Raw genomic sequence first — 57,671 nt, 5'->3', positions numbered from 1 at the left:
CGTCGCCCCGGACCCCGAAGCCGTCCCCGACACGGCCGCCGCCCTCCTCAACTTCGACGGCATCTCCTACGCCAAGGGCGCCTCCGCCCTGCGCCAACTGGTCTTCTGGATGGGCGAGAAGGACTTCCTGGTCGGCATCAACACGCACTTCGCACGCCACAAGTTCGCCAACGCCACCCTCGCCGACCTCCTCGACAACCTCGCCACCGCCACTGACCGCGACGTCCACGCCTGGGCCGCGGCCTGGCTGCGCACCACGGGCGTCGACACCCTCACCCCGGCCGTCACCGACACCGACACCGGCTGGACCCTCGACGTCACCCGCACCGGCTCCCGCCCGCACCGCATCACCGTCGGCGCGTACGACCAGGACCTCCTCGAAGCGGACACCCTCGTCCTGCGCGAACGCTTCGACCTGGACGTCCCCGCCTCCGGTACGGACGCGGACCCGGTCACGGCGTCGGCCACCGGCACGGACGTGGACCCGGTCACGGCGTCGGCCACCGGCGCGGACGCCGAACGGCCCTCCGGTACGGCCTCGGACGCCGACGCGGACCTCCCGTCCGACGGCGGCCCCGCCGCCCCCGCCCCCGCCGCGGACCCCGTCCTCACCCGCCCCGGCCGCCGCCCCGCCCTGCTCCTCCTCAACGACGGCGACCAAACCTACGCCAAGGTCCGCCTCGACCCCGCCTCCTGGAAGACCGCCCTGCGCTCCCTCGCGGGCATCCCCGACGCGCTGACCCGCGCCGTCATCTGGAACGCCGCCCGCGACATGGTCCGCGACGGCCAACTCCCGCCCGTCGCCTACCTGGACGCGGCCCGCGCCCACCTCCCGCACGAGCGCGACCTCTCCGTCGTACAGGGAGTCCTCGCCTTCGCCTCCCAGCAGATCGCCGACCACTACCTCGGCCCCGACGACCGCCCGGCCGCGCTGGCCACCCTCACCGCGCTCTGCCGCGACCTCATGCGCCGCACCGAGGACGGCCAGGACCCGGGGCTGCGCCTGGTGGCCGTACGCCACTTCATCGCCGCCGCGACCCAGCCCGACGGCATCCAGGACTGGTACGACAACGACAGCGTCCCGGGCGGTCCCCTCCTCGACCCCGAACTCCGCTGGAGCATCCTGCACCGGCTGGCGGTGCTCGGCGCGACCGACGAAGCGGCCGTCGACCGCGAACTCGCCCGCGACCCCAGCGCCACCGGCGAACAGGGCGCCGCCCGCTGCCGCGCCGCGCTGCCCACACCCGAGGCCAAGGCGGCGGCCTGGGACCGCCTCTTCACCCGCGACGACCTCTCCAACTACCTGTTCACCGCCACCGCACAGGGATTCTGGCAACCCGAACAGAACGAACTCCTCGCGGACTACGTACCCCGCTACTACCCGGCGGCCGCAGCCCTCGCCGCACGCCGAGGCCCGGCGATGGCCGAGGCGGCGGGCCGGCACGCCTTCCCGGCGTACGCCGCAACGCCGGAAGCGCTCGCACTCGGCGAGCAACACCTGCGCGAAACGGACCTCACCCCGGCGCTGCGCCGCAAACTCATCGACCAACTCGACGCGCTCTCCCGCGCCTTGCACATCCGCTCCACCCCCTGACCTCCAGGGCCCGCCCTCCACCCGGCGGGCCCTCACCCGTGCGGCTTGCGGTGGGTCGCCCGCACAGTTCCCCACGCCCCTGCCGGACCGCCCCTGCAAGGGGCGCGGGGAACTGCACGCCCAGCCCCCCGCACGGAACCCCCGACATTCCCGCAGGGCCACGGGAAGGGGCGGGCAGGGGAAATCCCCGCCCCTCGGCTCACGCCTCTCCGCCCAGCGGCCCTGCGCCGCCGAAAGGGGCGCGGGGAACTGCGCACCCAGCCACCTGCCCCCCCCCGCACGGAGCCCTCCACAGCCCCGCAGGGTTACGGGAAGGGGCGGGCAGGGGAAATCCCCGACCCCCGGCTCACACCTCCCCGCCCAGCGACCCCGCACCGCAAGCCCTCACTCGAACGCCCCAGCACAGTCCGGGAGACGTTCCACCCCGAAGGCTTCCCGCCGCGGAGATACTCCGTCCCGGAGCCCCCGCCCAACGGCACTGCACCCCATCGGCACTCCGCCCCAAAGGCTCCCCGCCTCGGAGACACCCCACCCCGGGGACCCCCCGCCCCGACGCTCCCCGCCGGGACGCACCCACACCCGCCCCCCCCGGGCCCGGGGCCCCTATACCAGCCCCGGGCCCCCAACCCCCCCTCCCCACACCCCCGTACCACTTTCGAGTTGCGCTCGTTGTCCACTCCGGACACCCGCCCCCATCCCCGTACACCCTGGTGTGCCCGCACCACACCACCCCGAAGGACCCGCATGAGCGTGCCGCCACCAGCAGCCCCCGCCCCGCTCGCCGGCGGCCCCGCCGGTCCCGCCGCCCTGCGGCCGCTCCTCGACACCGTCCTCACCGCCCTCACCACCGGCGCCCGGGACCGCCCCGGCCCCCTCCCCGCCGGCGGCCCCGCGCACACCGCCGCGCAACTCCACCGGGCCGCCCACCCCCTCCTCCCCGCCACCGGCAGCGGACCCCACGAAGCCCTCCGCGCCCTCGTGCACGCCCTCGCCGCCGGCGCCGCCGACCCCGCCCACCCCCACTGCACCGCCCACCTGCACTGCCCACCCCTCGCCGTGGCCGCCGCGGCCGACCTCGCCGCCTCCGCCCTCAACCCCTCCATGGACTCCTGGGACCAGGCCCCCGCCGCCTCCGCCCTGGAAGACGCCCTCACCCGCACCCTCGCGGCCGAGATCTTCCCCGACGCCGCCCACCCCGACGCCCTCATCACCACCGGCGGCACCGAGTCCAACCAACTCGCCCTCCTCCTCGCCCGCGAGAAGCACGCCCACCAAGGCCCCCTCCAGCTCGTCGTCGGCGCCAACGCCCACCACTCGCTCACCCGCGCCGCCTGGCTCCTCGGCCTCCCCGAACCCGTCGTCGTACCCGCCCCCTCCGGCACCCTCGACCCCGCCGCCCTCGACCAGGCCCTCACCCATCTCCATCGCCCCACCCTCGTCGCCGCCACCGCCGGCACCACCGACACCGGGCAGATCGACCCCCTCCCCGACATCGCCGACCTCTGCCGGCACCACCGCGCCGGCCTCCACGTCGACGCCGCCTACGGCGGACCCCTCCTCTTCAGCCCCACCCACCGCCACCTCCTCACCGGCCTCGACCGCGCCGACACCCTCACCCTCGACCTGCACAAACTCGGCTGGCAGCCCGTCGCCGCCGGAATCCTCGCCGTCCCCGACACCACCGCCCTCGCCCCCCTCGCCCACCAGGCCGACTACCTCAACGCCGACGACGACACCGACGCAGGCCTCCCCGACCTCCTCGGCCGCTCCCTGCGCACCACCCGCCGCCCCGACGCCCTGAAGATCGCCGTCACCCTCAAGGCCCTCGGCCGCGACGGCCTCGCCGACCTCGTCGACCGGACCCTCGCCGCCGCCCGCCACCTCGCCGACCTCATCGAGAAACACCCCGGCCTGGAGCTCCACGACCGCCCCACCCTCACCACGGTCCTCTTCCGTCCCACCCGCGCCACCGACGACGACATCGCCCACCTCCGCCGCCGTCTCCTCCAGCAGGGCCGCGCCGTCCTCGGCCGCACCCGCGCCGCAGGCCGCCTCTGGCTCAAAGCCACCCTCCTCAACCCCCACACCACCCCGGACGACCTCGAAAACCTCCTGGACCACGTCCTCAGCCACCACACCCCCGCCCATCCCGAAAGGCACACCCACCGATGACCGCCGACCAGCCCCCGCAGGCACCCCAGCCCCCGCAGCCCGACCAGCCCCACGACCTCGTCGGCATCGGCATCGGCCCCTTCAACCTCTCCCTCGCCGCCCTCGCCGACGGCATCCACGGAGGCCTCAGAACCGCCTTCTACGAACAGCGCCCCGCCTTCCACTGGCACCCCGGCCTCCTCATCGAAGGCGCCACCCTCCAGGTCCCCTTCCTCGCCGACCTCGTCACCCTCGCCGACCCCGCCAGCCCCTGGACCTTCCTCAACCACCTCCGCGACCGCGAACGCCTCTTCCCCTTCTACTTCGCCGAGCGCTTCCACATCCAGCGCACCGAGTACGACGCCTACTGCCGCTGGGTCAGCGAACGCCTCACCGGCCTCCACTTCAGCCACCAGGTCGACGCCGTCCGCTGGAACCCCGAACGCACCGCCTTCGAAGTCGACTACACCCAGCTCGACACCGACGGCGAAGCCGAAGCCCTCGGCCGCACCTACACCCGCAACCTCGCCCTCGGCGTCGGCACCGCCCCCCACATCCCCGAACCCCTCAAACCCCTCGCCGAAGCACCCGGCGTCCCCGTCCACCACTCCGCCGACTACCTCCTGCACCGCGACCACCTCCGCACAGCCGGACACGTCACCGTCATCGGCAGCGGACAGTCCGGCGCCGAGGTCTTCCTCGACCTGCTGCGCGCCCGCCCCGCCGGCCGCGAGAAACTCACCTGGCTCGCCCGCACCGAAGCCATCGCCCCCATGGAATATTCCAAGCTCGGGCTCGAACACTTCACCCCCGACTACACCCGCTACTTCCACGCCCTCCCCGAAGGCGTCCGCGACGAACTCCTTCCCCGTCAATGGCAGTTGCACAAAGGCATCGACGCCGACACCATCGCCGCCATCCACGACGAGCTCTACCGCCGCACCCTCGACGGCAGTTGGCCCGACGTCACCATCACCCCCGGCGTCCACGTCCGCACGGCCGGCCGCGTCGCCACCACCAAGGTCGAACTCCACCTCGAACACGACCAGCAGGGCGCCCGCTCCCGCCTCACCACCGACGCCGTCGTCCTCGCCACCGGCTACCGCGAACGCCCCGTCGACCGCATCCTCGCCGCCCTCGACCCGTACATGAAACGCGACAAGAACCAACGCGCCCGCGTCGACGAACACCAGCGGCTCGTCCTCGATCCCGTCGTCTCCGGCAACGTCTACGTCCAGAACGCCGAACGCCACACCCACGGCGTCGGAGCCCCCGACCTCGGCCTCGCCGCCTGGCGCAGCGCCGTCATCCTCAACCACCTCACCGGCACCGACGCCTACCCCCTCCCCGCCCGCACCGCCTTCACCTCCTTCGGTCTCCACACCCCTGCCCGGCCGATGCTCCCGCACCAGCGCGAGGGCCTCGTCCAACTGAAGGTCTAGTACACAACGCGAGCACGACGAAGGGCCGCGCCCTGTCCACAGGCGCGGCCCTTCCTCATACAGTCCGAACTAGAACACCGGCACACCGTCCCGCGTCAGCCGCCAGTCCACCGACGCGAAGGACGCCGGATCCACCGTTCCCTTCGCCTTCACCCACGTGATGATCGTGTTCCGGATCTCCTCCGAGTTCACCCACAACTGCTTCGCCGACGCGATGTGCGGAAACGCGCCACCGCCACTCGCCCGGTAGTTGTTCACCGCGAACACGAACTGCGCCTTCGCGTCCAACGGCTTCCCCTCGAACGCCAGATTCACGATCCGCGAACCCTTCGGCTTCGCGATGTCGATCTCGTACGTCAGACCCGACACCACGTCGTAGTTGTAGTCCGGGGTCCCCTCGGCGTTCGTCAGCTTCGCCGTGTCCACCGGACCGCCCGCCGGCGTCTGCGCGTAGTACTTCGCCGAGTACTCCAGGTACTCCTTGATCTGCGCCCCGGTCAGCAACCGCGCCTCGAGCGTGTTCTCGAACGGATACAGACCCGCCGCGTCCCTGATCGTCATCCGACCAGCCGGAACCTTCGCCGTCCGCGAGAAGCACGACGCCTGCGACAGCACCGGCAGCGCCGCGTACTCCCCGCCCGCCAGCGCCGCCTTCACCGTCTCCACCTGCACCAGGTTGATCAGATCGATCAGCGGCTCGTCCTTCCAGGCCGCCTCCGCCGTCGTCATCGCCACCGTCGACGTGCCGATGACCTGGTTCACGTACGCGACGACCTTCTTGTGCTCGTCGCCCAGCATCCCGTTGATACGAGGGTCCTCGGCGACCGTGTTCGAGTTCAGCACGCTCGCCCGGACCTTCTCCACCGTCCAGCGGCCCCGGCCCCACACCAGCTCGAAATCGAACAGGGTCAGCCGCTGGCCCCACTTCAACGGCTCCGACAGGACCACCTTCTTCCCCGTCTTCTTGTTCTCGACGAAGTACTCCGGGATCTCCGTATGCGCGTGGCCCACCAGAATCGCGTCGATGCCGGGCACCTGCTCCGCCACCAGACCCGCCGCGTTCTCCACGTACGGCAACTGGTCACCGTACGACGAGGTCCCCGACGAACCCGAGTGCGCGGAGACGATCACCACGTCCGCACCCATCGACCGCAGCTTCGGCACCCACTTCGCCGCCTGCTCCTCAAGGCCCGGGAACACCATCTTCCCCTGCACGTTCTGCTTGTCCCAGATCGCGATACCGGGATTCGTCAGGCCGAGAACGGCCACCTTCACATCACGCCCGTGCGGCGTGCGCAGACGGTGCATGCTGTACGGACGGAACGCCGGCCGCAGCGTCTTCGCGTCCAGCGCGTTCGCCCCCAGCAGCGGGAAATCGCACTGCTCCTCGAACTTCCGCAGCACCGGAATCCCGTAATTGAACTCGTGGTTGCCGAGCGCGGCCGCGTCATAACCGATCTTGTTCATCGCCTGCGCCATCGGGTGCACCGGACCGCGCCTCGCCGTGATCGGATCGACCTTGGCGTAGTAGTACGAGAGCTGCGTGCCCTGAATCGTGTCGCCCGCGTCGATCAGCAGCGTGTTGCGACGCCCCTTCTCCGCGCGCACCGCGTTCACCAGCGTCGAGATCTTCGCCAGGCCCACGTCGTTGTGCGCCTTGTCGTCGAACTCCTGGTCCGTGAAGTAGTCCCAGTTGAAGACGTTCCCGTGCAGGTCCGTCGTCCCCATCACGGTGAAGGAGTACCGCTTCGCAGGGCGCCCGGAACCATGACCGCCCGGCCCGTGACCGTGCCCGGCGGCCTCCGCGGACCCCGCGACCCCGCCCGCCAGCGCGGCACCGGCGCCCGTCGCAGCGGCCCGCCCCAGAAACTTCCGCCGATTCAGCGGCATTTGAACTCCTTCGTCCACACCCGGATCCACGCGTTGCCCATGCACAACGCGCGTAGATTCTGACCCACCCCCGCTCCCCACGACACCCCTCACAGGTTTCGATCCGGTGACTGCCCGATGTCAGACCCGGATGCCACAGTGGACGTACGCCATCAACCAGAGCGCGTACGCCGACCCAGGGAGCCCGCATGACCACCGACACCCCCACCCCCGCCGCCCCCTACGGCACCCCCGACGCACCCCGCGTCGCCGTGCGCGGCGAAGCCCGCCTCGAAGTCGACCCCGACCTCGCCCGCATCTCCGTCACCGTCAGCGCCCGGGGCACCGACCGCCGCACCGCCCTCGACGACCTCACCCGCCGCAACGCAGCCGTCCTCGATCTGATCAAGACGTACGGCGAAGCCGTCGAGAAACTCGAAACCGGCTCCTTCTCCATCAACCCCGAACTCACCCGCAAGGGCCGCACCGAGAACATCCGCGCCTACCACGGCCGCGTCCACCTCACCGCCGAGCTCGCCGACTTCACCGCCCTCGGCGAACTCACCACCCGCCTCTCCGACCTCGAACTCACCCGCGTCGACGGCCCCTGGTGGAAACTCCGCCCCACCTCACCCGCCTACGCCCAGGCCCGCACCCAGGCCGTCCACGAGGCCGTCGCCCGCGCCCGCGCCTACGCCGAAGCCCTCGGCACCCGCCTCGTCGCCCTCCTCGAACTCGCCGACGACGGCAGCGAGAACTCCTCCATGGACATGACCATCGGCTACGGAGGCGGCCCCATGATGCGCGGAGCCGCCGCCCCCGAATCCGCCCCCGCCCTCGACCTCGAACCCCAGCGCCAGACCGTCCACGCACACGTCAACGCACGCTTCACCATGGCACCCCCGCAACTGTGAAAGCCGCACCGGAATTGCTCATCAGAGCACCCCCGCGCACAATTCAACACTTGTCAATAACCCTTCATGCAAAGGTTGTTGAGTAGTCATGCGACGCCAATTACCTACCCGCCGGTAAGCCCTAGGCTCGGACGTATGCGCCGAGCAAAGATCGTCTGTACCCTGGGCCCCGCCACCGACACATACGACCAGATCAAGGCCCTGGTCGAAGCCGGGATGGACATCGCCCGCTTCAACCTCAGCCACGGCACCTACGCCGAACACGAAGAGCGCTACCAGCACGTACGCAAGGCCTCCGACGAAACCGGCCGCAGCGTCGGCATCCTGGCCGACCTTCAAGGCCCGAAGATCCGTCTCGGACGCTTCCGTGAAGGCCCCGTACTCCTTGAACGCGGTGACGACTTCACCATCACCGTCGAACCCATGGAAGGCGACCGTCACACCTGCGGCACCACCTACGACGGCCTCAACACCGACGTCACCACCGGCGAACGCATCCTCGTCGACGACGGCAAAGTCACCCTCGAGGTCACCTCGGTCGACGGACCCCGCGTCCACACCAAGGTCATCGAAGGCGGCATGGTCTCCGACCACAAGGGCCTCAACCTCCCCGGAGTCGCCGTCTCCGTCCCCGCCCTCTCCGAGAAGGACATCGAAGACCTCCGCTGGGCACTCGACATCGGGGCGGACATCATCGCCCTCTCCTTCGTCCGCAGCGGACGCGACATCGAAGACGTCCACCGCGTCATGCGCGAAGAGGGCCGCAAGGTCCCCGTCATCGCCAAGGTCGAAAAGCCCCAGGCCGTCGAGAACATCGACGACATCGTCGCCGCCTTCGACGGCATCATGGTCGCCCGCGGCGACCTCGGCGTCGAGATGCCCCTCGAACAGGTCCCCATCGTCCAGAAGCGCGCCATCAAACTGGCCAAGCGCAACGCCAAGCCGGTGATCGTCGCCACCCAGATGCTCGACTCCATGATCGAGAACTCCCGCCCCACCCGCGCGGAGGCCTCCGACGTCGCCAACGCGGTCATCGACGGCACGGACGCGGTGATGCTCTCCGGCGAGACCAGCGTCGGCAAGTACCCCATCGAAACCGTCCGCACCATGTCCCGCATCGTGGAGGCGGCCGAGGAAGACATCCTCGCCAAGGGCCTCCCGCCGTTGACGGAGCGCAACAAACCCCGCACCCAGGGCGGCGCGGTCGCCCGCGCGGCGGCGGAGATGGGCGACTTCCTCGGCGCGAAGTTCCTGGTCGCCTTCACCCAGTCCGGCGACACGGTCAAACGCCTCTCCCGCTACCGCTCCCCGATCCCCCTCCTGGCCTTCACCCCGGAACCCTCCACCCGCTCCCAGCTCAACCTCACCTGGGGCGTGGAGACCTTCCTCGGCCCGAAGGTCGACTCGACGGACGAGATGGTCGCCCAGGTGGACGAACAGCTCCTGCGCATCGGCCGCTGCCAGAAGGGCGACGTGGTGGTCATCACCGCCGGCTCCCCGCCGGGCGTGGCGGGCTCCACGAACCTGGTCCGCATCCACCACATCGGCGAGGACGACAGCCCGAAGTAGGGCGCACCGGCTAGTACTTGGGCCCGACGTGGGCGTCCATCAACGCGACGGACGCCCGTCGGGCCACGGAGATGTTCCACGCGCTGGACGGCTTCCACGCCACGCCCACGGAATCCAGCGCATCGGTGAACATGTGCCTGATGTCTTCGGACTTGTTGGTGAAGAAGTACCGAGGGTACTCGTAGCGCTTGCGTACGCCGCCAATGAGCCGTGTGGTCCAGTTGGTGATCCGGCAGCCGTCTGAGTGGACGAGCCCCCGGATGAACTCCCAGGGGAATTCGTCCACGATGCGCTGCTGCCAGGGTCGCAGGCCGATCTGCCGAAGGTGCTTCTTGCCGGGCGCGTGCTGAGGAAAGAGGTCCGGCCAACTCCGGCTGTAGCTGGTCACGCTGACGCAACCCTGCCGCTGGAGGAGGCACACCTTGCTCTGGGGGAGTACCTCGGTGATTGCTGTACGGCACTCCTCGATGAGGCCGGGCCACGCGTCGGCGCAGGCGATCCGGAGCTGATGTCCGCCGTGCGGGTGCTCGCTGAGGCATCCGTCGCCCAGGTAGAGGCCCAGGAGGTAGGAGTACGCGGCCGGGTCCGCCGGTGTGTCGCGGATCGGTGCGCCGGCGCTGCGGGGCAGCGGTTCGATGCGGGTCTGCCAGGAGCGGATGGCGTACCGGGATATGCCGGTTTCCTTGCTCACGGAGTTGAGGCTGCGGCCCTGAGCGACGAGGGAAAGTGCTCGCTTGCGTGTTGCCATGCCGTACACGGGAGCGATCTTGCGAACGATTCGGTCATGGCGCACGAGAAAGGCGGCACCCTCACACGATCGTGTGGAGTGTCGCCAAAATCACGTGACCTTCGAATCCAAGGAAAAGTGCCCCGAGTCGGATTCGAACCGACACTGTATGGGTTTTGAATCCATTGCCTGCTGCCAGTTGGGCTACCGGGGCCTAACGAATCGAAGGTTTCCCGCGACCCGCTGCATGACCACCATACCGCAGCTGGGTACGCTCTTGGCAGCAGTATCTGCCCCGTAACGAGGAGCCCCGTGACCACCCCCGAGTCGCCCCAGCCGCCCGTCGCCGACGACGACAAGTCGCACGTTCCGCCGCTGACGACCCGCGTCGTCATCGCCGAGGACGAAGCCCTCATCCGGCTCGACCTCAAGGAGATGCTGGAGGAAGAGGGCTACTCGGTCGTCGGCGAGGCCGGAGACGGTGCGACCGCCGTGGAGCTGGCCCGGGAGCACAAGCCGGACCTCGTGATCCTGGACGTGAAGATGCCGGTCCTCGACGGCATCTCCGCCGCCGAGAAGATCGCCGCCGAGTCGATCGCCCCGGTGCTGATGCTCACCGCGTTCTCGCAGCGCGACCTGGTCGAGCGGGCGCGGGACGCCGGGGCCATGGCGTACCTGGTGAAGCCGTTCAGCAAGAGCGACGTGGTGCCGGCGATCGAGATGGCCGTGTCCCGGTTCGCGGAGCTGAAGACGCTGGAGAACGAGGTCGCCGACCTCACCCAGCGGCTGGAGACCCGCAAGCTGGTGGACAGGGCGAAGTCGATCCTGCAGACGCAGTACGGGCTGACGGAGCCGGCCGCTTTCCGGTGGATCCAGAAGACGTCGATGGACCGCCGGCTGTCCATGCAGCAGGTCGCGGAGGCGGTCATCGAGGACGCCGAGGAGAAGAAGCAGGCGGCCAAGGAGCAGTAGGCCGCAGCGGTACGTGAAGAGGCCCGCCCGCACTGTCACAGTGCGGGCGGGCCTCTTCGTGCACGAGGCACGAGGAACGGTCAGTCCTCGCCGAGGTACGCCTTGCGGACGCTCTCGTCGTGGAGGAGGTCCTGGCCGGTCCCGGAGAGGACGATTTTGCCGATCTCCATGACGTGGCCCTGGTCGGCGAGGGAGAGCGCGGCCTGCGCGTTCTGCTCGACGAGCAGGATCGTCGTGCCCGAGGCGCGGAGCTCGACGATGGTCGCCATGATCTTCTGCATCATGATCGGGGAGAGGCCCATGGAGGGCTCGTCGAGCATGAGCAGCTTGGGCTGGGACATGAGGGCGCGGCCCATGGCGAGCATCTGCTGTTCGCCGCCGGACAACGTTCCCGCGGCCTGCTTGCGGCGTTCCCCGAGGATGGGGAAGAGGTCGTAGGCGCGCTGGATGTCCTTCTGGATGCCGTCCTTGTCACTCCGCAGAAACGCTCCGAGCTGGAGGTTCTCGGTGATCGTCAGCCGGGGGAAGATGTGCCGGCCTTCGGGGGAGTGGGCGAGGCCCAGGGCGACGATCTTGTGGGCGGGGACGCCGTCGAGGGGCTTGCCGTCGAAGGTGATGCGGCCCCCGGTGGGCTTGAGGAGCCCGGAGAGGGTGCGCAGGGTGGTCGTCTTGCCGGCGCCGTTGGTGCCGATGAGGGTGACGACCTGGCCTTCTTCGACGCTGAAGGAGATGCCTTTGACGGCTTCGATCTTGCCGTAGGCGACGCGGAGGTCCTCCACCTCCAGGAGGGCGGTCACGGGGTGTCTCCTTCGGTGCGGTCCGTGCGGGTGGTGCTGTCGGCCTCGGCGTGTGCTTCGGCTGCCGCGACTTCGGCGGCTTCTTCGGCGCCGGGGGCGCCTTCGAAGGGGGTGCCGAGGTAGGCGGCGACGACGCGTTCGTCGCTCTGGACGACTTGGGGGGTGCCTTCGACGAGTTTCTCGCCCTGGACGAGGCAGGCGACGCGGTCGCAGAGGTTGAAGATGAACCGCATGTCGTGCTCGATGACGAGGACGGCGATGCCTTGGTCGCGGATGGCGAAGATGAGCTCTTCGGCGGCGCGGGTCTCCTGGGGGTTCATGCCGGCGGTGGGCTCGTCCAGGAGGAGGAGTCCGGGGTCGCTGGCGAGGGCCCGGGCGATTTCGAGCTTGCGCTGTTCGCCGTAGGGGAGGTTGCGGGAGAGGTGGTCGGCTTTGTGGGCGAGGCCGATGAACTCCAGGAGTTCCATGGCGCGGGCGTGGGAGGCGGCTTCGGCCTTCTTGAAGCCGGGGCCGCGCAGGAGGGCGGAGAAGAGGCCCTCCTTGGTGCGGGTGTGGCGGCCGACGAGGACGTTCTCCAGGACGGTCATGTTGGCGAAGAGCCGGATGTTCTGGAAGGTGCGGGCGATGCCTGCCTGGGTGACGAGGTGGGGCTTGGGCGGCAGAACGGTGCCTTTGTAGCTGACCTTGCCTTCGGTGGGGACGTACAGGCCGGTGAGGCAGTTGAAGAAGGTGGTCTTGCCGGCGCCGTTGGGACCGATGAGGCCGACGATTTCGCCGGTGTTGACGTGGAGGTCGACGTTGCGTACGGCGGTGAGGCCGCCGAAGCGCATGGTGACGCCGCTCGCGTCGAGGACGGTTGTGGTGGTGGCTGTGGGAGTTGCCATGGTGTTCACGCCCCCGCCTTCGCGACGCCGGTGCCTGCGCCCGTCAACGCGTCGTCGGATGCGGCCTGTTGGTCCGTTTCGTGGAATTCGAGTTTCTTGCGTCGGTCGGCGACGAGGCCTTCCGGCTTGAAGCGCATCAGCAGGATGAGGGCGAGTCCGAAGAGGACGAGCTGGTAGTCCTGCATGAAGGCGAGTTTGGCCGGGATGAGGTAGAGGAGTGCGGCGCCGATGAGCGGACCCGCGATGGTGCCCATGCCGCCGAGGATGACGGCGGCGAGCAGGAACGCGGAGTTCGGGGCGACGGACCCGGCGAACTGGTATTGCTCGGGTGTGACGCTGTAGCCGAGGTGTGCCTGTACGGAGCCGGCGAATCCGGCGAGGGCGGCGCCGAGTGCGAAGGCCATCAGTTTGAGGCGGAAGCCGTTGATGCCCATGGCGGTGGCGGCGGTCTCGTCTTCGCGGATGGCGACCCAGGCGCGTCCGATGCGGGATTCGGCGGAGCGCCGGAAGACGAGGACGACGATGACGGTGAACAGCAGCATCAGCAGGAAGTAGTTGGCCGACCTGGTGAGGGTGAAGCCGAGTACGTCGTGCTGGATGCCGAGGTCGAACCCGAAGATGTTGAGGTCGGGGACGTTGGTGACACCGTTGGAGCCGTTGGTGATGTCGGGTCCGGTCTTGCCGTTGAGGTTGAGGACGGTGATGCGGAAGATCTCGCCGAAGCCGAGGGTGACGATGGCGAGGTAGTCGCCGCGCAGCCGCAGGGTGGGTGCGCCGATGATCACGCCGAAGAGGAGTGAGGCGGCTGCGCCGGCCAGAGCGGCTGCCCAGAAGGGGAACTTGACGTCGAAGGCGGAGCTGGCGGTGCCGGAGACGAGGGCCGCGGTGTAGGCGCCGACGCCGAGGAAGGCGACGTATCCGAGGTCGAGGAGTCCGGCGAGGCCGACGACGACGTTGAGGCCGAGGGCGACGGTGGCGAAGATGAGGACCTGGGCGCCGATGAGGGCGTACTGGTCGTTGGTCTGGGTGAAGGGGAAGCAGATCGCGGCGGCCAGGGCGGCGAGCATGGCGACCTTGCGGTGCTTGCCGGCGAGCTGGCTGGTGCGGCGGGGGAGACCTGCTTTGCCGAATGCGGCGAAGGTGAAGCCGACGGTGATGAGGAACCCGATGAAGAGTTCGGGGTACTCGATGTCGATGCCGTAGGCGAAGACGAAGAGGCCTGCGGCGAAGACGCCGGTGATGACGAGGATTTCGGCCCAGCCGGGCAGTGGCTCGGGGGTGTTGGGGGCGGGGGCCTTGAGGCTTTGGCGGAAGCGTTCCCAGCCGTTGGCTGCGGGTGTTTCGCCGTGTGCGTCTTCGGGGAGCGCGAAGGCTCCGACGGTGGCGGCGAGTGCGCCGACGCCGGAGATCCAGGCTCCGGGGTCGAGGTTGATGAGGCCGCCGAGGACGACGGAGATGGCGGCCATGGCGAAGAGGGTGGTGCCGAGGGTGCCGAGGGCGAGCAGCCGTACGGGGCTGTGGGTGCCGCCGGGGGTGAGCCAGCGCAGGCCCTTGATTCCGTACCCGGAGAGGGTGAACAGGAGGGTGAGGAGGGCGCCGGTGAGGGTGAGGGTCTGGAGGCCGCCGGGGTAGCCGGTGACGGTGAGGTTGCCGGGGAAGTCCTGGCTCCAGGTCCAGGCGAGGAAGGTGCCGACGAGGGTGACGGCGGATCCGGCGAGGGTGAGGATGCGGGCGGTGCCGAGTGGCAGGGGGATGAGGGGGGCGCCGGGGGCGGCGTCGGGGGTTTTGGTGAGGTTGGTGGTGGTCATGGTGCTCACGCCCGATCCGCGACGCGCTCGCCGAGCAGGCCCTGGGGCCTGACGAGGAGGACGATGATGAGGAGGCTGAAGGCCCAGACGTCCTTCCAGCTGCCTCCGCCGAAGAGCTCCAGGCCGGGGATGTCGCCGACGTAGCCGGTGGCGAGGGCTTCGGCGACGCCGAGGACGAGGCCGCCGAGCATGGCGCCGTAGATGTTGCCGATGCCGCCGAGGACCGCTGCGGTGAAGGCCTTGAGGCCGAGCAGGAAGCCCATGCGGAAGCTGACCTGGCCGTTGTGGAGGCCGTATCCGACGGCTGCGACGGCGGCGAAGGCGGCGCCGATCGCGAAGGCGGTGACGATGATGCGGTCGGTGTTGACGCCCATGAGTTTGGCGGTGTCGGGGTCCTGCGCGGTGGCCTGCATGCCGCGGCCGGTGCGGGTCTTGTTGACGAAGAACCCGAGGATGACCATGGAGAGGGGGGCCGCGATGAGCAGGAAGAGGCCGCCGGGCTGGATGTTGGCGCCGAAGAGACTGATGGCTTCGCCCTTGAGCTGGGGGAAGACGTGGTCCTTCTTGGCGTCGGGGTACCACTGCCAGACGAGTTGTTGCAGGACGATGGAGAGCCCGATCGCGGTGATCAGGGGCGCCAGCCGTGGTGCGCCTCGCAGGGGGCGGTAGGCGAAGCGTTCTGCGGCGGTCGCCACGGCGACTGATACGACCATGCCGCCGAGGATCATGAGCGGGATGGCGGCGCCGAGGGAGAACCCGGCGGGCAGTATGAGGTAGACGGTCAGCGCGCCGAAGCCGCCGACCATGAATATCTCGCCGTGGGCGAAGTTGATGAGCTGGACAATGCCGTAGACCATCGTGTAGCCGATCGCGATGAGACCGTACATCGCGCCGAGGATGAGTCCATTGGCCAGCTGTTGCGGCAGTTCGTGCACCGCAGGGCCTCCGTCAGTGGTTCGGAATATGGCACCGCGCGGGAGCGCTGGTGGCGCGCCCGCGCGGTCTGGGGTGTGGGGTGGTGCGGGGTGTCGGGTTACGACGTGGGCTTGTAGGCCTCGCTGTGCTTGTCCGCCCACTTGCCGCCCACGACCTCGTAGGCGGTCATCATGGTGTTGGTGGTGTCACCGAACTCGTCGAAGGCGACGGGGCCGGTGACGCCGTCGAACTTGACCTTGGACATGGAGTCGAGGACCTTGGGCCGCAGGTCGTCGGGGACCTTGCCGTTGTTGGCGGCGACGGCGATCTTGACGGCCTCGATGATGGACCAGGTGGCGTCGTAGGTGCCGCCGCCGTAGGCCTCGTAGTCCTCCTTGTAGCCCGCGGCCTTGTAGTCCGCGATGAACTTCTTGGCGGAGTCGAGCTTCTCGACGGGCTTGCCGACGGAGGTGGCGAGGTCGCCTTCGGCCTTCTTGTTGAGCTTGAGGAAGTCGGCGCTGTAGATGCCGTCGCCGCCCATGAGCGGGATCTTGGTGCCGCTGTCCTTGAGCTGCTGGCTGAGGGGGCCGGCCGCGGGGTACTCGCCGCCGTAGTAGAGGGCCTGGGCGCCGGACCTCTTGACCTTGGTGACGATGGAGTTGAAGTCGCGCTCTTCGGGGACGACGGTGTCGGTGCCGACGATCTTGCCGCCGAGCTTGGTGAACTGCTCCTTGAAGGAGGCGGCGAGACCGGCGCCGTAGGTCTTCTGGTCGTCGATCAGGTAGACCGAGTCGATCTTCTTGTTCTCCTTCAGGAACTTCGCCGCGAAGGCGCCCTGCACCTGGTCGGTGGTGGCGGTGCGGAAGTAGGCCGCGAAGGGGCGCTTCTTGTCGCCGGTCTTCCAGCCGTCGCCCTGGGTCAGTTCGGTGCCGGTGTTGGCCGGGGAGACCTGGGTGAGCTTGGCGTCGGTGAAGGGCTTCTGCATCACCTGGGAGATGCTGGAGTTCAGCGGGCCGACGACGCCGACGAGGCTTTTCTCGCTGATGAACTTGGCGGCGTTCTGCTGGCCGACGTTGGGCTGGCCCTGGTCGTCGAGGGGCTGGGCCACGAACTCGACGCCGGGAACGGTGTTGTTCTTGTTCGCGATCTTGATCGCCAGGTCGGCGGAGTTGCGGATGCCGAGGCCCAGCGCGGAGAGGTCGCCGCTGAAGGGGGCGTCGACACCGATGATGACCTTGGTCTTGGCGCCGCCGCCGGTGCTGCCGGTGGTCCCCTTGTCGTCGCGGGATCCGCAGGCGGTGAGGGTGAGTGCTCCGGTGGTGAGCACGGTGGTGAGTATGAGCAAAGAACGGTGTCGCACGAAGGGGTCCTTTCCCTGGCGCGGCTTCCTCGACGTGAGGCGCCGTGTCGATCGCCGGGCCGTACGTGGGCGTTGCTGAGTGCGGTGCTGCGGCGACGCGCCCGGCGGCGCGGTGACTGGCCGTGACTCTAGGCGCAGGGAGAGGCACCGGGGAGCGACGTGCGCAGGATGTGACGCTCTTGTTATGCCATGGCCAGAAGTCGGGGTCACAGGCCGGGCTTTTCCCCTCTTTCCGGCGGGGGCTGAAATCTCGAATACCGAGAACTCCCAGCATGATTAAGGGGCTTGGGGTGTTCACGGTACTGACCGTCCGCTATGCGGACGACTTGTGGAGAAAGCGTTCTGCGGTGCGTGTCGAAGGGTGCTGGATGCACTCATTCCGCTTCCCGCCAGTGTTACGTTGCGTAACTTTTTTGCGGCATCCGGACGGGGAATCCCGGAATCCGGTGACTGTGCGGCGGGACGGGCCGCTCCCCTGAGGTCCGTGAGGCGTACGGGATCAGTGCCAGGGGGGCTCGGTGGGCCTGCCGTTGCGGTAGTGGGCGGCGCAGTCGCTCGTGGTGCGCGCGGTGATGAGTTTCTCGGCCGCCGCGTCGCCGGCGCGGGCGCGTTCCTTGCGTGCGGCGTCCATCACGGAGATGACGATGTTGTTCTGGGCGTTGGACATGCCCTCCTTCATGTAGTCGCCGGTGCCGCGCCCGGCGAGCCGTTCACGGACCCAGTAGGAGGTCAGGTCCGCGCAGATCTCGGCGAGCGGCTTGGTGGTCAGGGGAGGGAAGGAGGGGGTCCCGGCGGCGGGTGCCGGGTGCGTTCGCTCCGTGCCGCTGTCGCATCCGGTCAGCAGGACGGCGGCGATGGCGGCCGCGATGGCGGCGGTGCGCGTCTTGTCCATCTCTCCACCGTAGAAGGCGTGTTGGGGTTGGCAAGGTGGTCCGGCGCGGTTGTGGACCAGGGGGCTCGGGGGCATCATGTGCCCCACTTGTCAGTCGCGCGTTCGATTTCGAGGGCGTCGCCCTCGGGGACGTCGACGAAGGGAAGCCGTACACGCGCATGCGTGCCGCAGTGGTGGGCGTCGTGATGTCCGCCGCGGTCCTCGCCGGGGTGGGCGCCCCGGCCCTTGCGGCCGTGCCGCCGGCCGGCGCCCCCGGCGTCGAGGTGTCGCAGACCACGGGGGTGTGGTGGACGTACAAGGGCTACTGCTCCACCCGGTCGAAGTGCATCGACGCGGGTCAGGAGTTCGTGCGTGAGGGCTGCATCGACTACAGGTGCGAGAAGGCCGGCGCTTCGTGGTGGTGGCACGTTCGCCAGTCCGGGAGCCGCGCGCCGGGTGAAGGCGGCGGGGACAGTCGTACGCGGTCCCCGTGAACCGGGCACCGGTCAGCCCGGCACCGCCTGCCGGGGCGGTGCCGGCCGCGTCGCCGGTACCGCCCCCTGGTGCGAACGGGGCGGCAGGGGTGGAATGTGCGGTGCGCTTCACGTGTGACCCGCACATCCCGAACCCCCGGAGGCAGGCACGATGGCGAGACCGAATGCACCCCGTTCGAGAGCGGTACGGAAGGCGGGCATGGCGGCGCTCGCCGCGTCCCTCCTGGCGGCGCTGCCCACCCCGGCGGCCGCCGCGCCGGACCCCGCGTTGAAGATCGTGAACAACCGGACGCAGCCGGTGTTCTCCCGCGCCGACGCCGTTCACCAGCAGGTCGACGTCGAGACCGCGACCGACAGCGACCGCGACGGCAAGCGGGACACGATACGGATGCGGATTCTGCGGCCCAAGGAGACCGACGCCGGGCTGAAGGTCGCCACGATCATCGAGGCGAGCCCGTACTGGGGCGGCGGTCCCGACGTGCCGTTCCACGAGGTCGACCTGGACGGTGACGGGCTGCCGCTCGGCAAGCGGTCGGCGGAGTCCCGGCGGCCGTCCCTCGCGGCGGCGGGCCCGGTGACGTACGGCGGCTACTACGACAACTACTACCTGCCGCGCGGTTACGCGGTCGCCGAGGTCGACAACGTCGGCTCCGGAGGGGCCACCGGCTGTTCGACCTCCGGCGGACGCAACGAGACCCTCGGCGCGAAGGCCGCCGTGGACTGGCTGGCCGGGCGGGCCAAGGGCTGGGACCCGGAGGGGAAGCCGGTCGAGGCGACCTGGTCGACGGGCGATTCGGCGATGATGGGGATCTCGTACAACGGGACCCTGCCGACCGCCGTCGCCTCGACCGGGGTGAAGGGGCTCAAGGCGATCGTCCCGATCTCGGGCATCTCGTCCTGGTACGACTACTACCGGGCGAACGGCGGGGTCGTCGCGCCGGGCGGCTATCAGGGCGAGGACACCGACATCCTCGCCAAGGGCGTCAACAGCCGCAGCAATCCGGAGGTGTGCGCCCCGGTCCACGACGCGCTGACCGCCGAGCAGGACCGGGAGACGGGGGACTACGGCCCGTTCTGGAAGGAACGGGACTACCTGAAGGACGTCGGGAAGATCAGGGCCGGCGTCTTCGTCGTGCACGGCCTCAACGACTGGAACGTGAAGACCAAGAACTCCGTGCAGCTGTGGGACGCCCTGAAGAAGCACGGGGTGCCGCGCAAGATGTGGCTGCACCAGGCCGGGCACAGCAACCCGATGCCGCTCCGGATGGAGGAGTGGCTGCGGCAGACCCACCAGTGGTTCGACTACTGGCTGTACGGGCTGGAGAACGGCGCCCTGGACGAGCCGAAGGTGGACGTCGAGCAGGCCGACTTCACCTGGAAGCGGCAGTCGGAGTGGCCGGCCCGCGGCACCCGGGAGCAGACGCTGCGGCTGAACGCCGGCGGACGGCTGGGGACGTGGCCCGGATTCCCGGTCAAGGAGACGCTGACGGACGCGGGCCGCACGGTGAAGGCGGAGCAGCTGGTGGCCGCGCCGGACGCGCAGAACCCGAACCGGCTGGCGTACACGACGGACGTCCTGAAGAAGGACCTGCGGATCAACGGGGTGCCGAAGCTGTCGGTGGTGGCGTCGCTCAGGGGCACCTCGCCGTACGTGACGGCGCTGCTGGTGGACTACGGGAAGGACACCCGGGCGACGGCGGGCACGGCCGCGGACACCGCGCAGCCGCCGGTCTGCTACGGGCAGGGCGTTCCGGGCGACACGGGTTGCGCGTACCGCACCAGGCACCGCACGGAGAGCGCCGACTTCAAGATCGTTTCACGGGGCTGGCTGGACATCCGCAACCGGAACTCCCTCTCCCGCCAGGACGAGGTCGTGGAGGGCCGGGAGTACGCGCTGAAGTGGGGGATGGAGCCGCAGGAGTACGTCGTCAAGAAGGGGCACCGGCTGGGCGTGGTGCTCGTGTCGACGGACTTCGACCACACGCTGCGGTACCCGGCCGGGACCCGGATGTCGGTCCGGGCCGGGCTCAGCAGTGTGACGCTGCCGGTCAGCCCGTGACCGTGCTCGGGTCGGCGTCGCGGAGCATGCAGGTCAGGCGGGCCGAACAGACCCGCTTGCCCTGCTCGTCGGTGATGACGATCTCGTAGGTCGCGGTGGAGCGTCCGCGGTGGAGGGCCGTGGCCACACCGGTCACCAGTCCGCTGCGGGCGCCCCGGTGGTGGGTGCAGTTGAGGTCGACGCCGACGGCGATCTTCCTGCTGCCGCCGTGCAGCATCGCGCCGATGGAGCCGAGGGTCTCGGCGAGCACGGCGGAGGCGCCGCCGTGCAGCAGCCCGTACGGCTGGGTGTTGCCCTCGACGGGCATGGTGCCCACGACGCGGTCCGCGGAGGCCTCGACGATCTGCAGGCCCATGCGGGTGCCGAGGTGTCCGGCGGAGAACATCGAGACCAGGTCGACGCCGAGTGCCGCGTACTCGTCGACGACTTCCTGCGGGAACTTCGCGGTGGACTGCTCGCCCATGGGCCAGGCTCCGTTCGGGGTGCGTGGGTGTGCGTGACCGCGCGGCCCGGCGGGCGGGCCGTGCGGTCCGGTGACTGAGCGAACGCTCAGACGGCCGCTGATTGTTCCAGACGGATCACCACGGACTTGCTGGCGGGGGTGTTGCTGGTGTCCGCGGTGGCGTCCAGCGGCACCAGGACGTTCGTCTCGGGGTAGTAGGCGGCCGCGCAGCCGCGGGCGGTCGGGTAGTGCACGACGCGGAAACCGGGCGCGCGGCGCTCGACGCCGTCCTTCCACTCGCTGATCAGATCGGTGTACGAGCCGTCCGCGAGCCCGAGCGCGGCCGCGTCCTCGGGGTTGACCAGGACGACGCGGCGGCCGTCCTTGATGCCCCGGTAGCGGTCGTCGAGGCCGTAGATGGTGGTGTTGTACTGGTCGTGGGAGCGCAGGGTCTGCAACAGCAGCCGGCCCTCGGGGAGGTGGGGGTGCTCGACCGGGGCCGCGGTGAAGTTGGCCTTGCCGGTGGCCGTCGGGAAGCGGCGGTCGTCGCGGGGGCCGTGGGGGAGGGTGAAGCCGCCGGGCCGGGCGACGCGGGAGTTGAAGTCCTCGAAGCCGGGGACGACGCGGGAGATCCGGTCGCGGATCGTGGCGTAGTCCCGCTCGAACTCCTCCCAGGGCGTGGCGGACTCCTTGCCGAGGGTGGCGCGGGCCATGCGGGCGACGATGGCGGGCTCGGAGAGCAGGTGCCTGCTCGCGGGCGGCAGGTTGCCGCGGGAGGCGTGCACCATGCTCATGGAGTCCTCGACGGTGACGAACTGCTTGCCGCTCTTCTGCACGTCCTTGTCGGTGCGGCCCAGCGTCGGCAGGATCAGGGCGCGGGTGCCGGTGACGACGTGCGAGCGGTTGAGCTTGGTCGACACGTGCACGGTGAGCCGGGCGCGGCGCATGGCGGCCTCGGTGACGAGGGTGTCGGGGGTGGCGGCGACGAAGTTGCCGCCCATCGCGAAGAACACCTTGGCGTCGCCGTCGCGCAGCGCCTGGATGGCGCGCACCACGTCGTATCCGTGGTGCCGGGGCGAGGTGATGCCGAATTCCTCGTCGAGGGCGTCGAGGAAGGCGGCGGAGGGCCGTTCGAAGATGCCCATGGTGCGGTCGCCCTGGACGTTGGAGTGCCCGCGCACCGGGCAGACCCCGGCGCCGGTGCGGCCGATGTTGCCGCGCAGCAGCAGGAAGTTGACGACCTCGCGGATGGTGGGCACGGAGTGCTTGTGCTGGGTGAGGCCCATCGCCCAGCAGACGACGACGCTCTTCGCGGCGAGGACCATGCGCAGGGCGGCCTCGATGTCGGCGCGCTCCAGGCCGGTCGCGGCCAGCGTCTCTTCCCAGTCGGCGGCCCGCGCGGCGGCGGCGAACTCCTCGTAGCCGTGGGTGTGCTCGCGTACGAACAGCTCGTCGACCGCGCCCGGGGTCTCCAGGACGAGCTTGTTGAGGAGGCGGAAGAGGGCCTGGTCGCCGCCGAGGCGGATCTGGAGGAACAGGTCGGTGAGGGAGGTGCCCTTGAGCATGCCGTGGGGGGTCTGCGGGTTCTTGAAGCGCTCCAGGCCGGCCTCGGGCAGCGGGTTCACCGAGATGATCTGCGCGCCCGCGCGCTTGGCCTTCTCCAGGGCGGTCAGCATGCGCGGGTGGTTGGTGCCCGGGTTCTGCCCGGCGACGATGATCAGCTCGGCCCGGTGGAGGTCGTCGAGGGAGACGCTGCCCTTGCCGATGCCGATGGTCTCCGTGAGGGCGGAGCCGGAGGACTCGTGGCACATGTTGGAGCAGTCGGGCAGGTTGTTCGTACCGAATTCGCGGGCGAAGAGCTGGAGCAGGAACGCCGCCTCGTTGCTGGTGCGGCCCGAGGTGTAGAAGACGGCCTCGTCGGGGGAGGAGAGCGCCTTCAGCTCCGTGCCGATCAGGTCGAAGGCGCGTTCCCAGGTGACGGGCACGTACGTGTCCGAGCCCTCGTCGAGGAACATCGGCTCGGTGATGCGGCCCTGCTGCCCGAGCCAGTACCCGCTGCGCCCGGCGAGGTCGGAGACGGGGTGGGCGGCGAAGAAGGCGGGGGTGACCCGGCGGACGGTGGCCTCCTCGGCGACCGCCTTCGCGCCGTTCTCGCAGAACTCGGCCGTGTGCCGCTTGTCCTCCTCGGGCCAGGCGCAGCCGGGGCAGTCGAAACCGTCCTTCTGGTTGACCTTGAGGAGGGTGCGGGCGGTGCGGGCCGCGCCCATCTGCTGGTGGGCCATGGCGAGGGTGTGCGCGATGGCGGGCAGCCCGGCGGCGGCGTGCTGGGGGGCCGCGACCTGCGGCGCGTCCTGGACCGGGTCCCCTACGGGCGGCTTCGCTGCCATGGCGCTCCCCTTCGAGCGGTGGATCTGCGGCAATGGATCTTCGAGCGGTGGATCTTCGGGCGGTGGATCTTCGGGCGGTGGGACTGCGACGGCGGTTCTTCGCGTTCTCCGTGTACCTCTTCGATCCTGTCACGGACCACCGACAGCGCGACGTCAGGGGCGGGGCGTGACCGGCGGGCGGCCCGGATTGTCAGTGGCGCCGCCTAGGATCGGGGGCGTGGCGAAAACAGCAGCGAAGACCGCAGACAAGACCCCGTCCGCCCAGGGCGGCAAGGAGACCGGACCCGCCGGGGCGCGCCCCCGCCTGCTCCTCATGGACGGGCACTCCCTGGCCTACCGTGCGTTCTTCGCGCTGCCCGCGGAGAACTTCACGACCGCGTCCGGCCAGCCGACGAACGCCATCTACGGCTTCGCGTCGATGCTGGCGAACACCCTGCGCGACGAGGCGCCCACGCACCTCGCGGTGGCGTTCGACGTGTCCCGCAAGACCTGGCGCTCCACCGAGTTCCCGGAGTACAAGGCGAACCGCTCGAAGACCCCCGACGAGTTCAAGGGGCAGGTCGAGCTGATCGGCGAGCTCCTGGACGCGATGCACGTGGACCGTTTCGCGATCGACGGCTTCGAGGCCGACGACGTGATCGCCACCCTCGCCACCCGGGCGGAGGCGGCCGGGTTCGACGTTCTGATCGTCACGGGCGACCGCGACTCCTTCCAGCTGATCACCGAGCACGTCACCGTGCTGTACCCCACCAAAGGCGTCTCGGAGCTGACCCGGTTCACACCGGAGAAGGTGGCGGAGAAGTACGGGCTGACCCCGCAGCAGTACCCGGACTTCGCGGCGCTGCGCGGCGACCCGTCCGACAACCTCCCCGGCATCCCCGGCGTCGGCGAGAAGACCGCCGCGAAGTGGATCAACCAGTTCGGTTCGTTCGCGGAGCTGGTGGAGCGCGTCGAGGAGGTCAAGGGCAAGGCCGGGCAGAACCTCCGCGACCACCTGGACGCCGTGAAGCTCAACCGCAGGCTCACCGAGATGGTGCGCGACGTCGAGCTGCCCAAGGCCCCCGCCGACCTGGCGCGCGCCCCGTACGACCGGACCGCCGTCGCCGGCGTCCTGGACGTCCTGGAGATCCGCAACCCGTCGCTGCGCGAGCGCCTGTACGCGGTGGACCCGGGCGCCGCCGAGGAGGAGGCCGCCGCCCCGGCCGCCGGCCTGGAGCTCGACGGGTCGAAGCTGGGCACCGGCGAGGTCGCCCCGTGGCTGGACGCGCACGGCGCGCAGCCGCTCGGCGTCGCCACGGTCGACACCTGGGCGCTGGGCACGGGCAGTGTCACCGAGATCGCGCTCGCCGCCGCCGACGGGGCCGCCGCCTGGTTCGACCCGGCGCAGCTCGACGAGGCCGACGAGAAGGCCGTCGCCGCCTGGTTCGCCGACGCGAAGCGCCCGAAGGTCCTGCACAACGCCAAGGCCGCGCTGCGGGTGCTGCCGGAGCACGGCTGGTCGCTCGCCGGGGTCACCATGGACACCGCGCTCGCCGCGTACCTGGTCAAGCCGGGCCGCAGGTCTTTCGCGCTGGACGCGCTCTCCGTGGAGTACCTGGGCCGTGAGCTGGCCCCGGCCGCCGCCGCCGAGGGGCAGCTCGCGTTCGGCTCCGAGGAGGACGAGCGGGCCGAGGCGGACGCTCTGATGGGCCAGGCCCGCACGATCCTCGACCTGGGCGACGCCTTCACGGAGAAGCTGAAGGAGGTCGGCGCGGCCGAGCTGCTGCACGACGTGGAGCTGCCCACCTCGATCCTGCTCGCCCGTCTGGAGCGGCACGGCATCGCCGCCGACCGGGCGCACCTGACCGCCATGGAGCAGCAGTTCGCGGGCGCGGTCCAGCAGGCGGTGACGGAGGCGCACGAGGCGGCGGGCCGCGAGTTCAACCTCGGCTCGCCCAAGCAGCTCCAGGAGATCCTCTTCGGCGAGCTGGCGCTGCCCAAAACGAAGAAGACGAAGACCGGATACACCACGGACGCCGACGCCCTGGCCTGGCTGGCCACGCAGACCGAGCACGAGCTGCCGGTGATCATGCTGCGCCACCGCGAGCAGGCCAAGCTGCGCGTCACCGTCGAGGGCCTGATCAAGACGATCGCCGCCGACGGCCGCATCCACACCACGTTCAACCAGACGGTGGCCGCGACCGGACGCCTGTCCTCCACCGAGCCCAACCTGCAGAACATCCCGGTCCGCACCGACGAGGGCCGGGCGATCCGCCGCGGCTTCGTCGTCGGCGAGGGCTACGACTGCCTGATGACGGCCGACTACAGCCAGATCGAACTGCGCGTGATGGCCCACCTGTCGGAGGACGAGGGCCTCATCGAGGCGTTCAAGTCGGGCGAGGACCTGCACACCACGGTCGCCTCCCAGGTGTTCGGGGTGGAGCGCTCCGCGGTCGACCCCGAGATGCGCCGCAAGATCAAGGCCATGTCGTACGGCCTGGCCTACGGCCTGTCCGCGTTCGGCCTCTCGCAGCAGCTCAACATCGACGCGGGCGAGGCGCGCGGCCTGATGAACACCTTCTTCGAGCGGTTCGGCGGGGTGCAGGACTACCTCCAGCGCGCCGTCGAGGAGGCCAGGGCCACCGGGTACACGGAGACGATGCTCGGCCGCCGCCGCTACCTGCCCGACCTCAACAGCGACAACCGCCAGCGCCGCGAGATGGCCGAGCGGATGGCGCTCAACGCGCCCATCCAGGGCACCGCGGCCGACATCGTCAAGGTCGCCATGCTGAACGTCGACGCGGCGCTGCAGAAGGCCGGGTGCACCTCCCGGATGCTGCTCCAGGTGCACGACGAAATCGTGCTGGAGATCGCCAGGGGCGAGAAGGAGAAGGTCGAGGAGATCGTCCGCCGCGAGATGGCGGGCGCCGTCGAGCTGCGCGCCCCGCTGGACGTGTCGGTGGGCGTCGGCGAGAACTGGGAGTCCGCCGCCCACTGACGCCGTGCGCGGCCCGGGGCCCGGTCCCGTACGCGATCAGTGCGATCGGGTACGGGACCGGGCCCCGGCCGTCGGCGGCGCTCCGGCAGCGTCCGGCACTGTCTCCCGGTCCTCCCGGTCCTCGCGGTCCGGTGCGGCCGCCCGCCACCGGCCCGCCAGCGCGACGTACAGCACGAGCCCCACCAGCAGTCCCGCGCCCGCGCCGAAGCAGATGGTGGGGATGTAGTCGAACGGCCGCAGCGGCACGCTCTGGTGGGCCTGCCAGCGCAGGCACCGCAGCACTGCGGTGAGCACCGCGCACCCGCCCAACAGGGCCAGCGCGAGACCCCGTTGACGCCGCTCCAGCAGGGGCACGCCGTCAGGGGAGGCCCCCGCCTGCCGGCGCAGCGCCGTCACCAGGAACCAGCACAGGACGAGTGCCGCCAGCGCCGACGACCCGTACTGCGCGTAGGTGTAGAGCGGAAGGCCCGCGTAGGTGTGCCCGAGCACCGGGAACCACTCCGTGCCGAGCCTGCCGGGATGGGTGAAGAGGTCCCACACCACATGCGTCAGCGACCCGACCACCGCCGACAGCACGAACCGCAGCACCAGCGAAGGCGACACGGCGCTCCAGCGCGCCCCGCGCACGACGCCGTGCACCCGCCCCTGCCAGCGTCTGGGCAGCAGCGCCACCAGCGGTTCGCGCGAGCGCACCCACAACAGCACCAGCAGCGCCGTGCACAGCACGTCCGCCGTGACGACGCCGGGCGCCGAGTGCGTGAAGGCGCCGAAGGACATGCCGCCCGGCAGGACCGACGCCAGGAAGTACGTCAGGTCCGGGGCGAAGGAACCCGCCACGAGCGCCGACGGCAGGAAGGGGCCGCGTCCGGTGCCGTCGCGGCGGACTCCCGGCAGCACGGCGGCGGCATGGCTGAGTGTGAACGGCATGTGGGCTCCCCCTCCGACACGGCCCGAGTGAGGTCCCCCTCGGGCACGACGTGTTCACAGGTGATCAATGCCGCTCAGTATGCGGGACCGCGGGGACGCGGCTTTCTGCCGATACGAAAGTGTCGAAGAGGTGAAAACCGACCAGAAGCCTGTGTTCCGGCGCCAAGAGTTGTCGTAGTGTCACGTGGGTCGTCGCGCTGGGGAGCGCGTACCGCCGCCGATGGGGAGGGACCACTCGCATGGCTGCACAGTTCGGTCGTCGCTTGCGCAAGGGAGCGACCACGACGGCGGTGGCGGCGATAGCCGTGGCCGCCCTGTCCGCGTCACAGGCACCCGGGGCGGCCGGGACCACGTACGACGGGCAGACGGCCGGCGCGAAGCCGGGACCGGAGTCGGCGGCCACCGGCAACTCCCCGTACTACACCGACCTTCCGCCGCTCACCACCCCCGGAGCTCCGGACGCGAGCATCGGCATGCCGGGCACCGGCGACGGCGGCGGCACCGCCGTGGGCACCCCCGAGGCGGGGCTGCCCGCGACCGTCCTGGACGCGTACAAGAAGGCGCAGACGGCCGTCGAGGCCGCCGACCCGTCCTGCCGGCTGCCCTGGCAACTCCTGGCGGCCATAGGCAAGGTGGAGTCCGGCCAGGCGCGCGGCGGCCAGGTCGACGCCCAGGGCAACACCCTCACGCCGATCCTGGGCCCGGTCCTCAACGGCGTCGGCTTCGCCAACATCAAGGACACCGACAACGGCGCGTACGACGGCGACAGCACGTACGACCGCGCGGTCGGCCCGATGCAGTTCATCCCCTCCACCTGGGCCCGCAACGGCAAGGACGGCAACGGGGACGGCAAGAAGGACCCGAACAACATCTACGACGCGGCGCTCGCCGCCGGGCACTACCTGTGCGCGGGCTCCCGGGACATGACGAACCCGGACGACCGCGACAAGGCGATACTCAGCTACAACCGGTCGCGGGAGTACCTGCGGACGGTCCTGTCCTGGTACGACTTCTACAACCGCGGCACCCACTCCGTCCCCGACGGCACCGGCGTCCAGCCGCGCACGCCCACCCCCGACAGCCACACCAGGACGCCCAACGGCAACGGCGCCACCCCGCCCGTCGCGCCCACCCCGCCCGTCACGCCCACCCCGGGCACCACCAAGCCCGGCGCCGGCCAGACCACTCCGCCTACCGCGCCGGACAGCGCCGCCGCGCTCAAGGCCGTCGGTGCGACGAAGCTGACCGCGGTCGCGGGCGAGGACTTCGCCGACCGGCCCGGCGTGCAGGTGCTCACCAAGGCGGGCAGGCCCGTCGCGGGCGCGAAGGTCGAGTTCCTCGTCGTCGGCGCCACCGAGGCCCGCTTCCCCGGCAACGCGCTGCGGACCGCCGTCACCACCGACAAGAACGGCCTCGCGGCGGCGCCGGTGCTCGCCGCGGGCGACAGGGCGGGCGCTTTCGTCGTCCGCGCGTCGACGCCCGGTGCCCCGGCCGCCGAGTTCTGGGCGACGGTCACCGCCAAGCAGGCCCCCGCGCCGAAGGCCGATGCGCTGACCCGTACCTCCACCACCGCGCTCAAGGCCGAGGCGGGCGAAGCGTTCGCCGGAACCGTCGAGGTCAGGGCGACCGCCGACGGCAAGGCGCTCAAGGGCTCCAAGGTGTCCGCCGTCGTCGTCGGCGTCGGCCCGCACTTCCAGGCCGCCGACGGCACCGCGGTGCGCACCGTGGGCGGACTCGTCACCGGCGCGGACGGCACGGTGGCGCTGCCGAAGCTGTACGCGGGCCCCAAGGCCGGGACGTACGTGCTGCGCGTCGTCGCCGACGGGGTGGCGCTGAACGTCACGCTGACGGTCACGGCCGCCCCGACGACGCCGCCGACCACACCGCCCACCACGCCTCCGACGACCCCGCCCACGACGCCGCCGACCACGCCTCCGACGACTCCGCCCGCGCAGGAGCCGACGAAGGAGCCCACCAAGACGCCGACCAAGTCGCCGGGTGGGAGCGCGAGCCCGTCCGGCTCGGTTTCGCCGAAGCCGTAGTCGCAGCCGAAGCCGGCGCGGAAGCCGTAGCCGTAGCGGAAACCGCAGCCGTAGTGGAGCCCCGACAGGGGGGAGGGGCCGGGACGACCCGGTGCCTCCCCCCTGTTCGTTTTTCCGTGCCCGCTTCGGTGTTCCCCTCTCGCGGTGGCGTTGCTACGGTGCCCCCTCCCTGACGGGACGTCAGAAACAGTTCAGCGGGAGGAAGTCGGTACATGCGCGCCCTCATCGCCGCAGCCGTCGGGCTGGCCGCCGCGTTCGCCCTGGTCCTCACGATCACGGCGGTCGGCGCACCGGCCGGCGAGACCTCGCCGAAACCGCTGCTGACCACCGTCCCGGCACCGAAGAAGTGACGGGGGCGGACAGCGGATGCGACGCAAAGCCGGACTGGTCCTGCTCGCCCTCGCGGTGTTCTTCACCGCCCTCGCGCCACTGACCCGGTGGTACGCGTTCCCGCGGCTGGCCAAGATCCCGCCGGGCCAGTACCAGGACATGGTCCTGGAGGCGAAGCCCGCGACGCTCATCGACTACGGCACCATGCGGGCCCGACAGGTCGAGAAGCTGACCGTCGTGCAGACGCTCAAGGGCAACGTCGAGGAGTCGCAGCGGATCGAGCGGACCGCAGGGCGGGACGTGGTCGTCTGGGACGCCCTCTCCTACGTCGCGGGGCCCGACGGGAAGATGGTCTCCACCATCCCCGAGCGCTACATCTTCGACGCGCACACCCAGGACCCCGTGCACGCCACCGGGGAGATGGTCGACGGGGACCCGGTGCGGCGGCGCGGCATCGAGTTCAAGTGGCCCTTCCTGACGGAGAAGCGCGACTACGAGTACTACGACGCGCGCGCCCGGCTCACCGCCCCGATCCACTACCGGGGGACGCAGGAGTTCCGGGGGCTCGAGGTCTACTACTTCGAGCAGACCGTCCCGTGGACGAAGGTGCCGTACCCGAAGAGGATGCCGCTGCCCGGAATCGACTCCGGCACGCTGGAGAAGCAGACCGGAACGAGCATGTGGTACACGACGAAGCGGATGTTCTGGATCGACCCGGTGACGGGGGCGCCCGTGAACGGGGAGGAGATCCACACCGAGGAGATGCGGGGCGGGAGCCTGCTGCAGGGGCGGGAGAAGGTCACGGCGTTCTCCGGCCACGTGAAGATGCGGGCGGACTACGTCGACGCCACGCTGGCCCTCGTCAAGGCGAACCGGACCCCGGTCCTCCTGCTGACCTCCTACCTCCCCTGGGGCTTCCTCGTCCTCGGCCTCGCCCTGCTCGCCCTCGCCCTCTGGCTGGAGGCCCGCAGCCGCCGTCCGGCCCCGGCCCGGCCCCGGGCCCCGGTCCCGGCCGCTCTTTCCTGACCGCCGGGGGCCTCCTCCTCCCCGGCCCGCGGCCCCTCGCCCCTCGGGCAGCTTGCCTCTCCGCCCCCGGGCCGCCCGCTCCGTCAGCCGCCCGTCCCCTGCCGGGCCGCCCGCGCCTTCGTGTGCCGCGTGGCCGCCGCCGCCCCCGGGTCCTCCGGCCACGGATGCTTCGGATAGCGCCCCCGCAGCTCCGCCCGCACCCCCCGGTACCCCTCGCGCCAGAACGACGCCAGGTCCGCCGTCACCGCCACCGGCCGCCCCGCCGGCGACAGCAGGTGCACCAGCACCGGCACCCCCGGCGAGGACCCGGACGCCCCCACCCGCGGTGTCTGCGCCAGCCCGAACATCTCCTGGAGCTTCACCGCCAGCACCGGCTGCTCACCGGAGTAGTCCACCCGGATCCGCGACCCGCTCGGCACCTCGATCCGCTCCGGCGCCAGCGCGTCCAGCCGCGCCGCCTCCCCGCCCGCCCACGGCAGCAGCCGGCTCAGCGCCTGCCCGGCCTCGATCCGCCCCAGGTCCGCCCGCCGCCGCGCCCGCGACAACTCCGGCTCCAGCCACTGCCCGGCACACTCCACGAGCGCCGCGTCCGACACGTCCGGCCACGGCGCTCCCAGCTCCCGGTGCAGGAACGCCAGCCGCTCCCGCAGCCCCGCCGCGTCCCGCGTCCAGCGCAGCAGCCCGAGCCCCTCCTGCCGCAGCCCCTCCAGCAGCGCCCCGCGCACCTGCCCCCGGGGCACCTCGCGCAGCGGGCGCACGGCCAGCTCCACCGCGCCCAGCGCCTCCACCTGCCGGGCCACCACGTCCCCGCCCTCCCAGCGGACCTCCTCCCGCACCCCGTACAGGTGCTCCGCCGCCACCCGCGCGGTGTCCGCGTCGAGCACCGCCGCCAGCCGCACCCGCGCGGACGCCGCATGCGCCGGACGGTCCGCGACCGCCACCGCCAGCCACGGCGCACTGCGCAGCCGCGACCCCTCGCCCACCTCCGCGCCCGTCCCCGACGCCATCAGGAACGCCCCCGCGCCCCGCGCCCGCGCCACCCGCTCCGGGAACGCCAGCGCCGCCACCAGGCCCGCCGCCGCGTCGTCCGCGAGCGGGGCCCCCTCGCCCCGCACCCCCGACGCCAGCCGCCGGGTCTCCTGCTTCCAGCGCGCCCCGTACGCGTCGCCGCCGCGCCGGGCCGCCCGCCACGCCTCCGCCAGGTCGTCCCCGTACTCCCGGGGCGGCTCCTCGCTCAGCAGCGCCACCACCTCCGCCGCCCGCCGGGCGCCGATCTCCCGCGCGCCGTCCAGCAGCGCGCGCCCCAGCCGCGGATGCAGCCCGAGGCGGGAGAGCCGTACGCCCCGGTCGGTGGCCCGGCCCCGCGCGTCCACCGCGCCGATCGCCGTCAGGACCTCCCGCGCCGCCGCCATCGCACCGGCCGGCGGAGCGTCGAGGAGGGCGAGTCCGGCGGCCTCCGGGTCGCCCCAGCAGGCCGCCTGGAGGGCGAACGCGGCCAGGTCGGCCACCTTGATCTCCGGGTTCGGGAAGGCGGGCAGCCGCCCCTGCTCGGCCTCCTCCCAGCACCGGTACACCGTGCCCGGCGCCTCGCGCCCGGCCCGCCCCGCGCGTTGGCGTGCCGCCGCCCGGGACGCCCGTACGGTCGTCAGCGCGCTCAGCCCCCGCGCGTGGTCGGTACGGGGCTCACGCGCCAGCCCGCAGTCCACGACGACCCGCACCCCGGGCACGGTCAGGCTCGACTCCGCCACGGACGTCGCCAGGACCACCCGGCGGCCGGACGCGGAGCCCGCCAGCACGGCGTCCTGCACGGCGGCGGGCGCCCGCCCGTGCACCTGGAGCACCTCCGCCCCCACCCCGCTCAACTGCCCCGCCACCCGGGCGATCTCCCCCACCCCCGGCAGGAAGCACAGCACGTCGCCCTCGCGCTCGGCGAGCGCCCTGCGCACGACCGACGCCACGTGCGACAGCAGCACCGGATCCACTCGCATCCCGTGCGGCGGGCGCACCGGCCGCGCGGGCGGCGCCCACACCGTCTCGACGGGGTGCGAGACCCCCTGCGCCTCCACCACCGGCGCGTCCCCCAGCAGCCGTGACCAGCCCGCCGCGTCGGTCGTCGCGGAGGCCGCCACCAGCCGCAGCTCCGGGCGCAGGGCGGCACGTACGTCCAGCAGGAAGGCGGCGGCGGTGTCCGCGTCGAGGTGCCGCTCGTGGCACTCGTCCAGCACGACCACGTCGACGCCGGTCAACTCCTGGTCGCGCTGCAGCCGTTGCAGCAGCACGCCGGTGGTGACGACCTCCACGACGGTGTCCGGGGACACGGTGCGCTCGCCGCGCACGGTGACTCCGACGCGCTCGCCGACCCGCTCGCCCAGCAGCCACGCCATCCGGCGGGCCGCCGCCCGGGCGGCGATCCTGCGCGGCTCCGCGACCACCACCCTGCGCACCGGGCCGCCGCCCACCAGACCGGCCAGCACCAGCGGCACCAGCGTCGTCTTGCCGGTGCCGGGCGGCGCGCACAGCACCGCGGCCCCGTGCGCGTCGAGCGCCGCCACGAGAGCGGGCACCGCCGTGCGCACGGGCAACTGGTCGAGGGCTTCGCTACGGATCATCCCCACAGTGTCGTACGGGAGCGGGGCGGGCCCCCGTGCGCGCCCGGTGTCAGTCCCGCTCGCAGACGAAGATCGCCGTCCCCGGGATCAGATTCCCCCGCAGCGGGGACCAGCCGCCCCACTCCGAGCTGTTCCACGCGGGCCACTCCGGCTCCACGAGGTCCACCAGCCGGAAGCCGCCGGCGACCACGTCCCGGACGCGGTCCCCGAGCGTCCTGTGGTGCTCGACGTACACCGCCCGCCCCTGCTCGTCCTGCTCCACGTAGGGAGTGCGGTCGAAGTACGACGCGGAGACCGACAGCCCCTCGGGGCCCGGCTCGTCCGGGAACGCCCAGCGGATCGGGTGCGTCACCGAGAACACCCACCGCCCGCCCGGCCGCAGCACCCGGCGCACCTCGCGGAACACCTTCACCGGGTCCGCGACGAAGGGCACCGCCCCGTACGCCGAGCACGCCAGGTCGAAGGAGCCGTCCCGGAACGGCAGCACCCCGGCGTCGGCCTGCACCAGGCCCACCCCGTCCTCGCCGCCGCCGATCCGCAGCGCGTGCTGGAGCTGGCGGTGCGAGAGGTCCACGGCGACCGGGCGGGCGCCCTGCCGCACCAGCCAGCGCGAGCACTGCGCGGCGCCCGCGCCGATCTCCAGCACGTCGAGCCCCTTGAGGTCCTCCGGCGGGCCCAGCAGCTCCGCCTCCACCTCGTCGAGGCCCTCGGGGCCCCACACGAAGCGGTCGTCGCCCAGGAAGGTCCCATGGTCGAGCTGGTACTCGTCCGCGTTGCTGTCCCACCAGCCCCGGCTGGCCCGGCTGCTCTCCGCGTCGCCGGCGTCACGCCGGGTGGCCTCGGGCTCCGTGTCCTCCCCGGCCGCGAGGGCGTCGAGGGAAACCGCGTCGGAGGAGTCGTCTTCGTGGATCATTGCGCCCGTTCGAATAGTCTGAGTAGGCTCCGCCGGAACCCCTCCCGGGTACCTCCCCGAGGAGCGGCCGGGAAGGGGTCCGGGGGGAGCGGGAAGCCCATGGTGGCCTCGCCGGACCCGAGTTGTGCCGGGTATGGGGCGTTCCGCCCCGGGTGGGTGCCTTCGCGCATTGACCCTGCCCGGCGGCCCCCGTATGCTACAAGTTGCGCTGCGAGCCTGCGCGCCTCAGACCTAGCAGGCCGCGCTCGCATCTGTATGTATGTCTCCTCGGTTTTCGAGGTGCCCGCCGGTTCCGCCGGTTCGGTGCTTCTTCGGCTGTCCGGCTTCTGCAGAGCGACAGGCTCACGGCGTAGCAGTACCTACGATTTCTGTCCGTACCGGAGCCCTTTCCCACATGACGAGCAGCACCGAGACCACCTCTACCACCCCGCAGGTAGCGGTCAACGACATCGGTAACGAGGAAGCCTTCCTCGCCGCGATCGACGAGACGATCAAGTACTTCAACGACGGCGACATCGTCGACGGCGTCATCGTGAAGGTCGACCGGGACGAGGTCCTGCTCGACATCGGTTACAAGACCGAAGGCGTCATCCCGTCCCGCGAGCTTTCCATCAAGCACGACGTCGACCCCAACGAGGTCGTCGCCGTGGGCGATGAGATCGAGGCCCTGGTTCTCCAGAAGGAGGACAAGGAAGGCCGTCTCATCCTGTCCAAGAAGCGTGCGCAGTACGAGCGCGCCTGGGGCACGATCGAGAAGATCAAGGAAGAGGACGGGATCGTCACCGGCACCGTCATCGAGGTCGTCAAGGGTGGTCTCATCCTCGACATCGGCCTCCGTGGCTTCCTGCCGGCCTCCCTCGTCGAGATGCGCCGTGTCCGCGACCTCCAGCCCTACGTGGGCAAGGAGCTCGAGGCCAAGATCATCGAGCTGGACAAGAACCGCAACAACGTGGTCCTGTCCCGCCGTGCCTGGCTTGAGCAGACCCAGTCCGAGGTGCGCCAGACGTTCCTCACGACCCTCCAGAAGGGTCAGGTCCGCTCCGGCGTCGTGTCCTCGATCGTCAACTTCGGTGCCTTCGTGGACCTGGGTGGCGTCGACGGTCTCGTGCACGTCTCCGAGCTCTCCTGGAAGCACATCGACCACCCGTCCGAGGTTGTCGAGGTCGGCCAGGAAGTCACCGTCGAGGTCCTCGACGTCGACATGGACCGCGAGCGTGTCTCCCTGTCGCTGAAGGCGACGCAGGAAGACCCGTGGCAGCAGTTCGCCCGTACGCACCAGATCGGCCAGGTCGTCCCCGGCAAGGTCACGAAGCTGGTTCCGTTCGGTGCGTTCGTCCGCGTCGACGAGGGCATCGAGGGTCTGGTCCACATCTCCGAGCTGGCCGAGCGCCACGTGGAGATCCCGGAGCAGGTCGTCCAGGTCAACGACGAGATCTTCGTCAAGGTCATCGACATCGACCTCGAGCGTCGCCGGATCTCGCTGTCGCTGAAGCAGGCCAACGAGTCCTTCGGCGCCGACCCGGCCTCGGTGGAGTTCGACCCGACGCTGTACGGCATGGCTGCCTCGTACGACGACCAGGGCAACTACATCTACCCCGAGGGCTTCGACCCCGAGACGAACGACTGGCTCGAGGGCTTCGAGTCGCAGCGTGAGGCCTGGGAGGGTCAGTACGCCGAGGCGCAGCAGCGCTTCGAGCAGCACCAGGCCCAGGTCATCAAGTCCCGCGAGGCCGACGAGGCCGCCGCTGCCGAGGGCGCTGCCGCTCCGGCCGCGACCGGTGGCAACGCCGGTGCGGGCATCTCGGGCGGTTCCTACTCCTCGGAGTCGGACGACAACTCCGGCGCCCTGGCGTCGGACGAGGCCCTGGCCGCGCTCCGCGAGAAGCTGGCGGGCGGCCAGAGCTGAACGCTCTGACCCCCACCGGTCGCGTGGTTGCCTGACCGTCACCGTCTCCGGGTGACGGCCGGGAGCCGAACCGGCTGAACAGCGAGGCCCGTTCCCCTTCGGGGGAGCGGGCCTCGCCGTGCGTCCGGGCCTTGTCGCGTGCGCTCGGCGGAGTTCCCGTTCGTGGGCTCGTCCACTCGTATGAGGGAAGGCTGAGGGAAGGCGGCGTGGCGGGGAATGCCCGCGGCCCGCGGCACGTTCTTCCCTGTGAAACGCGAGGAGGTAGCGGGAATCGTGCTTGATCCGCAGGGTTTGTACGCATGGGAGCCGAAGGGGCTGGCCGTCGTCGACATGGCGCTGGCCCAGGAGTCGGCCGGACTTGTCATGCTCTACCACTTCGACGGTTATATCGACGCGGGGGAGACCGGCGACCAGATCGTCGAGAAGCTGCTGGACTCGCTGCCCCACCAGGTCGTCGCGCGCTTCGACCACGACCGGCTGGTCGACTACCGGGCCCGTCGCCCGCTGCTGACGTTCAAGCGCGACCAGTGGTCGGACTACGAGACCCCCTCCCTCGAAGTGCACTTGGTGCAGGACGCCACGGGCGCCCCGTTCCTGCTGCTCTCCGGCCCGGAGCCGGACGTGGAGTGGGAGCGGTTCTCGGCGGCGGTGCGTCAGATCGTGGAGCGCCTCGGGGTGCGGCTCGCGGTGAACTTCCACGGCATACCGATGGGCGTCCCGCACACCCGCCCGGTGGGCCTCACTCCGCACGGCAACCGCACCGACCTGGTGCCGGGCCACCGCAGCCCGTTCGACGAGGCGCAGGTGCCGGGTTCGGCGGAGTCGCTGATCGAGTACCGGCTGACGGAGGCGGGCCACGACGTCCTCGGCGTCGCCGCGCACGTGCCGCACTACGTGGCGCGCTCGGCCTACCCGGACTCGGCGCTGACCGTCCTGGAGGCGATCACCGCGGCGACCGGCCTGGTCCTGCCGTCGGTGGCGCACGCGCTGCGCACGGAGGCACGCCGCACCCAGGACGAGATCGACCGCCAGGTCGGCGAGGGCGACGAGGAACTGGTCGCGCTGGTCCAGGGCCTTGAGCACCAGTACGACGCGGTGGCGGGCGCCGAGACCCGCGGCAGCCTCGTCGCGGAGGCCAAGGACCTGCCGTCGGCGGACGAGATCGGACTGGAATTCGAGAAGTTCCTCGCCGAGCGGGAGGGCGACCTGTAGCCCCGCAGCGGTGCGCCTTAGGCTGCCGGTCATGCTGAGAGTGGGCCTGACCGGCGGTATCGGCGCCGGCAAGAGTGAAGTGTCGCGGCTGCTCGCGTCGTACGGCGCGGTCGTCGTGGACGCCGACCGCATCGCGCGTGAGGTCGTCGAGCCCGGGACTCCCGGGCTCGACGCCGTGGTGGCGGCGTTCGGCGAGGACATCCTCACGCCGGACGGCACGCTGGACCGGCCCGCGCTGGGCGCGATCGTCTTCGCCGACGCCGAGAAGCTGAAGACCCTCAACGCGATCGTGCACCCGCTGGTCGGGGCGCGCTCCGCCGAACTGCAGCGGGCCGCGCCGCCCGACGCCGTCGTCGTGCACGACGTACCGCTGCTGACGGAGAACGGACTGGCGGGGCTGTACGACCTGGTGGTCGTGGTGGACGCGTCGCCCGAGACCCAACTGGACCGGCTGGTACGGCTGCGCGGTACGTCCGAGGCCGATGCGCGCGGGCGGATGGCGGCGCAGGCCACCCGCGAGCAGCGGCTCGCCGTCGCCGATCTGGTGATCGACAACGACGGTCCGTTGGAGGCGCTGGAGCCCCAGGTGCGCGCGGTGTGGCAGGAGCTCAGGGAGCGGGCGGGGCAGCGGAGTTAGCGCTCGTCTCCACGTACGCGGACGGGTGCCGCCCCTCGGAGGGCGGCATTCCGCGTTTACACGTCGAGGACGGCCGCGGGGTGGGTTGACGGCCACGGTGCGGGACGGGCGACTGGGCGGCCCTGCTGCGGCTTCTGGTGCCGGGGCTCGTCGGAGCGGTCTCGTCGCTTGGTGCTGGGGCGTCCGTCGTCGGGGCAGCCTCGCCGCCTGGTGCCGGGGTGTTTGTCGTCAGGGCCGCTTCGCCGCCTGGTGCCGGGGTGTCGTCGGAGCGGCCTCATCGCCTGATGCCGGCGTGTCGTCGGAGCAGCCTCGCCGCCTGGTGTCGGGGTGTCGGCGGAGCCGTCACTGTCAGACCCGGCCCGTAGACTCGCAGGTCCACGCAGAAAGCCTGCGCCACCTGCGCAGACGCGACCGGGAGGGAGGTCGGGGACCGGATGGGCGACGTCACGAGAGCCACTGCACTGACCGCGGTGAGCCGCCTTCCCGGGCACGCTGCCGCCGTCTACCTCCCCGCCCCCCTGCCCCGTGACGCCCGCGTCGCCCTGTGGTCGCCGGACGGGCCCCCGCCGCCGGGCGCTGAGGACACGCTCACCGTCGTACGCCGTCAGGGCGCGGTCGCCCGCACCCGCACCGTCGCGGCCCGCCTCCTCCCGCTCGCCGACGCCCTGCCCCTGCTGGTCGCCGCCCGGCACGCCCCGGCCGCCCACCCCGCCGCCCGCTGCTGGGGCGCCGCCGCCCTGCACGCCCTGCACCTCGTCGCGCGCGGGCTGCTGCTGCCGGGGCTCACCCCCGGCGACGAGGACGCCTGGCGGGCCGGGCCGCCGGACGCCGCCGACATCGCCCAACTGCGCGCGATCGCCGCCGCGCTGCCCCCCGAGGGGTACGCCGTCCCGCTGCCCGACCGCAGTCCGCTTCAGGTACCGGACCCCGCCCACCTGGTGCGCTCCTTCGTCGACGCGGTCGCCGACGTCCTGCCCCGCACGCCTGCCGCCGCCCTCGCCTTCGGGGACCCGTACGCCGCCGCCGAGGCCCAGCGTCTGCCGCGCCTGCGCGAGTGGGCCGTCGAGGTGGCGGCCGGCGCGGACGCCGGAGTGCGGGTCTCGCTCCGCCTCGACCTCCCCGTGCACGGCCTCTTCGACCCGCGCGACGAGGACGCCGAGGGCGGTCGGCAGGACCGCTCGCGCCGCGCGGGCGCCGCCGTCGTCCAAGTGCACAGCCTCGCCGACCCCACCCACCTCGTGGACGCGGCCGACCTCTGGTCGGGCGAGGGCGGCGAGTCCTTCGGCCCTCGCGCCCGCGTCGACACCGTCCTCGCGCTGCGCCGCGCGGGTCGCGTCTGGCCGCCGCTCACGCGCCTCCTGGAGCAGCCCGTCCCCGACGTACTGGCGCTCTCCGACGAGGAGTTGTACGACCTGCTGGGCGCGGCGGCGCACCGGCTGGAGGCCGCGGGGGTCACCGTCCACTGGCCCCGGGACCTGGCCCGTACGCTGACCGCCACCGCGGTGGTGCGCCCCGCGCCCGGCTCGGCCACCGACGGGACCCCCTTCTTCGACTCCGAACACCTCTTCGCGTTCAGCTGGCAACTGGCGCTGGGCGGCGAAGACCTCACCGACGCCGAGATGGACGCCCTCGTCGAGGAGCACCGGCCGGTGGTGCGGCTGCGCGACCAGTGGGTGGTGGTCGACCCCGCGCTCGTACGCAAGGCACGCAAGCGGCAGTTGGGGCTGCTGGACCCGGCCGACGCCCTGGAGGTCGCCCTCACCGGCATGGCGGAGGTCGACGGCGAACGGGTCGACGCGGTGCCCGTGGGGGCGCTCGCCACCCTCCGCGACCGGCTCGCGCGCGGCGGCGCGGACGCGGTCCCGCAGCCGCCCGCGCTGAACGCCACCCTGCGCGACTACCAACTCCGCGGGCTGGCCTGGCTCGACCTCATGACCTCCCTCGGCCTCGGCGGCTGTCTCGCCGACGACATGGGCCTGGGCAAGACGATCACCGTGATCGCCCTCCACCTGCACCGGGCGGACGCCGCCCGCCCGGCCTCCGGCACCCGCACCGCCCCCACCCTGGTGGTCTGCCCCGCCTCCCTCCTCGGCAACTGGCAGCGCGAGATCGAACGCTTCGCGCCCGGCGTCCCGGTCCGCCGCTTCCACGGCACGGCCCGCACCCTCGACGAGGCCGCCGCAGAAGGGCTGTTCACGGCGGACGACGCCCACGGTTCCGGCGTCCCGGAGACCCCGCCCGGCTCCCGCCCGTACGACGGCGGCTTCGTCCTCACCACCTACGGCACCATGCGCACCAGCGCGGCCCGACTGGCCGCCCACACCTGGAACATGATCGTCGCCGACGAGGCCCAGCACCTGAAGAACGCCCGCTCCTCCACCGCCAGGGCCCTGCGCACGATCCCCGCCCCGGCCCGCATCGCGCTCACCGGCACGCCCGTCGAGAACAACCTCTCCGAGCTGTGGGCCCTCCTGGACTGGACGACCCCGGGTCTCCTCGGCCCCCTCACCACCTTCCGCGCCCGGCACGCCCGCGCCGTCGAGGGCGGCGAGGACCCGGGGGCGGTGGAGCGCCTCTCGCGCCTGGTGCGGCCCTTCCTCCTGCGCCGCAAGAAGTCCGATCCCGGCATCGCCCCCGAACTGCCGCCCAAGACCGAGACCGACCACCCCATTTCCCTCACCCGCGAACAGGTCGCCCTCTACCAGGCGGCCGTGCACGAGACGATGGCCGCCATCGAGGCCTCCGAGGGCATCGCCCGCCGCGGCCTGATCATGAAGCTGCTGACCTCGCTGAAGCAGATCTGCAACCACCCCGCGCAGTACCTCAAGGAGGAGCCGGCCCGTCTCACCGGCACCCGTTCCGGCAAGCTCGCCCTCCTCGACGAACTCCTCGACACGATCCTCGCCGAGGAGGACTCCGTCCTGATCTTCACCCAGTACGTCACCATGGCCCGGCTGCTCTCCCAGCACCTGGCCGCCCGCGCGATCCCCGCCCAACTCCTGCACGGTGGCACCCCGGTGGCGCAGCGGGAGGAGATGGTCGACCGCTTCCAGTCCGGCGAGGTCCCCGTCTTCCTGCTCTCCCTCAAGGCGGCCGGCACCGGCCTCAACCTCACCCGCGCCGCTCATGTGGTGCACTTCGACCGCTGGTGGAACCCGGCGGTCGAGGAGCAGGCCACCGACCGCGCCTACCGCATCGGCCAGACCCAGCCCGTCCAGGTGCACCGCCTGATCGCCGAGGGCACGGTCGAGGACCGCATCGCCGAACTCCTCGCCTCCAAGCGGTCGTTGGCGGACGCCGTCCTCGGTTCGGGCGAGGCCGCCCTGACCGAACTCACCGACCGCGAACTGGCCGACCTCGTCTCCCTGCGCAGGCCGTCATGACCCCACGCCGCTCCCATCCCGAACTCAACGGCATCGGCCACGAGCAGGTTGCCACGCCGGATGGCCCACGGGCCGAGTCCGGGGACGGCCTGGGGCCCGAGTCCGGGGATGGCCTGCGAGCCGAACCGCGGGATTCGTCCCGCAACGATCTGCGGGACGAATCCCGGGATGAGGCCCGGCCCGAGCCCCGGGATGAGGCCCGGCCCGAGCCCCGGGACGAGACCCCGCCCGAGCCCTGGGACGAGACTCGGCCCGCGAGCTCCGACGCGGAGCCCCCGCCTCCGGCCCCGGCCCCGCCGTCACCACCCCGCAGCGCCGCCGCCGAGGCCGCACGGCAGGCGCTGCGCGCTTCGCGGGCCGCCGCGGACGAAGCCCGACGCACCGCGCGCTCGGCGGCGGCCGAGCCCTCGCCTGTCCGTGCCGACGGCTCCCGATCGCCTGCCCGTGCCGACGACTCAGGTTCGTCCGCCGGTGCCGACGGCACCCATCCGTCCGCGGCGCAGGTCGCACGGCGCGGCATCCGACGCGCGAAGCCCGGTCGCGCCCGTGCCGCTGCCGATGTGCACCCTGCGCGTGCCAACGCCGAAGTGAGCCGCGCCTCTGCCAATGCCGAGGTCTACTCTGCCCGTGCCGACGCCGAGGTCCACCCGGGTCCTGCCATTACCGACGTGCACCCTGCCGACGCCGACGCCAACACCGACACTGACGCCCACCCCGCCGACGCCCACCCCAGCCGCAGCGACGCCGAAGCCGGCCCCGCCCCCGCCCTTGTCGGCCCCGCCTCCACCAACCCGGTCGAACCCCACCCCGCCCCCGTCGCCCCGGCCGACGTCCGCTCCCTCTTCCGTGGCTCGGACGACGCACGCCCCGTACGCACCGCCCCCAGCGACATCCGCCCCGAACTCGGTGCCGCGGACGACTGGCACACCGCGTCACGTGACTTCCAGCCCGTCCTGCCCGCTCCCGACGGCCCCCGCCCCGCGCGGCGCGACCCCCGGCAGACTGCGCAGGCCGGGGCCGCCACCGGCGATCGGCGGCGTACCTTCCCGCCCGACCCGGCGGCCGCCGGGCCCGCCGTCACCTGGTGGGGCAAGGCGTGGGTGGCCGCCCTGGAGGACCTCTCCCTCGACCTCGCCCGCCTCGCCCGCGGCCGGGCCTACGCCGACGCGGGCCATGTCGACACCATCACGGTCACCCCGGGCCGGGTCGTGGCGTACGTGCGCGGCAGCCGCGCCCGCCCCTACCGCGCCGAGCTCCGCCTGCGCACCCTCGCCCCGGAGGACTGGGACACGTTCCTGGACGCGGCCGCCACCGACCCCGCCCACCTGGAGTCCCTCCTCGCCAAGACGATCCCGCAGGCCCTCCTGGACCCGGCGTCCCCGCTCGCGGCGGTCCCCCTCCTGCCCGCCACGGCCGGCGACCTCCTGCCCTCCTGCACCTGCCCGGACGCCGGCCGTCCCTGCAAACACGCGGCGGCGCTCTGCTACCAAGTGGCCCGCATCGTCGACGAGGACCCCTTCGTCGTGTTCCTGCTCCGCGGCCGCGACGAACGCGAGATCCTCGACGCCCTCGGCCACCGCAACGCCGCCCGTGCCGCCACCGAATCCCGCACGCCGCCAGCCGTCCCCGCGCTCGCCGCCCGGGAGGCCCTCAGCCGCCCCCTCGGCGCACTGCCCCCGGCGTTCCCCCCGCCCACGCACCCGGGCACGCCCCCCTCCTACCCGGCCCCGTACGTCTCCGGCGCCCCCGACCCGCTCACCCTGGACCACCTCGCCACCGACGCCGCCCAGCGGGCCCACGCCCTGCTCACCACGGGCGCGGACCCGTTCGCGCACCTCACGCCCTGGCAGGACGCGGTCCGCATCGCCGCCGCCCAGCCCGGCTCCGGGCTGACCGCGTCGACGCGCTCCCTCTACACCTCCCTCACCCGGGCCCTCGGCCGCACCCCCACCGACCTGGCCAAGGCGGTCGCCGCCTGGCGCCAGGGGGGCACGGAAGCCCTGACGGTCCTCGACACCCCGTGGGACCCTCCCGCAGGCCCCTTCGACCGGGCCCGCTCCACCCTGCTCGTCCTCGGCCTGAACTTCCGCCCCGCCCACAACCGCCTGACCGCGGGCCGCTTCCAACTCCGCTACGGCCAGGACGCCCTCTGGTACGGCTACGCGTCCGAGCAGGGCGCCGACGACTGGTGGCCCGAGGGCCCGCCCGGCCCGGACCCCGTCGACGTACTGAACCGCCTGCGCGGCACCTGACCCGCTTCCCACCGCGAGCGGCGGAAACGTTCCGTGCCGCGGGGCACGCCACCCATCCGGCGCGACGCCCGGCGCCTACCGAGGATCAGCAAGCGCCGGCGGCACGGCCTCAGCCCCCCGACGTCGTCACCTCGCCCTTCGTCTCCGGGGCCCACGCCACCGACGCCGCCGTGCCCAGCAGCAGGACTCCGGCCAGCCAGTACATCGACCAGTTCAGGCCGAGCGACTCCAGGCTCACCGGCAGGACGAACGTGCCCACCGCCGAGGCGATGCGGCTGGTGCCGTTCAGGAAGCCGACGCCCGTGGCGCGCAGGTGGGTGGGGTAGAGCTCGGCGGGATAGACCTGGGTGAGGTTGGAGGCGCCCGCCATCACGAAGGTGTAGACGAGGAACGGGATCATCAGGGCCGTCGTGGAGGCGTGCGTGAGGGCGCCCACCAGGGCCAGCGACACCGTCATGATCGCGAACGTGGCGATGACCAGCGGGCGGCGGCCCGTGCGTTGCAGGAACCACAGGCCGCACACGCCGCCCGCCAGGAGGAAGAGGTTGAGGAGCAGGTTCTGCAGGTCCGCGTCCGCCACGTCCAGGGCCAGCAGGATCGTCGGCATGAAGGTGTAGATGGCGAAGTACGGGAGGACCTGGGCGCTGTAGAAGACCAGCCCGAACCAGGTCCGCCGGGACTGCCCCGGGGCGAAGAGCTCCCGGTACGCGGAGACGGAGGTGGCGGGCGGAGCGGGGACCCTGACCTCGCCCAGTTCGCACTTCAGGTAGCGGGCCGCGATCTCGCGTGCCTCCCGCGTCCGGCCCTGGCTGACCAGCCAGCTCGGGGACTCCGGGGTGCCGATGCGCAGCAGGAGGACCAGGGCCGCGGGAAGCGCACCGGTCGCGAGCAGCACGTACGCCGCGTGCTCCGTGCCGCCGAGCCAGGTGCCGAGGATGCCCGCGAGAACGTAACCGACCGTCCACAGCACGGTGAGCGAACCCAGGAGGAGGCCGCGCAGCCGCCGGGGGGCGAATTCGGACAGCATCGTCGGGCCGACCGCGTAGTCCGCCCCGAGGCCGAAGCCGATCAGCACGCGCAGGGCGAAGAGGACCGCCGGGTCGTGGGCCCAGAACTGGAGGGCGGAGGCCACGGTGATGAGGACGAAGTTGTAGATGTACAGCTTCTGGCGCCCGATGATGTCGCCGACCCGGCCCAGCACGATGCTGCCGAAGAACAGGCCGATCAGGGCCGACGCGCCCAGCAGGCCCTGCCAGACGCCGGAGAGGTGGCGGGCGTCGGTCAGCGTGGTCAGGACCGCGCCGATCATGCCCAGCGCGTACCCGTCGGAGAAGTTCGCGCCGAAGGTCGTGGCGGTGATGCGCAGGTGGAACGGGCGCAGCGGGGCGGCGTCGAGGGAGGGAGCCAGGCCCGACCCCTCGCGGGGCCGCGGGGCGGCGGGGGTGGGCATCGGCTGGTACCTCGCGTTGTGTGACTCGTGTGGCTTGTGCGGGTCGCGTGAGTTAGGCGGCTTGTACGGCCCGCGTGGGGAGAACAGTCATCCTGCCCCGGTAAGCCCTTTTATCCCTGCATCCCGGCGCCGATCCGGTGCCATCGGGGTTTCATGACGCCCCAGGAACGATCCGCCACCCCGTCAGCACCTCCTCTATCGCCGCGCTCACCCGTGCCCGCGCTTCGTGTCGCGGGATGCCGGCCATCAGCAGCGCGTCGTACGGAGTGTCGACATGGCGGACCGAGGCGCGGACCGCCGCCGTCACCGCCGCCTCGTCCAGGGCGCGGCCCGCCGCGCTGCGCCCCACCCTGCCGCTGCCCCGCTGCGAGGTGTGCGCGGCGACCGCGTGCGCGCGGCCCGGCGGGCAGCCCGGGAAGAGCGCGAGGACCGCCGCGGTGAAGGACGCCGTGAACGTCACGTCCTCGGCCGCGCGACGGGCCGCGTCGCGGTCGCGGCGGCGCGAGCGCGCCGCGGCGTCGGCGAGGCAGGCGGACTCGGCGCGGGCGAGAGCGGCCTCTTCGACCAGGAGGCCCTGGCGCTCGTACCGCTTGCGGCGCTTGTTGTGGCGCACGACCACCGCCCACAGCGAACTGCCCTCGCGCGCCCGGCGGGTGAGCGCCGCGTCGCCGCGCGGCAGCAGCACGAGGTGGCCCAGATCGGCGCAGTCCAGGCAGCGCGGGGCGTTGTACTCGAGGATGTGCAGGGGGAGCGGGCCCTGGCGGCAGTCCGCGCAGTGGCGCCGCTTGACGGGCTCGACGACCACGAGGTTCATGGGAGGGGAATACCCCGGTTCGTCGTACGTTTCCCCCTCGGGTTCCGGGCCAGCGATGATGGGCGTGTGCAGTTTCTACCGATCACCTGGGGACGCCTCGCGGGGCGGCTCGCCCGGCATCTCGACGGGCTGGAGCCCTCCGACGGCAGCGCCTGGCTGAAGGTCGGGATCGACGGTGCGCCCGCCGCCGGCACGGCGGAGCTGGCCGGGCCGCTCGCCGAGGCGTTGCGGGACCGCGGCCGTGCCGTGCACGAGGTCGACACGCAGGGGTTCCTGCGGTCCGCCTCGCTGCGGTTCGAGTACGGGAAGCAGGACCCGGACACCTACTTCGAGGGGTGGTTCGACACCGGGGCCCTGTGGCGCGAGGTCTTCGGGCCGCTGGAGGCCGGGGGGAGCGGCCGGGTGCTGCCCGACCTCTGGGACCCGGCCACCGACCGGGCGACGCGCAGTCCGTACGTGCGACTGCCGCCCGGGGGAGTGCTGTTGGTGCGCGGGCCGATGCTGCTCGGGCGCTGGTTCCCGTTCGACGTGAGCGTGCACGTGCGGCTGTCGCCGGGTGCGCTGGAGCGCCGTACCGCCGAGAGCGAGCGGTGGACGCTTCCCGCGTTCGAGCGGTACGAGCGGGAAACCGCCCCCTCGGAGGCCGCCGACGTGGTGGTGCGCGCCGACGACGCCCGGCATCCGGCGTGGACCGGGCTGCCGGGCGACGGGGAGTAGGTTCACCGCTCCGGGCGGGGCGGGCGAGGGCCGCGGTGGGAGCGTTGCTCACCGGCGGGAGGGGCGGCGCCTCGCCCGGCTGGCGCTCCGGACCCGGCGCCTACCTGCGGCCGCGGCCTCGGCCGCCGGTCTTGATGCTGGCCAGGGCCGCGACACCGACCGCCGCCAGGGCGATCTGGATGAGCCACTCGATCCAGTCGATGCCGTTGGTGTCCTTCACCCCGAAGGCCTTGGCGATCGCCGCACCCGCCAGCGCCGCGAGAATACCCACGACGATGGTCCACAGGATGCCGATCTTCTGGCGGCCCGGGACCACGAGCCTGCCGAGGACACCGATGATGATGCCGATCACGATCGCACTGATGATGCCCGAAATCTCCATGGCAGCAGCTCCCTGGCTGTAACTCTCTGCAAGACTGATGCCCTCCCTTGTGCCCCTCGTGCGCCGGAGCACGCACCGTCGCGAACGCCGGTTTCCGTCGATGTGCTGCGGGCCTGGTCGAAAGGCGTCGCCACGGCACCGCTAAGGTGACCGGCCATGACGACAATTGATCGACTTCCCGCCTCTTTCTCCGTGCACATTCCGGACGCCGAGCTGGAGCCCGAGCCGCTCGACCCGGCGCAGATCGTCTCCGGTGCGCCCGAGGTCACCGGCAAGGTGCTGTGGGAGTCCCCGGACGGCCGGCAGGTGCGGGGCATCTGGCAGATCACGCCCGGCGTGGTGACCGACACCGAGGCCGACGAGCTGTTCGTCGTGGTCAGCGGTCGCGCCACCGTCGCGGTGGAGGGCGGCGCGACCCTGGAGATCGGCCCGGGCGACGCGTGCGTCCTGCGCGAGGGCGACCGCACCACGTGGACGGTCCACGAGACGCTGCGCAAGGCGTACCACATCAGCCTCTAGCGGCCACGGCCCAGCAGCCCCTTCTCGTACGGGTACGGACTCACGCCCTGCCCGCCCGAGCCGTGACCAGGGCCAGCGCCGCCATCGGCACCAGCAGCAGGGCGCCGGCCGCGTTCAGCCACCCGTAGCCCGCCTGCGCGACGATCAGCCCGGCGGCCGCCCCGCCGACGGCCGCCGCGGAGTTCATCGTGAGGTCGGACAGGCCCTGCACGGCGGCGCGGGCGGGCTGCGGCACGGAGTCCGTGAGCAGCGCGGAACCGGAGACGAGCCCGGCCGACCAGCCGAGGCCCAGCACGAACAGCCCGGCGGCGGTCTGCCCGTGACTGCTGCCGGAGGTGCCCGCGAGCAGGGCGGCCAGCGACAGCAGCCCCGCCGCGAGCCCGATCACCGACAGCCGCCCGAGCCGGTCCGCCAGCCACCCCATGACCGGCGAGAACGCGTACATCCCCGCGATGTGACCGCTGATGACCAGCCCCACCAGCTCCAGTCCGGCCCCGTGGTGGCCCAGGTGCACCGGCGTCATCGTCATGATCGACACCATCGCGGTGTGCGAGACGGCGACCGTCACCAGGGCGAGCCGGGCCCGCGGGGAGGCCCTCACGGCGGCGATGCCCGCCTTGAGCGAGCGGCTCGCGGGCGAGTGGTCCTCCTGCGGGGACAGCGCCCGCGCGGTCAGCAGCGGATCGGGACGCATCAGCACCGTGACGACGATCCCCGTGACCAGGAAGATCCCGGCGGCCCACACGAACGGCGCCGCCGTCACCGGCAGGGACGTGCCGGCGAAGGTGCGCCCGGCCGGGGCCGCGAGGTTCGGGCCGAGCACCGCGCCGATCGTGGTGGCCCACACCACCGTCGAGATCGCCCGGCCCCGCCGCTCGGGAGAGGCCAGGTCGGCCGCGGCGAACCGGGCCTGGAGGTTGGCCAGCGAGGCCGCGCCGAACCCCGCCATGCCGAGCAGCAGCAGCGGAAAGCTCCCCAGCAGGGCGGCAAGCACCACGACCGCCGCTCCGAGCGCGCCGATCAGATAGGCCAGGGCGAGCCCGGGACGCCGGCCGCGTGCCGTCATCAGGGCGGCCAGCGGCACCGACAGCAGGGCGGTGCCGACCACGGAGGCGGTGGGCGCCAGCCCGGCGAAGGCCTCACTGCCCGCGATCTCGGTGGCCAGGACGGGCGCGAGCGTGATGCCGATGGGGACGCCGAGCCCGCCGAGTATCTGGCTGGTGACCAGCACGGCGGTGGTGCGCCGCTGGAGCGCGGACAGCTCGTCGGCCGTCACCGGGGGCGGCCCGGCCGGGCCCGGGGGCGCCGGCGCGGCGTCCGCGGCCGGGCCCTCGGCAGCCGGATGGGCGTCAGCGGGGCCCGGCAGGCCCTCGGCCGTGCTGCGTTCCGTGCCTTCCGGGTGGTCGTTCCGGTCCGTGGTGCTCACTTCGTACACGCCTCCCCGCAGGGGCCGACGGCGTCGGGGGCCGGGGAGGCGGCGGTCGTGGAAGCGGGGCCGCATATGCGGGTGCGGTTGGCGAAGGATGTCGTCACCGCCGCAGTGTGACAGCCCACACCCCCCGGGGCACCGGATAATCGCGCCACCGCGCGGGCGGACGGGACCCGGCCCCGGACCTGCGGGACGTCGCCCTCAGAACAGCGGCTGCGGCAGCACCCCCTCCAGCGCCAGCAGCACCCGCTTCGTCTCCAGCCCGCCCCCGAACCCGCCGAGCCCCCCGCCGCTCTCCACCACCCGATGGCACGGCACCACCACCGGCAGTGGATTCGACCCCATCGCCGCGCCCACCGCCTGTGCCGCCCCCGGCTGGCCCACCCGGTGCGCCAGGTCCCCGTACCCGACGACCGCCCCGTACGGCACCCCGTCGTTCAGCGCGCGGAGCACCTGACGGTTGAATCCCGAGGTCAGCGACCAGTCCAGCGGCAGGTCGAACGACCGCAGCGTGCCCGCGAAGTACGCCGCGAACTGACGGACCGGTTCGGCCAGCCTGCTCGACGCGGGTATCGGCTCCGCGACCTCCACCAGCTCGACGCCCAGCCGCGCCGCCAGCATCGCCAGGGTCCGCACCCGGACCTTCTCGTCCGCGTGGAAGACCACGCTCACCAGCCCGGTGTCGGTCGCGGCCAGCAGCAGCGGGCCGATGTCGCTGCCGACCACGGCCCACTCCGCACGACTCGCCGAAGGCGTTTCCCCGTTCATGCCCACCACGGTACGACCGGGCACCGACAACGGGCCCCGCACGATCGGAAGCGCAGGTCAGCCGCGCATCGCGGCCCGCACCACGTCCGGCTTGTTGGTGATGACCCCGTCCACCCCGAAGCCCTTGACCTTCCGCGCGTTCGCCGCGTCGTCCACCGTCCAGGTGTTCACCCGCAGCCGCTGCCCGTGCGCCCCCTTCAGCTTGTGCACGGCCGTCACGTACGCCGTGCTGAGCGTGGTGTGCTGCGGGTTGATCTGGTCGGTGAAGGCCGCGTACTTCGGCAGGTCGGCCACCTTCGGCGTGCCCAGGAACCCGGTGACCAGACCCGTGTGCTGCCGGTGCACGGAGCGGATGCTCGCCGCGTCGAAGCTCTGCACCACCAGCCGCGAACGCGCGTGCGCCGCGTCCAGCCAGCCCTGCGCGCGCAGCACCTTGAGGATGTCCTTCTCGATGCCCGGGTACAGCGCCGGGTTCTTGACCTCCATCAGGAGCTTCTGCTTGTTGCGGTCCACGCGCTGGAGGTACTGCTTCAGCGTCGGCACGCGCGCGCCCGCGTACGCGGAGCCGAACCAGCTTCCCGCGTCCAGCCTGCTGATCTCCGCCGCCGTGAAGTCCTTGATCTTCCACGGGGCGCGCCCGGGGAACACCTGTTCCACATTGGTCGTCCGCGCCAGGCTGTCGTCGTGGACGACCACCAGCTCGCCGTCCTTGGTGCGCTGGACGTCGTTCTCCACCCAGTCGACGCCGAGCCGGTGCGCGGCGTCGACGGCCGCCAGGGTGTTCTCCGGCGCGTACCCGGAGGCTCCCCGGTGGGCGATGACGACGGGGGCGGCGGCAGCCGCGGCGCCCGCACGGGCGGCCGGAGCGCCCACGACGGCGGCCGGGGAGCCCGCGGGAGCGGCCGGGGGCTGGACGACACCGGCGGTCCCGCTCGCGAGAGCGGTCAGGGTCGCTGTGACGGCGAGGGTGAGCATGGATCTCTCCTTGCGCGAGAGGACGACTCGGACGACCGAGCGTGACAGCTGCGCGCCAACGGGGAACAGGTGCGGAATGGCCATGCGGTGAACGATGTGACACGTGCGTCCAGCACGCCCTGTGACAGATCCGGTACGGAACCGGACTTCGGCCGATCGGGTGCAGCCCCCGCGCCAAACCCTCCCCGACCCCCTCCCGCCCGCCCGCGGAGCCCGTTCACCACGTGAGTGTCAGTGGTGGGTCGTACGGTGGTTGCATGCGGCCCGTTTCCAAGATCGAACGTACGGTGGCGCCCTTCGAGGTCGTCAGTCCCTACCAGCCCAGCGGCGACCAGCCGGCGGCCATCGCCGAACTGGAGAAGCGCATCCGCGCAGGCGAGAAGGACGTCGTCCTGCTGGGTGCGACCGGCACCGGCAAGTCGGCGACGACCGCCTGGATGATCGAGAAGCTCCAGCGCCCCACGCTGGTCATGGCGCCCAACAAGACCCTGGCCGCCCAGCTGGCGAACGAGTTCCGCGAGCTGCTGCCCAACAACGCCGTCGAGTACTTCGTCTCGTACTACGACTACTACCAGCCCGAGGCGTACGTCCCGCAGTCGGACACCTACATCGAGAAGGACTCCTCCATCAACGAGGAGGTCGAACGGCTGCGCCACTCCGCGACGAACTCGCTGCTCACCCGCCGCGACGTCGTCGTGGTCGCCTCCGTCTCCTGCATCTACGGCCTCGGCACGCCGCAGGAGTACGTGGACCGCATGGTCTCCCTGAAGGTCGGCGAGGAGATCGACCGCGACGCCCTGCTGCGCCGCTTCGTCGACATCCAGTACACGCGCAACGACATGGCCTTCCAGCGCGGCACCTTCCGGGTGCGCGGCGACACCATCGAGATCTTCCCGGTGTACGAGGAGCTGGCCGTCCGCATCGAGATGTTCGGCGACGAGATCGAGGCCCTGTCCACGCTGCACCCGCTCACCGGCGAGGTCATCAGCGAGGACGACAGCCTGTACGTCTTCCCCGCCAGCCACTACGTGGCCGGTCCCGAGCGCATGGAGAAGGCGATCAACGGGATCGAGAAGGAGCTGGGGGAGCGCCTGGCGGAGCTGGAGAAGCAGGGCAAGCTGCTGGAGGCCCAGCGCCTGCGCATGCGCACCACCTACGACCTGGAGATGCTCCGCCAGATCGGCAGCTGCTCCGGCATCGAGAACTACTCGATGCACTTCGACGACCGCGCCCCCGGCACCGCCCCGCACACCCTCCTCGACTACTTCCCCGAGGACTTCCTGCTGGTCCTGGACGAGAGCCACGTCACCGTGCCGCAGATCGGCGCGATGTACGAGGGCGACGCCTCCCGCAAGCGCACGCTGGTCGACCACGGCTTCCGGCTGCCCTCGGCGCTGGACAACCGCCCGCTGAAGTGGGAGGAGTTCCAGCAGCGGATCGGCCAGACGGTCTACCTGTCGGCGACCCCGGGCACGTACGAACTCTCGCGCGGCGACGGTTTCGTGGAGCAGATCATCCGCCCCACCGGACTCGTCGACCCCGAGGTCGTCGTCAAGTCCACCGAGGGCCAGATCGACGACCTGGTGCACGAGATCAGGAAGCGCACCGAGAAGGACGAGCGCGTCCTGGTCACCACGCTCACCAAGAAGATGGCCGAGGACCTCACCGACTACTTCCTCGAACTGGGCATCCAGGTCCGCTACCTGCACAGCGACGTGGACACGCTGCGCCGCATCGAGCTGCTGCGCGAGCTGCGGGCCGGTGAGTACGACGTACTGGTCGGCATCAACCTGCTGCGTGAGGGCCTCGACCTGCCCGAGGTGTCCCTGGTGGCGATCCTGGACGCCGACAAGGAGGGCTTCCTGCGCTCGGGGACCTCCCTGATCCAGACCATCGGCCGCGCGGCGCGCAACGTCTCCGGCCAGGTGCACATGTACGCGGACCGCGTCACCCCGGCGATGGCCAAGGCGATCGACGAGACCAACCGCCGCCGCGAGAAGCAGGTCGCGTACAACAAGGAGCGCGGCATCGACCCGCAGCCGCTCCGCAAGAAGATCAACGACATCGTCGCGACGATCGCCCGCGAGGAGGTCGACACCGAGGCCCTGCTCGGCACCGACTACCGCAAGCCCAAGGCGGGCAAGGACGCCAAGGCCCCGGTTCCGGCGCTCGGCGGCAAGGCGGCGAAGGCCGGGAAGTCCGCGGCGTCCGCCAAGGGCAAGAAGGGCGCCGAGGTCCTCACCGACCGCCCGGCCGCCGAACTGGCCCAGCAGATCGAGGACATGACCGCCCGGATGCGTGCCGCGGCGGCGGACCTCCAGTTCGAGGTGGCCGCCCGGCTGCGCGACGAGGTCGGCGAACTCAAGAAGGAACTGCGCATGATGAGGGAGGCGGGACAGGCGTGAGCGCGCCGCCCCGCGGAGTGTTGCAGGAACGACACAAAACACATCGCAGGTGCGACCGCGTCCGGCGGACTGCGTAGGGTGCTGACAACCGCACAGACGGGCGGTGCAGGGGTTTGTGGAGAGGGGTAGCGCGTGACGGTCAACATGACCAAGGGCCAGGCCATCAGCCTGCAGAAGAGCGACGGGGGAACCCTGACCGCGGTGCGGATGGGGCTCGGCTGGCAGGCGGCTCCGCGCCGCGGTCTGTTCGGCTCGCGCACCCGTGAGGTCGACCTCGACGCGTCGGCGGTCCTGTTCGCGGACAAGCAGCCGGTGGACGTGGTCTTCTTCCGCCACCTGGTCAGCGACGACGGTTCGGTCAAGCACACCGGCGACAACCTGGTCGGCGGCGCCGGCCAGGGCGGCGACGACGAGGCGATTCTCGTCGACCTCGCCCGGGTCCCGGTGCACATCGACCAGATCGTCTTCACGGTGAACTCCTTCACCGGCCAGACCTTCCAGGAAGTGCAGAACGCGTTCTGCCGCATCGTCGACGAGACCAACGGCCAGGAGCTGGCCCGCTACACCCTCGACGGCGGCGGCCAGTACACCGCCCAGATCATGGCCAAGGTCAGCCGCGCCGGCGCGGGCTGGCAGATGACCGCCCTCGGCAACCCGGCCAACGGGCGCACCTTCCAGGACCTGATGCCGTCGATCCTGCCGCACCTCTAGGCACCGGATCCTCAGCAGTACCGCAGCTCCCGGAGGCGACAGGCCGCCGGGAGCTGCACCGCATTTCACGCGACCGGCGCGATGCCCGCACCGCACGCGAGCGACGCGATCCACGCGACCGGCGCGTGCCGCGGATTTCAGTGACGAACACCGACGGTGGGGGAGACAGACCATGACGGCCGAGCTGGTCCGGGGGCAGAACCATCCGTTGCCCCAGGCCCGACTGGAGATCCGGATCTCGGCCGGTCAGCCGGTCGTCGCCGCAGCCACGCTCGTCGACGGGCAGGGCACCGTCCGGGGCGCCGAGTGGGTCGCCCACCCCGGCGCCCACCAGCTTCCCGGCCTGGAGGTGTCGCGGCAGGCCGCCGCCGACCACCGCCTCGCCGTGGACCTCGGCGCGCTCCCCGAAGAGGCGCACCGGGTGCACGTCCTGCTGGCGCTGCCCACCGCCGTCGGCTTCCCGGCCCGCTTCGGCGCGGTCGCCGCACCCTTCGTCGCCGTCACCGGACTCGACGGCGACGAGGTCGCCACCTTCACGCTGACCGGCCTGGACGCCGAGTCGGCCGTCGTCGCCCTGGAGCTCTACCGCCGCCAGGACGCCTGGAAGGTGCGGGCCGTCGGCCAGGGGTACGCGGGCGGCCTCGCCGCACTGCTCGCCGACCAGGGCCTGCCGCAGGCGGGCGACCTGGCCGCCGCCATCCAGGACGCCGTCGGCCGCGGCCTGGCCCGCTCGGTGGCCGCGCCCCCGCCCCGCACCGCCGAGGGCGACCGGGCCCGCCACGCCGCCCGGCAGGGGGCGGCCGCCCAGGACGGCGTACGGACGAACCTGCCCGGCGGCGGCACCACGACGCCGCCCCAGGGAGCCGGGACCACCCCCGTACCACCGCCCGACGCCCCCCAGCCGCAGCCCGCCGCCCCGGACCTGCCCGGCCAGTCCGGTCCGCGGAGCACGCCGTCCGCCCCGGACCTGCCCCCGCAGTCCGGGCCGCAGAGCGCGCCGCCCCCGCCCGCGGCGCCGGCCCCCGGCGGGCCCATCGACTACAGCCACCCCCGCCGCCGGAAGCAGCCCGCGGCCGCGGCCACCCCGCCCCCGGCCGTCCCGCCCACCCCGCCGCCACCGCGCCCCGAGCCGTCGCAGCCGGGGCAGCCGCCGCGTCCCGTCGCGGGCGACGCCTCCGGCTGGTCGATGGAGGAGCGGCTCTACAACCAGGTCTGGGGCATGTTCGAGGACCTGGCCCGCACCGCCGCCGCCTACCGCAGCGCCGTCGACTTCGCCGAGTCCCGCATGGAGCAGGAGCTCGACAAGGTCCTCTCCGACCCGCGCAGCCGCATCGGCGGCACCGGCGACGCGGCCCGCGCGAGCGCCCGGGCCAAGCGCGACGCGCTGATCGAGCAGGCCCGTGCCGTCCTGGACCGCGACGTGGCCCAGCTCATCGCCGAGTCCGAGGTCGTCGAGCCCGCGCTGCCGCCCGCGTTCGCCCGCTGGGACAACCCGGCCTGGCACGCCTACAAGGTGCCGATGGAGATCCCGATGGCCCTGCGCATCGGCGACCTGCACCTGCCCGAGCGCCCCGACCTGCACATTCCACTGCTCGTACGGCTGCCGCTGGAGCGCGGGCTGTGGATCGACGCGGGCCGCACGGGCTCCGAGGCCGCGATGACGATGGACACCGAACAACTGCGCCGCGTCGCCCTGGACACCGCCGTCGCGCACGCCGCGCGGCTGCTCGGCGCGTATCCGGCGGGCGAGTTCACCGTGCACGTCATCGACCCGGCGGGCGCCGCGTCCGCCGCGCTCGCGCCCCTGGTCAAGTCGGGCGTGCTGGCCGCGCCGCCGGCCGTGGGACCGCAGGGCGTGACGGCCGTGCTGGCGCGCCTCACCGAGCGCGTGGACCTCGTACAGATGGCGATCAGGGCGGGTGCGTCGGACGCGCTGCCGCCGCACCTGGACACGGCCGAGCAACTGCTGATCGTCAACGACTTCCCGCACGGCTTCGACGACCGGGCCGTCACCCAACTGCGCTACCTCGCCGACGAGGGCCCGTCCGTCGGCGTGCACCTGATGATGGTGGCCGATCGGGAGGACGCGAACGCCTACGGCCCGGTGCTCGACCCGCTGTGGCGTTCGCTGCTGCGCCTGACGCCGGTGCCGGACGCGCATCTGGCCGACCCGTGGGTCGGTCACGCCTGGACGTACGAACCGCTGCTCACCCCGCCGGGCAGCCAGGTGCTGTGGAACGTGCTGAGCCAGGTGGCGGCGGCCAGGCGGGCCCTCGGCCGCTGAGCGCCGCGGCCCCCGCCGCGGCGGGCGGCGGCGATCAGCGGCGGGGCCAGTGAGAGCGATGATCACACCGGCTGGATCGCACCCCTGAACTGCGCTTTTGAGGAGCGTTTACCTTTCCCTTTACCTTCTCTTGGTGTTTCGGGTACTCTCGGACGTGCGGAGGGGAGTACTCCCGGCCTGCGATGTACCCGTCAATACGGACCGCCATCGGTCCCGGGGCATCGGCCCGGCGCACGCCAGAAGGCGGCTCGGGTGGAAGAGACCTCCGGCAGCGACGACGCTGATTGAGTTGCCGTAGCTATCTGCCGGAGGCGCAGTGGACGTTTCATTGAACACGTGGATCTTCACCATCCTGGCCCTCGCGGCCCTGATCGCGGTGGACTTCTTCATCGGGCGCAAGCCCCACGACGTATCCACCAAGGAAGCGGGCATCTGGACGGTCGTCTGGATCGCGCTGGCCGTGATCTTCGGCCTCGGCCTGCTGGTGGTCGGCCAGACCCAGGCCTCCGGAGAGTTCTTCGCGGGCTTCATCACCGAGAAGTCGTTGAGCGTCGACAACCTCTTCGTCTTCGTCCTGATCATGGCGAAGTTCTCGGTGCCCTCCCACCTCCAGCAACGGGTGCTGCTGATCGGCGTGCTGATCGCGCTGGTGCTGCGGGCGATCTTCATCGCGGCCGGCGCCGCGGTCATCGCGAACTTCTCGTGGGTCTTCTACATCTTCGGCGCGTTCCTCATCTACACCGCCTGGAAGCTCATCCAGGAGGCGCGTGCCGGTGAGGAGGCGGAGGCCCCCGAGGACAACGTCCTGCTGAAGAAGATCGAGAAGAAGTTCGGCGTCGCCGACCAGTACCACGGCACGAAGCTCTTCATCCAGCGCAACGGCAAGCGCATCCTGACGCCGCTCATGGTCGTCATGCTCGCCATCGGCATGACCGACGTGCTGTTCGCCCTGGACTCGATCCCGGCGATCTTCGGCCTCACCCAGGACCCGTACATCGTCTTCACCGCCAACGCCTTCGCGCTGATGGGTCTGCGCCAGCTCTACTTCCTGATCGGCGGCCTGCTCAAGAAGCTGGTCCACCTCAGCTACGGCCTGTCGGTGATCCTCGGCTTCATCGGCGTCAAGCTGGTGCTGCACGCCCTGCACGAGAACGGTGTGCACGTCCCGGAGATCTCCATCGCGGTCTCGCTGTCCGTCATCTGCGCCGTCCTGGTCGTCACGACGATCACCAGCCTGATCGCGAACAAGAAGCGGGAGGCGGCCGAGGCCGCCGCCGCGAAGGACGACAAGGCTCCGATCGAGTCCTGAGCCGGGCCGGGACACCGGTCCCGGCTCCAGGGCCCGTACGAGAGGCCGAGGGGACGGCGTGCATGCCGTCCCCTCCGCCTTTTCCTCCTCGCGGGTACGGTGCGCGGGGCTGTTGCCCACCGCGTCAGGCGGGTGCGGCCCCCTCCGCCTCCGCGCCCCTCGCCTCCGCCGCCCGCACCGACGCCGGCCGCGTCTCCGGCAGCAGGGCGAAGCAGCCCAGGCTCACCACCGCCGCCCCCGTCAGGTACGCCGCCACGCCCCACGGCGGACCCTCCCCGGAGGACGACACCGCCGTCGCCACGATCGGCGTGAGCGCACCGCCGAACACCCCGGCGAGGTTGTAGCCCAGCGCCGCACCCGTGCACCGCACCCGGGGCGCGTACAACTCCGGCAGATACGCGCCGATCACCGAGAACATCGCCGCGAACGACACCGACCC

Annotated in this window: 43 protein-coding genes and 1 tRNA gene (2 of these 44 only partly in view); 23 read left to right on the top strand and 21 right to left on the bottom strand. The window is 71.8% G+C overall.

Features of this window, described 5'->3' with window-relative positions; genetic code table 11:
• The 3 genes from pepN to ACZ56L_RS17635 all read left to right on the top strand — a co-directional run.
• Positions 1 to 1,594, top strand: the 3' portion of a protein-coding gene (gene pepN / locus ACZ56L_RS17645; protein WP_471064878.1) for an aminopeptidase N. It extends 1,070 nt beyond the left edge of the window; only the last 1,594 of its 2,664 coding nucleotides appear in the window; the start codon falls outside the window, past its left edge; its stop codon occupies positions 1,592 to 1,594.
• 744 nt (positions 1,595 to 2,338) lie between these two features.
• A complete protein-coding gene (locus tag ACZ56L_RS17640) occupies positions 2,339 to 3,766 on the top strand; it encodes a pyridoxal phosphate-dependent decarboxylase family protein (RefSeq protein ID WP_471064876.1) in 1,428 nt (475 codons plus the stop codon).
• Positions 3,763 to 5,187, top strand: a complete 1,425-nt coding sequence (locus ACZ56L_RS17635; RefSeq protein ID WP_471064874.1) for a lysine N(6)-hydroxylase/L-ornithine N(5)-oxygenase family protein — start codon at positions 3,763 to 3,765, stop codon at positions 5,185 to 5,187. Before ACZ56L_RS17640 ends, ACZ56L_RS17635 begins: the two co-directional genes overlap by 4 nt.
• 69 nt (positions 5,188 to 5,256) lie before the next feature.
• Here ACZ56L_RS17635 and ACZ56L_RS17630 read toward each other — a convergent pair whose 3' ends face one another.
• On the bottom strand, positions 5,257 to 7,077 hold the full coding sequence (locus ACZ56L_RS17630) for a bifunctional metallophosphatase/5'-nucleotidase (protein WP_471064872.1): 1,821 nt from the start codon (positions 7,075 to 7,077) through the stop codon (positions 5,257 to 5,259).
• Between the two features lie 188 nt (positions 7,078 to 7,265).
• Here ACZ56L_RS17630 and ACZ56L_RS17625 point away from each other — a divergent pair, with 188 nt between their 5' ends.
• Positions 7,266 to 7,970, top strand: coding sequence for an SIMPL domain-containing protein (locus ACZ56L_RS17625; protein WP_471064869.1), 705 nt, complete (start codon positions 7,266 to 7,268; stop codon positions 7,968 to 7,970).
• 135 nt (positions 7,971 to 8,105) lie between these two features.
• Complete coding sequence (gene pyk, locus ACZ56L_RS17620; RefSeq protein WP_345224008.1) at positions 8,106 to 9,539, top strand: pyruvate kinase; 1,434 nt, start codon at positions 8,106 to 8,108, stop codon at positions 9,537 to 9,539.
• A gap of 10 nt (positions 9,540 to 9,549) precedes the next feature.
• Here pyk and ACZ56L_RS17615 read toward each other — a convergent pair whose 3' ends face one another.
• Both ACZ56L_RS17615 and ACZ56L_RS17610 read right to left on the bottom strand, forming a co-directional pair.
• Entirely contained in the window at positions 9,550 to 10,296 is a 747-nt protein-coding gene (locus ACZ56L_RS17615) for a helix-turn-helix domain-containing protein (protein WP_345226562.1), read from the bottom strand.
• Between the two features lie 109 nt (positions 10,297 to 10,405).
• Positions 10,406 to 10,480, bottom strand: a tRNA-Leu gene (locus ACZ56L_RS17610).
• A 98-nt stretch (positions 10,481 to 10,578) separates the two neighbouring features.
• On the opposite strand from ACZ56L_RS17610, the gene ACZ56L_RS17605 reads away from it, so the two are divergent.
• The gene (locus tag ACZ56L_RS17605; protein ID WP_345224010.1) at positions 10,579 to 11,238 is read left to right on the top strand and encodes an ANTAR domain-containing response regulator; all 660 of its coding nucleotides are present in this window, start codon (positions 10,579 to 10,581) and stop codon (positions 11,236 to 11,238) included.
• Positions 11,239 to 11,318: 80 nt separating this feature from the next.
• On the opposite strand, the gene ACZ56L_RS17600 is transcribed toward ACZ56L_RS17605, so the two are convergent.
• The 6 genes from ACZ56L_RS17600 to ACZ56L_RS17575 form a co-directional block, all read right to left on the bottom strand.
• Positions 11,319 to 12,035 (bottom strand): ABC transporter ATP-binding protein, encoded by a 717-nt coding sequence (locus ACZ56L_RS17600; protein ID WP_345224012.1) that lies wholly within the window; start codon positions 12,033 to 12,035, stop codon positions 11,319 to 11,321.
• Complete coding sequence (locus ACZ56L_RS17595; RefSeq protein WP_345224014.1) at positions 12,032 to 12,919, bottom strand: ABC transporter ATP-binding protein; 888 nt, start codon at positions 12,917 to 12,919, stop codon at positions 12,032 to 12,034. The genes ACZ56L_RS17600 and ACZ56L_RS17595 overlap by 4 nt, the downstream gene beginning before the upstream one ends.
• A gap of 5 nt (positions 12,920 to 12,924) precedes the next feature.
• A complete protein-coding gene (locus tag ACZ56L_RS17590; RefSeq protein WP_345226564.1) occupies positions 12,925 to 14,727 on the bottom strand; it encodes a branched-chain amino acid ABC transporter permease in 1,803 nt (600 codons plus the stop codon).
• Between the two features lie 5 nt (positions 14,728 to 14,732).
• On the bottom strand, positions 14,733 to 15,662 hold the full coding sequence (locus tag ACZ56L_RS17585; RefSeq protein WP_345224016.1) for a branched-chain amino acid ABC transporter permease: 930 nt from the start codon (positions 15,660 to 15,662) through the stop codon (positions 14,733 to 14,735).
• A gap of 98 nt (positions 15,663 to 15,760) precedes the next feature.
• Positions 15,761 to 16,987, bottom strand: coding sequence for a branched-chain amino acid ABC transporter substrate-binding protein (locus ACZ56L_RS17580; protein ID WP_345226566.1), 1,227 nt, complete (start codon positions 16,985 to 16,987; stop codon positions 15,761 to 15,763).
• Positions 16,988 to 17,501: 514 nt separating this feature from the next.
• Positions 17,502 to 17,894: a hypothetical protein gene (locus ACZ56L_RS17575; RefSeq protein ID WP_345224019.1), complete on the bottom strand. Its 393-nt coding sequence runs from the start codon at positions 17,892 to 17,894 to the stop codon at positions 17,502 to 17,504.
• A gap of 158 nt (positions 17,895 to 18,052) precedes the next feature.
• Between ACZ56L_RS17575 and ACZ56L_RS17570 the strand changes: the two genes are divergently transcribed.
• Positions 18,053 to 18,367: a hypothetical protein gene (locus tag ACZ56L_RS17570; protein ID WP_471064865.1), complete on the top strand. Its 315-nt coding sequence runs from the start codon at positions 18,053 to 18,055 to the stop codon at positions 18,365 to 18,367.
• A gap of 199 nt (positions 18,368 to 18,566) precedes the next feature.
• On the top strand, positions 18,567 to 20,426 hold the full coding sequence (locus tag ACZ56L_RS17565; RefSeq protein WP_471064863.1) for a Xaa-Pro dipeptidyl-peptidase: 1,860 nt from the start codon (positions 18,567 to 18,569) through the stop codon (positions 20,424 to 20,426).
• On the opposite strand, the gene ACZ56L_RS17560 is transcribed toward ACZ56L_RS17565, so the two are convergent.
• Both ACZ56L_RS17560 and ACZ56L_RS17555 read right to left on the bottom strand, forming a co-directional pair.
• Entirely contained in the window at positions 20,416 to 20,889 is a 474-nt protein-coding gene (locus tag ACZ56L_RS17560; RefSeq protein WP_345224028.1) for a PaaI family thioesterase, read from the bottom strand. The genes ACZ56L_RS17565 and ACZ56L_RS17560 overlap by 11 nt on opposite strands.
• A gap of 86 nt (positions 20,890 to 20,975) precedes the next feature.
• Positions 20,976 to 23,255, bottom strand: coding sequence for an FdhF/YdeP family oxidoreductase (locus ACZ56L_RS17555; protein ID WP_471064861.1), 2,280 nt, complete (start codon positions 23,253 to 23,255; stop codon positions 20,976 to 20,978).
• 217 nt (positions 23,256 to 23,472) lie between these two features.
• Here ACZ56L_RS17555 and polA point away from each other — a divergent pair, with 217 nt between their 5' ends.
• Entirely contained in the window at positions 23,473 to 26,232 is a 2,760-nt protein-coding gene (polA, locus tag ACZ56L_RS17550; RefSeq protein WP_471064859.1) for a DNA polymerase I, read from the top strand.
• 36 nt (positions 26,233 to 26,268) lie between these two features.
• On the opposite strand, the gene ACZ56L_RS17545 is transcribed toward polA, so the two are convergent.
• Positions 26,269 to 27,159, bottom strand: coding sequence for a DUF4184 family protein (locus tag ACZ56L_RS17545; RefSeq protein ID WP_471064857.1), 891 nt, complete (start codon positions 27,157 to 27,159; stop codon positions 26,269 to 26,271).
• Between the two features lie 239 nt (positions 27,160 to 27,398).
• Here ACZ56L_RS17545 and ACZ56L_RS17540 point away from each other — a divergent pair, with 239 nt between their 5' ends.
• The 3 genes from ACZ56L_RS17540 (at position 27,399) to pgfA (ending at position 30,557) form a co-directional block, all read left to right on the top strand.
• Positions 27,399 to 29,201, top strand: a complete 1,803-nt coding sequence (locus ACZ56L_RS17540) for a lytic transglycosylase domain-containing protein (protein ID WP_471064855.1) — start codon at positions 27,399 to 27,401, stop codon at positions 29,199 to 29,201.
• Between the two features lie 212 nt (positions 29,202 to 29,413).
• Positions 29,414 to 29,551, top strand: a complete 138-nt coding sequence (locus tag ACZ56L_RS17535; RefSeq protein ID WP_345224037.1) for an SPW_0924 family protein — start codon at positions 29,414 to 29,416, stop codon at positions 29,549 to 29,551.
• Positions 29,552 to 29,567: 16 nt separating this feature from the next.
• The gene (pgfA, locus tag ACZ56L_RS17530) at positions 29,568 to 30,557 is read left to right on the top strand and encodes a cell envelope lipid trafficking protein PgfA (protein WP_471064853.1); all 990 of its coding nucleotides are present in this window, start codon (positions 29,568 to 29,570) and stop codon (positions 30,555 to 30,557) included.
• 83 nt (positions 30,558 to 30,640) lie between these two features.
• Here the strand turns inward: pgfA and hrpB are convergent, their stop codons facing one another.
• Both hrpB and ACZ56L_RS17520 read right to left on the bottom strand, forming a co-directional pair.
• Entirely contained in the window at positions 30,641 to 33,166 is a 2,526-nt protein-coding gene (gene hrpB, locus ACZ56L_RS17525) for an ATP-dependent helicase HrpB (RefSeq protein ID WP_471064851.1), read from the bottom strand.
• Between the two features lie 49 nt (positions 33,167 to 33,215).
• A complete protein-coding gene (locus ACZ56L_RS17520; protein ID WP_401757724.1) occupies positions 33,216 to 34,079 on the bottom strand; it encodes a class I SAM-dependent methyltransferase in 864 nt (287 codons plus the stop codon).
• Positions 34,080 to 34,473: 394 nt separating this feature from the next.
• Between ACZ56L_RS17520 and rpsA the strand changes: the two genes are divergently transcribed.
• From rpsA to ACZ56L_RS17495, 5 genes are all read left to right on the top strand, one after another.
• Positions 34,474 to 35,985 carry a 30S ribosomal protein S1 gene (gene rpsA, locus ACZ56L_RS17515; protein ID WP_345224045.1) on the top strand — a complete coding sequence of 504 codons (1,512 nt, stop codon included), beginning with the start codon at positions 34,474 to 34,476 and terminating at the stop codon, positions 35,983 to 35,985.
• 273 nt (positions 35,986 to 36,258) lie between these two features.
• Complete coding sequence (locus ACZ56L_RS17510; RefSeq protein WP_345224047.1) at positions 36,259 to 37,197, top strand: PAC2 family protein; 939 nt, start codon at positions 36,259 to 36,261, stop codon at positions 37,195 to 37,197.
• Between the two features lie 31 nt (positions 37,198 to 37,228).
• Positions 37,229 to 37,834 carry a dephospho-CoA kinase gene (gene coaE / locus ACZ56L_RS17505; protein ID WP_468684071.1) on the top strand — a complete coding sequence of 202 codons (606 nt, stop codon included), beginning with the start codon at positions 37,229 to 37,231 and terminating at the stop codon, positions 37,832 to 37,834.
• A 434-nt stretch (positions 37,835 to 38,268) separates the two neighbouring features.
• A complete protein-coding gene (locus ACZ56L_RS17500; protein WP_471064848.1) occupies positions 38,269 to 41,217 on the top strand; it encodes a DEAD/DEAH box helicase in 2,949 nt (982 codons plus the stop codon).
• Between the two features lie 668 nt (positions 41,218 to 41,885).
• Positions 41,886 to 43,469: an SWIM zinc finger family protein gene (locus tag ACZ56L_RS17495; RefSeq protein ID WP_471064846.1), complete on the top strand. Its 1,584-nt coding sequence runs from the start codon at positions 41,886 to 41,888 to the stop codon at positions 43,467 to 43,469.
• A 109-nt stretch (positions 43,470 to 43,578) separates the two neighbouring features.
• On the opposite strand, the gene ACZ56L_RS17490 is transcribed toward ACZ56L_RS17495, so the two are convergent.
• Both ACZ56L_RS17490 and ACZ56L_RS17485 read right to left on the bottom strand, forming a co-directional pair.
• On the bottom strand, positions 43,579 to 44,919 hold the full coding sequence (locus tag ACZ56L_RS17490) for an MFS transporter (protein ID WP_471064844.1): 1,341 nt from the start codon (positions 44,917 to 44,919) through the stop codon (positions 43,579 to 43,581).
• Between the two features lie 151 nt (positions 44,920 to 45,070).
• Complete coding sequence (locus tag ACZ56L_RS17485) at positions 45,071 to 45,733, bottom strand: DUF2293 domain-containing protein (protein ID WP_471064842.1); 663 nt, start codon at positions 45,731 to 45,733, stop codon at positions 45,071 to 45,073.
• 66 nt (positions 45,734 to 45,799) lie between these two features.
• Here ACZ56L_RS17485 and ACZ56L_RS17480 point away from each other — a divergent pair, with 66 nt between their 5' ends.
• Positions 45,800 to 46,450 (top strand): nucleoside/nucleotide kinase family protein, encoded by a 651-nt coding sequence (locus ACZ56L_RS17480; RefSeq protein ID WP_401757735.1) that lies wholly within the window; start codon positions 45,800 to 45,802, stop codon positions 46,448 to 46,450.
• A gap of 100 nt (positions 46,451 to 46,550) precedes the next feature.
• Here the strand turns inward: ACZ56L_RS17480 and ACZ56L_RS17475 are convergent, their stop codons facing one another.
• Positions 46,551 to 46,832, bottom strand: a complete 282-nt coding sequence (locus ACZ56L_RS17475; protein WP_345224062.1) for a GlsB/YeaQ/YmgE family stress response membrane protein — start codon at positions 46,830 to 46,832, stop codon at positions 46,551 to 46,553.
• A gap of 156 nt (positions 46,833 to 46,988) precedes the next feature.
• Here ACZ56L_RS17475 and ACZ56L_RS17470 point away from each other — a divergent pair, with 156 nt between their 5' ends.
• On the top strand, positions 46,989 to 47,351 hold the full coding sequence (locus ACZ56L_RS17470; RefSeq protein ID WP_401757737.1) for a cupin domain-containing protein: 363 nt from the start codon (positions 46,989 to 46,991) through the stop codon (positions 47,349 to 47,351).
• Between the two features lie 40 nt (positions 47,352 to 47,391).
• Here ACZ56L_RS17470 and ACZ56L_RS17465 read toward each other — a convergent pair whose 3' ends face one another.
• The 3 genes from ACZ56L_RS17465 to ACZ56L_RS17455 form a co-directional block, all read right to left on the bottom strand.
• Positions 47,392 to 48,627 carry an MFS transporter gene (locus ACZ56L_RS17465; protein ID WP_345226571.1) on the bottom strand — a complete coding sequence of 412 codons (1,236 nt, stop codon included), beginning with the start codon at positions 48,625 to 48,627 and terminating at the stop codon, positions 47,392 to 47,394.
• A 354-nt stretch (positions 48,628 to 48,981) separates the two neighbouring features.
• On the bottom strand, positions 48,982 to 49,548 hold the full coding sequence (locus ACZ56L_RS17460) for a methylated-DNA--[protein]-cysteine S-methyltransferase (protein WP_468684086.1): 567 nt from the start codon (positions 49,546 to 49,548) through the stop codon (positions 48,982 to 48,984).
• A gap of 57 nt (positions 49,549 to 49,605) precedes the next feature.
• Positions 49,606 to 50,523, bottom strand: a complete 918-nt coding sequence (locus ACZ56L_RS17455; protein WP_471064839.1) for a glycerophosphodiester phosphodiesterase — start codon at positions 50,521 to 50,523, stop codon at positions 49,606 to 49,608.
• Positions 50,524 to 50,780: 257 nt separating this feature from the next.
• Here ACZ56L_RS17455 and uvrB point away from each other — a divergent pair, with 257 nt between their 5' ends.
• The 4 genes from uvrB (at position 50,781) to ACZ56L_RS17435 (ending at position 57,232) form a co-directional block, all read left to right on the top strand.
• Positions 50,781 to 52,928 carry an excinuclease ABC subunit UvrB gene (uvrB, locus tag ACZ56L_RS17450; protein ID WP_345224068.1) on the top strand — a complete coding sequence of 716 codons (2,148 nt, stop codon included), beginning with the start codon at positions 50,781 to 50,783 and terminating at the stop codon, positions 52,926 to 52,928.
• A 132-nt stretch (positions 52,929 to 53,060) separates the two neighbouring features.
• Positions 53,061 to 53,639 (top strand): TerD family protein, encoded by a 579-nt coding sequence (locus ACZ56L_RS17445; protein ID WP_345224070.1) that lies wholly within the window; start codon positions 53,061 to 53,063, stop codon positions 53,637 to 53,639.
• Positions 53,640 to 53,811: 172 nt separating this feature from the next.
• On the top strand, positions 53,812 to 55,923 hold the full coding sequence (locus tag ACZ56L_RS17440) for a TerD family protein (protein ID WP_468684092.1): 2,112 nt from the start codon (positions 53,812 to 53,814) through the stop codon (positions 55,921 to 55,923).
• A 316-nt stretch (positions 55,924 to 56,239) separates the two neighbouring features.
• On the top strand, positions 56,240 to 57,232 hold the full coding sequence (locus tag ACZ56L_RS17435) for a TerC family protein (RefSeq protein WP_345224074.1): 993 nt from the start codon (positions 56,240 to 56,242) through the stop codon (positions 57,230 to 57,232).
• A gap of 124 nt (positions 57,233 to 57,356) precedes the next feature.
• Here the strand turns inward: ACZ56L_RS17435 and ACZ56L_RS17430 are convergent, their stop codons facing one another.
• Positions 57,357 to 57,671, bottom strand: the 3' end of a protein-coding gene (locus ACZ56L_RS17430) for an MFS transporter (protein ID WP_471064837.1). The gene runs 990 nt beyond the window's last position; the window shows 315 of its 1,305 coding nt (coding positions 991-1,305); the start codon falls outside the window, past its right edge — the gene reads right to left on this strand; it ends in the stop codon at positions 57,357 to 57,359.

The organism is Streptomyces sp. NPDC039736 (genome assembly GCF_055596485.1).
Note: the sequence above shows the minus strand (reverse complement) of the source record. Positions and strands in the feature narration are given on the sequence as shown.

Coding starts and splice junctions, on each gene's coding strand:
- ACZ56L_RS17555 (WP_471064861.1), bottom strand. CDS start 23,255: ATGGCAGCGAAGCCGCCCGTAGGGGACCCGGTCCAGGACGCGCCGCAG.
- pyk (WP_345224008.1), top strand. CDS start 8,106: ATGCGCCGAGCAAAGATCGTCTGTACCCTGGGCCCCGCCACCGACACA.
- ACZ56L_RS17440 (WP_468684092.1), top strand. CDS start 53,812: ATGACGGCCGAGCTGGTCCGGGGGCAGAACCATCCGTTGCCCCAGGCC.
- rpsA (WP_345224045.1), top strand. CDS start 34,474: ATGACGAGCAGCACCGAGACCACCTCTACCACCCCGCAGGTAGCGGTC.
- ACZ56L_RS17500 (WP_471064848.1), top strand. CDS start 38,269: ATGGGCGACGTCACGAGAGCCACTGCACTGACCGCGGTGAGCCGCCTT.
- ACZ56L_RS17460 (WP_468684086.1), bottom strand. CDS start 49,548: ATGAACGGGGAAACGCCTTCGGCGAGTCGTGCGGAGTGGGCCGTGGTC.
- ACZ56L_RS17545 (WP_471064857.1), bottom strand. CDS start 27,159: ATGCCGTTCACACTCAGCCATGCCGCCGCCGTGCTGCCGGGAGTCCGC.
- coaE (WP_468684071.1), top strand. CDS start 37,229: ATGCTGAGAGTGGGCCTGACCGGCGGTATCGGCGCCGGCAAGAGTGAA.
- ACZ56L_RS17485 (WP_471064842.1), bottom strand. CDS start 45,733: ATGAACCTCGTGGTCGTCGAGCCCGTCAAGCGGCGCCACTGCGCGGAC.
- ACZ56L_RS17455 (WP_471064839.1), bottom strand. CDS start 50,523: ATGCTCACCCTCGCCGTCACAGCGACCCTGACCGCTCTCGCGAGCGGG.
- ACZ56L_RS17565 (WP_471064863.1), top strand. CDS start 18,567: ATGGCGGCGCTCGCCGCGTCCCTCCTGGCGGCGCTGCCCACCCCGGCG.
- ACZ56L_RS17640 (WP_471064876.1), top strand. CDS start 2,339: ATGAGCGTGCCGCCACCAGCAGCCCCCGCCCCGCTCGCCGGCGGCCCC.
- ACZ56L_RS17520 (WP_401757724.1), bottom strand. CDS start 34,079: ATGATCCACGAAGACGACTCCTCCGACGCGGTTTCCCTCGACGCCCTC.
- hrpB (WP_471064851.1), bottom strand. CDS start 33,166: ATGATCCGTAGCGAAGCCCTCGACCAGTTGCCCGTGCGCACGGCGGTG.
- ACZ56L_RS17635 (WP_471064874.1), top strand. CDS start 3,763: ATGACCGCCGACCAGCCCCCGCAGGCACCCCAGCCCCCGCAGCCCGAC.
- ACZ56L_RS17490 (WP_471064844.1), bottom strand. CDS start 44,919: ATGCCCACCCCCGCCGCCCCGCGGCCCCGCGAGGGGTCGGGCCTGGCT.
- ACZ56L_RS17560 (WP_345224028.1), bottom strand. CDS start 20,889: ATGGGCGAGCAGTCCACCGCGAAGTTCCCGCAGGAAGTCGTCGACGAG.
- ACZ56L_RS17575 (WP_345224019.1), bottom strand. CDS start 17,894: ATGGACAAGACGCGCACCGCCGCCATCGCGGCCGCCATCGCCGCCGTC.
- ACZ56L_RS17595 (WP_345224014.1), bottom strand. CDS start 12,919: ATGGCAACTCCCACAGCCACCACCACAACCGTCCTCGACGCGAGCGGC.
- ACZ56L_RS17475 (WP_345224062.1), bottom strand. CDS start 46,832: ATGGAGATTTCGGGCATCATCAGTGCGATCGTGATCGGCATCATCATC.
- ACZ56L_RS17470 (WP_401757737.1), top strand. CDS start 46,989: ATGACGACAATTGATCGACTTCCCGCCTCTTTCTCCGTGCACATTCCG.
- pgfA (WP_471064853.1), top strand. CDS start 29,568: ATGCGACGCAAAGCCGGACTGGTCCTGCTCGCCCTCGCGGTGTTCTTC.
- ACZ56L_RS17570 (WP_471064865.1), top strand. CDS start 18,053: ATGCGTGCCGCAGTGGTGGGCGTCGTGATGTCCGCCGCGGTCCTCGCC.
- ACZ56L_RS17590 (WP_345226564.1), bottom strand. CDS start 14,727: ATGACCACCACCAACCTCACCAAAACCCCCGACGCCGCCCCCGGCGCC.
- ACZ56L_RS17625 (WP_471064869.1), top strand. CDS start 7,266: ATGACCACCGACACCCCCACCCCCGCCGCCCCCTACGGCACCCCCGAC.
- uvrB (WP_345224068.1), top strand. CDS start 50,781: ATGCGGCCCGTTTCCAAGATCGAACGTACGGTGGCGCCCTTCGAGGTC.
- ACZ56L_RS17630 (WP_471064872.1), bottom strand. CDS start 7,077: ATGCCGCTGAATCGGCGGAAGTTTCTGGGGCGGGCCGCTGCGACGGGC.
- ACZ56L_RS17535 (WP_345224037.1), top strand. CDS start 29,414: ATGCGCGCCCTCATCGCCGCAGCCGTCGGGCTGGCCGCCGCGTTCGCC.
- ACZ56L_RS17540 (WP_471064855.1), top strand. CDS start 27,399: ATGGCTGCACAGTTCGGTCGTCGCTTGCGCAAGGGAGCGACCACGACG.